Source organism: Phreatobacter sp., from assembly GCF_027532945.1.
Classification (GTDB): domain Bacteria; phylum Pseudomonadota; class Alphaproteobacteria; order Rhizobiales; family Phreatobacteraceae; genus Phreatobacter.
Window position 1 is genome coordinate 163,563 of record NZ_JAPZTZ010000005.1, and the last position, 46,691, is coordinate 210,253.

Genomic DNA, 46,691 nt, shown 5'->3' on the forward strand with positions numbered 1-46,691 from the left:
CGGCCCCCGCCGCAACGCCGTTGATGGCGGCGACCGTCGGCTTCGGGAACTCATCGATGGCGAGGATCAGCGGGTTGAACAGGTCGCGCATCGAGGCGTTGACGCCCTCGCCGGTCGGGGCGAGCCCGCCGGCAAGGTCCGCGCCGGCACAGAAGCCACGGCCATTGCCGGTGATCACCAGCGCCTTCACGGCCGGGTCGACCCGCGCCGCCTCGATGAAGGCCAGAGCCCCGCGCACCAGCGCATCGTTGAAGGCGTTGAGCCGCTCCGGCCGGTTCAGCGTGAGGGTGGCGATGCCCTCGGAGACCTCGGTGGTGACGGCCGAACTCTCGACGGTCATGGGTCAGGTCCTTTCTGCCACCAGCCCGGAGGCGAGGGCGGCGTCGATCTCGGATGCGGCAAGGCCGGCCGCGGCGAGGATGGCGCGGGTGTCGGCGCCCGGCCCGCGGGCGTCGGGTGCGGCCTCGGTCGCGGTGACGGAAAAGCGCGGCGCCGGCTTCGGCACCGGCCCGGTCGGTGTCGCGACGAAGGTGCCGCGGGCGACATTGTGCGGATGGGTGGCCGCCTCGCGCGGATCGAGCACCGGCGCGTAGCAGATCTCCCGGCCGTCGAGCAGCGCCGACCAGTCGTCGCGGCTCTTCGAGCGGAACGTCTCGGCGATCGCCTGTCGCAGGTCCGGCCACATGGCCTTGTCCCACTGCTTCAGGAAGCGCGGATCGGTGAGGCCGAGGCCCTTCAGGAGCTCGGCATAGAATTGCGGCTCCAGCGAGCCGATGGAGACATATTTGCCGTCGGCCGTCTCATAGACGCCGTAGAAGGGCGCGCCGCCGTCGAGCATGTTGGCCTCGCGCGCGACCTTCCAGGTGCCGGCATTGATCATGCCGAAGATCATCGTGCCCAGCACTGCCGCGCCGTCCACCATGGCGGCATCGACCACCTGCCCCTTGCCGTTGGCCTTGGCGCTGTAGAGTGCCGCGACGATGCCGAGCGCCAGCATCATGCCGCCGCCGCCGAAATCGGCGGCAAGATTCAGCGGCGGAACAGGCGGCCGGTCGGCCGGCCCCAGCGGCCAGAGCATGCCGGAGAGGGCGAGATAGTTGATGTCGTGGCCGGGGGCGGGGCCATAGGGCCCGTCCTGGCCCCAGCCGGTCATGCGGCCATAGACGAGGCGTGGATTGGCTGTGAGGCAGACCTCGGGCCCGAGGCCAAGGCGCTCCATGACGCCCGGCCGGAAGCCCTCGACGATGGCATCGGCCCCCTGGAGGATCTTCAGCACGAGATCGGCGGCGCCGGGCGCCTTCAGGTCGACGGCGATGGAGCGGCGGCCACGGCCGAGCGCGTCGCCGGCATTCCAGGCGGTCTTGCCGGCGCGGTCGATGCGGATGATGTCGGCGCCGAGATCGGCCAGCATCATGGCGCAGAAGGGTCCGGGCCCCAGGCCCTGGAACTCCACGATGGTCACGCCGGCAAGCGGCCCCGTCCTCGTCACGTCAGTCCTCCCGACCGGTCTGTCGCGGCCCTGTGCTGTCGGGAACGCTAAAGGTGGCCTCCCCGCAGTCAAGGCGAGGCCGACCGGCCGTCCGGCCGATGCCGAAGGGCGGAGAGCCTTTGCGCCGCGCCGCACTTCGACGTTGCATTTTGCGGCCGAGCGGCCATCTATGCGGCGACGAATGATCAAGACCGTGCGCAGCCGGTGATGGCCGCGCCAGGGAGACCCACATGAGCGGCAATGGCGGCGCCCGGTTCGGCGCATCTTTCGGCGGATCCTTCGGCGGCGGCTATGGCGCCGCGCCCCAGCCGGCGGCGGCTGCGGCTCCCGTTGCCGCCCCGGCCGCGGCCGGCGACCTCATCAAGGACACCACGACCCGCGATTTCGTGAAGGACGTGCTGGAGGAATCCAAGAAGCAGCCCGTCCTCGTCGATTTCTGGGCCACCTGGTGCGGGCCCTGCAAGCAGCTCACCCCCGTGCTCGAGAAGGTCGTCCAGTCCTTCAAGGGCAAGGTGAAGCTGGTGAAGATGGACATCGACAAGCACCCGGAGATCGCCGGCCAGCTCGGCATCCAGTCGATTCCCGCGGTCATCGCCTTCGACAAGGGCCAGGGCATCGACGGCTTCATGGGCGCCCTGCCCGAGGGCCAGGTGAAGGCCTTCATCGACAAGCTGGTCGGTGGCAAGGTCAGCCCTGACCTCGCCGGGGCTCTCGCCGCCGCCGATGCGGCGCTGGTGGAGGGCGATACCGCCGGCGCGGCGCAGGTCTATGCGCAGGTCCTCGGCGTCGAGCCGGACAATCTCCATGCGCTGGCGGGCCTTGCCCGCTGCGCCATCGAGACCGGCGACCTTGAGCAGGCCAAGGCCATCCTCGCCGAGGTGCCGGCCGACAAGGCGAACGACAAGGCGGTGGCCGCCGCCCGCGCCGCGCTGGAACTGGCCGAGCAGGCCGCCGACCTCGGTCCCATCCACGAGTTCGAGCATCGCCTCGCCCAGGACCCGGCCGACCACCAGGCCCGCTTCGACCTTGCCGTGGCGCTCAACGCCAAGGGCCAGCGCGAGGAGGCGACCGACCACCTGCTGGAGATCTTCCGCCGCGACCGCACCTGGAACGAGGACGGCGCCCGCAAGCAGCTGGTTCAGTTCTTCGAGGCCTGGGGCCCGATGGATGAGGCGACCATTGCCGGCCGCCGCAAGCTGTCCTCGCTGCTCTTCCGCTGACGATCTCTCACCGAAACGACGAAGGGCCGGCTTGGAGCCGGCCTTTTTTGTTGTGCTGATCGGTGGGTCCGCGCCTCAGGCGTTCGCCGCCCGCAGCGCCCGGTCGATATCGGCATAGAGGTCGTCGACGGCCTCCAGGCCGACCGACAGGCGCAGGAGGTCGGTCGGGCAGGGGGAGCCCGCGCCCTCGATCGAGGCGCGATGCTCGATGAGGCTCTCGACACCGCCGAGCGAGGTGGCGCGCTTCCACAGTTCGACGCGCGCTGCAGCCGAGATCGCCGCCTGCTCGCCTGCCTTGACCCGGATCGACAGCATGCCGCCGAAACCGCCGGTCATCTGCCGCGCCGCGAGGGCGTGCTGGGGATGGGTGGAGAGGCCCGGATAGAGCACCTCGCCGACCATCGGATGGGCCGCGAGCTTCTCGGCCAGCGCCAGCGCGGCTTTCGCCTGCGCCTCGACACGCACATGCAGCGTGCGCATGCCGCGCATCAGGAGGAAGGCCTCGAAGGGACCGAGGATCTGGCCGTGCATGGAGCGCACGCGGCGCACCTTGGCCCAGAACTCGTTGGCCTCGCGGGTGACGAGCGCGCCTGCCACCACATCCGAGTGGCCGTTGAGATATTTCGTCGCCGCATGCATGACGATGTCGGCGCCGAGCGTCAGCGGCCGCGTCAGCACCGGCGTCGCGACGGTCGAATCCACCGCGCAGATGGCCCCCGCCGCATGGGCGATCTCGGAGATCGCGGCGATGTCGGAGACGGTCCAGAGCGGGTTCGACGGCGTCTCCAGCCAGACCAGCTTCGTCTTGCCCGGCACCACCGCCGCCTTGACCGCGGCGAGGTCCGCCGTGTCGACGAAGGTCGTCGTGTAGCCGTAGGTGGTGGCGTCATTCATCAGCCAGTTGCGCAGCGCCCAGTACATGACCGTCGGCGCGACGATGTGGGCACCCGCCGGCAGGGCCATGACGAGGGCCGTCGCCGCCGACATGCCGGAGCCGAGCAGCATGGTCTCGGCACCCTCCTCGAGGGCTGTCAGCACCGCCTCGCACTGGCGCACCGTCTGGTTGTCGGGGCGGCCATAGATGAAGCCGTTGCGGTACTGGTTGTCGGGATCGCGGATGAAGGTCGTCGCCACATGGATCGGCGTCACCACCGCATGGGTCTCGGCCTCCTCCCAGCCGAGGGCCTGGGCGGCGAGCGTGCGCGGCGCGAGGCCGTTGGTCGGGGGCTTGGCGGACATGCGGGATCCTCTGAAGGGCGGAAGGCAGGGCGCGGCAAGCCCGCGCTTCCATCATCCGCAACTACAACTCTCATATGATGGAATCAAGGGCGCCGTGCCGCGCCGGCCATGGCGGGGCGGGGTTCGGCACGCTACCTTCCCACCATGTTCCTCCCCCTCGCCGACAACAACCCCTATCGACGCATCGTCCAGCCCTACGTCACCTTCGCGCTGATCGCGCTGAACGTGGCGATCTTCCTGCTGACGACGGGCCTCGTGCCGGCGCAGAGCGCCCAGGCCAATGCGCTGGGCCTCGGCCTCATCCCGGCGATATTCACCGACGGGGCCATGCTGGCGCCGGACCTCCAGGTGGTGCCGTCCTGGGCGACATGGCTCACCTACATGTTCATGCATGGCGGCTGGATGCACCTCATCGGCAACATGCTGTTCCTCTGGGTCTTCGCCGACAATGTCGAGGACGCCATGGGCCATACGCGCTTTCTCGTCTTCTATCTGGTCTGCGGCCTGTTCGGCGCGGCGGTCCACCTGTTCTTCAATACGGGGTCGCAGGCGCCGCTGGTCGGTGCGTCCGGAGCCATTTCCGGCGTGCTCGCCGCCTATCTGCTGCTCTATCCGCGCGTCCGCGTCTTCGGCCTCGTCTTCAACATCATCCCGATCTCCATTCCGGTCTGGCTGGCGCTCGGCACCTGGGTGGTGCTGCAGGTCGTCCATCTCGTCACCGCCCATGGCGGCGCCACCGCCTGGTGGGCCCATGTCGGCGGCCTCGTCGCCGGCGCGGCGCTAGTCGCCGTGATGAAGCAGCCCGACGCCCAGCTCTTCAGCCACGAGCGCGTTCTGGCCGTCACTGTGCCGCGCATGCCGCTGCGTCGGCCGTGAGGCGGCTTTTGCCTCGCCGGGGCCTTTGGCCTACAGAGCGTGGAACAGAAGGCCATCCAGCGCGTTCGCGATTCGCGGGGGGACCATCATGACGAGTGTTAGGGACGTGGCGCGGCCGGCTCTATCGGACGCGCGGCGACTTTTCGCCACGCTTCGGCCCGAAGGCCGCCCTCACCGCTTCGCACAGATCGTCACGACCGGCGTCGCGACGACGGCCTGAACCGGGATCGCATCGCCTTGGACGTCGCTCCGCTCGTCTCCGCCTACCGCTACCGCTTCCATGTGCTCGACGCCTATGGCGCGCGCACCGGCGGTCTGGCGCGTCCGGCGGTGACCATCGAGGAGGCGCTGCGCCAGGCCGCCGCCGAGCTGAAGCTCGTCGCCGATCCGCCCGGCCAGCTGAAGCGTCTCGCACACCGCATCAATGCCGAGACCCGTGCCGCCCTGCGCGATGTCATCGCCCGGGCCGAGAACGACCTCGCCATCGCCATCACCCGCTTCGGCACCGATATTGGCGCGCCGCCGACCGGCCCGCATATCGACCTGCGCGCGACGCTCGACGGTCTCGATCGTGCCTATCGCGCCTTCGATCCGTCGCCGCACGATTTCGACGGCTGGTATGACCAGCTCGACGCACAGATCGCCCATCTTTCCGCCCTGCTGCAGCTGGAGAAGGATCTCGATGCGGCGCGCGGCGGCAGCTCGATCCGCGTCCCCAACCGTGGGCCGAACCGGCTGCGCTTGGTTCTCGTCGTCCTCGCGGTTGCGGCCATCGCCGCCCTTGGGGTTGCCGCGCTCACCATGGTCATGCGGCCGGGGGACAGCCCCTCGGCGCCCGACCAGCAGATCGCCGGTCCCGAGCAGCCGCGCCGGGTGCGCACCGTGCCCATCACCGTTGCCCCGACGCCCGCGGTCGATGCGCCGCCTGTTCCGACGCCGCAGGCCAGCGTCTGCCGCTCCTTCGAGCTGGAGGTCGGTTCCGACGGCGCCAACCTCGTCGACGCGCCGCTCGGCGGGCAGCCGGTGGCGCGCCTGCCGGCCGGCGAGAAGGTTCGCCTGCGCCAGGTGGTGGAACTCGGGCCCGCCCGCCTTGTCGAGGTGGAGGTGCCGGCGCGCAATGCCCGCGGCTTCATCGCCGAGCGGGAGCTGCGCCTGCCGGTGATGGCCTGGACCTGCGATCGCTGATCAGACCCCGGCGATGGAATCCATCGGGGGTTAGATGCCTGCGATGGAATCCATCGCTCGGGCCAGCGCCACGTCCTTCTCGGTGAGCCCGCCGGCATCGTGGGTGGAGAGCGTCACCTCGACGGTGCGATAGACGTTGAACCATTCGGGATGGTGGTCCATCGCCTCGGCGACGAGCGCGACGCGGCTCATGAACCCCCAGGCCTCCGAGAAGTCGCGAAAGGCGAAGCGCCGGGTGATGGCATCGCGGCCCTCGGCCTCGATCCAGCCGGGCAGGGCGGCGAGGGCGGCGCGCCGCTCGTCGTCGGTCAGTCTCTTCACGGTCTGCGCCATGCGGCCCTCTTGCGTCCTGTCCTGTCCAGCCCGGATCTAGGTCGCCCCGCGCCGCCGGCAAGCGGCGGGGCGGAAACGAAAACGGGCCGGCGCCTGAAGCGCCGACCCGCACGTTCGCGTCGGAGGGGATGACCGAACGTTCTGCCATCGGTGGGAACCGATGGGCTCGTCCCGTTCGTGCACCCCGGGGGGCTGGGGGGCTGAAGAGTCCGGGGCGGCGCGAGCCGGGGAACGAGGCAACGGTTGGAAGGTCGCCCCCGCTCTTGGCCCCACGGGGGCCGAATTGGGGCGGTAGCATGGCATGTCTCACCGCCGCGTGATCGGATGATCCGCGACGGGTAAGGGGCTACAGTCCGAGAGCCGCAGGCCTCAGGCAGCGTCCTGGCTGCAGGGCAGGATCAGTGGCGCGTGGCCGGTGGCGGTGAGGAACGTCACCAGGTCCTCGCGGCGTATCGAGGTCGTCGCCGTGTTCTCGAGCGGGTGATAGTTCAGGATCTCGTGTCGCATCATCGCCGCATCCAGCACCACGGTGACACGGCCGTCGGTGTCCGCAATGGCCCCGAAAGGCGTCACCGAGCCCGGCTTGACCCCCCAGACCTCCTCCAGGAGCTCGCCAGAGCCGAAGGACAGCCGCCCCGAGGCGCCGATCACCTCATGCAGGCGCTTCAGGTCGATCACCGCGTCCCCCAGCGCCACCACCAGGAACAGCCGGCCCTTCTTGTCCTTGAGGAACAGGTTCTTGGTGTGGCCGCCTGGGATGCTCTCCTTCACGTGCCGGCTCTCGGCGACGGTGAACACCGCCTCGTGCTCATGGGTCGTGGTGGCGATGCCAAGGCGCTCGAACAGGGCGAAGAGGGCGGCGCGCCGCGCGGCGATATCGGTCATGCCAGAGAATCCGTGTGTCAGCCGCCGAGCGCCGTGCGGATGAGCCTGAGCGCATCCTCGCTCGCCCATTCGGCAGGACCGGCGATGAAGCCCAATTCGCAGCCATTGCCGTCGATCAGCAGCGTGGTGGGCATGCCGAAGGCGCGACCGGCAGTCTTCAAGTCCTGAAAGATGCGGGCGCTGTGGTCGTTGTAATTGGCGAGCTTGGTGATGCCGGTCTCGGTCAGCCAGGTCGCCGCCCGGTCGGGATTGCGGGTGTCGATATTCACCGCCACCACCTCGAAGCGCTCGCTGCCCAGCGTCTCCTGCAGGCGGTCGAGCGCCGGCATCTCGTGGCGGCAGGGGGCGCACCACGTGGCCCAGAGGTTGAGCAGCACCATGCGGCCGCGGAAGTCGGCCATGGTGAGCTGCCGCCCATCGGGCGCCTTGAAGGAAAGGTTCGGCGCCACCATCGGCGCCTCGGTGACCTTGAAGGCCGCGACTTCGCCGCGGGCGAGGGGCTGGAGCTTCGCGGCGGTGGCGCGCGCTGCGGTGCAGGCGGCGCTCGACGCATTGCGCGCCGGGCCACCGGTCCAGTAGAAGGCGATTGCACCGGCGCCCAGACCGATCAGTCCTGCCACGAGGATGGTCATGCGGGCGCGGGACAACAGCTCTTCTCCTTCGCAGGGACGTGACGATGACCAAAGCCGACACTGCCGGCAATACCATGTGGGGCGGCCGCTACGCTTCCGGCCCGGCCGCCGTGATGGAGGACATCAACGTCTCGATCGATTTCGACAAGCGTCTCTATAGGCAGGACATCGCCGGCTCGAAAGCCCATGTGGCGATGCTGGCCGAACAAGGCATCGTGAGCCGCGATGACGAAGCCGCGATCACCAAGGGCCTCGACAAGGTTCTTGCGGAGATCGAGGGCGGCACCTTCGTCTTCAAGCGCGCGCTCGAGGACATCCACATGAACGTGGAGGCGCGCCTCGCCGAGATCATCGGCGCGCCCGCCGGCCGGCTGCACACCGCCCGTTCGCGCAACGACCAGGTCGCCACCGACTTCAAGCTCTGGGTGCGCGATGCCGTCGACGGCCTCGACGCCCAGCTGAAGGACCTGCAGAAGGCCCTCGCGGAGAAGGCCCTTGCCGAGGCCGCCACCGTCATGCCCGGCTTCACCCACCTGCAGGTGGCCCAGCCGACCACCTTCGGCCACCACCTCCTCGCCTATGTCGAGATGGTCGGGCGCGACCGCGGCCGCTTTTCCGATGCGCGCAAGCGCCTCAACGAGAGCCCGCTCGGCGCCGCCGCCCTCTGCGGCACCTCCTTCCCCATCGACCGGCACATGACCGCGAAGGCCCTCGGCTTCGACCGTCCGACGGCGAACTCGCTCGACAGCGTCGCCGACCGCGATTTCGTCATGGAGAGCCTTGCCGCCGCCACCATCACCGCCGTGCACCTCTCCCGCCTCGCGGAAGAAATCGTCATCTGGTGCTCCTCGCCCTTCTCCTTCGTGACCCTGTCGGACGCCTTCTCCACCGGCTCCTCGATCATGCCGCAGAAGCGCAACCCGGACGCCGCCGAGCTGGTGCGCGCCAAGGTCGGCCGCGTCCTCGGCGCCTTCAACGCCATCGTCGTGGTGCTCAAGGGCCTGCCGCTGACCTACCAGAAGGACATGCAGGAGGATAAGGAGCCGACCATGGACGCGCTCGCCTCCTTGTCCCTCGCCATCGCCGCCACGGCCGGCATGGTCCGCGACCTGAAGGCCAATGCGCCGGTGATGAAGAAGGCCGCGGGCCAGGGCTATTCCACCGCGACCGACCTTGCCGACTGGTGCGTGCGCTCCCTCGGCATCCCCTTCCGCGAGAGCCACCACATCGCCGCCAAGGCGGTGGGTGTCGCCTCGGCCAAGGGCCTGCCGCTGCACAAGCTCAGCCTGGCCGACATGCAGGGCGTCGACAAACGCATCACCGCGGATGTCTTTTCGGTGCTGTCGGTGTCGAAGTCGGTGGCGAGCCGCACCAGCTATGGCGGCACCGCGCCGAAGAACGTGCGGGCGCAGGCGAAGCGCTGGCTGAAGAAGCTCGGCTGAGCCGGCTGATCACGAAGGCGTGACGCAGGGGAAGGGTTCCGGTTGTAACGGCCGGGGCCCTCTCGGACGTACCCTCCTCAAGCCGACCGCTATCGAAGGCGGCGGCATGACGGAGGGTCCCCGATGCACCGCAAGCCCGCAGTTCTGAGCCTCATCCTGTCCGCCGCCATGGTCGCGCCCTTCGGCGCCGCCTCCGCCCAGGACTTCGACCCCGCGCCCATCGTCGAGATCATGCGGGCCAATGCGGGGCCCGGCACCCATCGGCCGAGCGGCGCCAAGGGCCGCTGCTATGCCGCCGAATTCGTCCCCGCCGCCGCGGCGCGCGACCTCTCCAAGGCGGTGATCTTCACGCGCACCACGCCGGCTCTCGTCCGCTTCTCGGTCGGTGGCGGCAATCCGAATGTCGCCGATGGCTCGCGCGGCGGCAATCGTGGCCTTTCCATCCGCATCGACGGCGACGGGCCGGGCCAGACCGAATTCGTTATGGTCAATGCGCCGATCAACTTCGCCAAGAGCCCGGCGCAGATGCTGGCCTTCCTCGAATCGCGCCGCCCCGGCGCCAACGGCCAGCCCGACCAGGACAAGATCCGCGCCTTCAACGAGGCGAACCCCGAGACGCTGGGGCAGGGTCGCTATCTCGCCAGCCAGCCGATCCCCGGCTCCTGGGTCGGCGTCAATTACTGGGCGCTGCACGCCTATACGCTGACCAATGCCGCCGGTGCCCGCCAGATCGTCCGCTTCCGCTGGGAGCCGCTCGACGGTCGCGTCGACCTCACCGATGACGAGGCCCGCGCCAGGCCCCGTGACTTCCTCGCCGACGAGATCGCCGGACGCCTCGCGGCGAACCGGCCCACGGGCCTGCGCATGATGGCAATCATCGGCCGTCCCGGCGATCCGACCAACGACGTGACCCGCCGCTGGGATGACGAGGATACCCGCCGCGCCGTCGAACTCGGCGTGCTGCATGTGCGCGCCGCCACCGACGCCGCCCGCTGCGACAGCCAGATCTTCGCGCCGACCATCCTCGCCGATGGCATCGACGGCCCGGCGGAGGACCCGATGTTCGCGGTCCGCACGCCGGCCTACGCCATCTCCATCACCAAGCGGCAGAACTGAAGCCGGCAAAAGTCATCGCGCGAATAGTGCGGCGGGTCAGCTCACGCTGATCCGCTGCGTCGCGCGATACTCGCGGCCGTCCTCTTCGCGCCAGACGAAGGTGAGGGCCGTGGTCTTCTCGAAGCGGGCGATGAAGGCGAGATAGGGGTTGGCCGAGGTGCCGTTCCTGAAATCCGCGGCGAAGAGCAACTCGCCGTCGGCAAGAGCCTCGAAGCGGACGATCATCTTGCGCGGAACGGTCTGGCCGCCCTGCTGGCGCAGGCCCGTCTCCATCGGATGGTCGATCAGCGTGCGGATCTCGATGGGCTCGCCGGCCTTGGCGCTCGCCGGCATTCTGATGCGGGGGGTGCTCATCGTCCGGTCCTCACGTCAGGCAGCCGCCGGTGCTCACCGCCACGCGCGCGGCGGCGCGGCGCACCGAGCCATCGGCCATGCGCGCATAGGCGAGCAGCACCTGGCCCTCGGCAAGGCGGATGCGGGCGCTGACCTCGGCGCGGGCAAGGCCCGCCCCGAGCTGGTAGCTGGCGACGCCCGGCGTCGGGTTGCGGGTGGCGAAGAGGTGGATCGCCGTGCAGCGATCCTCGCTCCGCATGGCCGAATGCACCGTGACGGTCACCGGCACGAAGGCGCCGTTCTCGGCCGTCTCAGGCACTTTCAGCGTGATGCCGCCCTCGGAAGCCTCGGCGGCGCCGACCTTCTCACGGATCGCTGCCGCAACCTCGGCCGGGATGGCCTCGCTCGCCGCCGCGCCCGAGAGCGCCACGAAGCCGAGGAGGCCGCCGATGGCGAGCCGCCGGTCGATCAGGATCGCGCTCACGAGAAGGCGTCCTTGGTGATGGACGCATACCAGGCGTCGGCATGGAGCGCCTCGAGGCGGCGCTGCTCCCGCTGCTGGGCAAGCGGCCCGCGCGGCGACACGCCGCCCGAGTTCGGCGTCTCGGCGAAGCCGGTATCGGTCGGGCGGAACACGCCGACGACGGAGATGCCGTATTCGTCGCCGACATGGCTGTAGCAGGTGTTGAAATACACGGTCGGACCGGGCGCCGGGCGGCCTTCCAGCGCCGCCGCTGCCGCCGCCACCGCGACCTTCGAGGTCGAATTGGCGATGTAGCCCGACTTCGGCATGACCTGGCCGATATTGGCGTCGCCGATGACATGGATGTCGCGCGCCCGCACCGCTTCAAAGGTCAGCGGGTTCACCGGCACCCAGCCGGTCTCGTTGGTGAGGCCGGCATCGATGGCGATCTTCGCCGCCGACTGGGGCGGGATGACATTGCCGACATCGACCTTGTGGCGCGTGCCGAGCTCGGTCTCGAAGATCTTCTCCCGCACGTCGACCTTGGTCACGCGACCGTCCTTGTTCAGCGGCACCCACTCGATCATGCCGGGATAGAGCTCGTTCCAGGCATCCTGGAACAGGCCCTGCTTGGAGAAGGCGTCCTTGGCGTCGAGCGCGATGATCTTGGCGCGCGGCTTGTGCTTCTTCAGGTAGCTCGCGACCATGCTGATGCGCTCGTAGGGGCCGGGCGGGCAGCGGAAAGGGTTCGGAGGGATGGCGAAGCCCACCACGCCGCCATCGGGCAGCGCTTCGAGCTGGCGGCGCAGCAGCGTCGTCTGCTCGCCCGCGCCGGGGACCCAGGCATGGGGCAGCGTCTCGGCGGCGGCCTCATTGTAGCCCTCGATGGCGTTCCATCGGATGGCGATGCCCGGCGACAGGATCAGCTTGTCGTAAGGCACGGTCTGGCCGCCGCGCAGCCGAACGGTCTTGGCCGTCGCGTCGATGCCGTCCGCCCAGTCCTGCACGACGCGGACGCCGCGGGCCTTGAGGCCGTCATAGGAATGGGTGATCTGCGGCAGCGTCCGCTCGCCGGCGAGCAGCAGGTTGCCATAGGGGCAGGTGACGAAGGTCGCCTTGGGCTCGATCAGCGTCACCTCGAGGCGCGGGAAGGCGATGCGGGCATAGCGGGCGGCCGAGGCGCCGCCGAAGCCGCCGCCGATGACGACGAGGCGGCCGGTGGTCTGGGCGCGAACGATGCCGGGGGCGGAGAGGGTGAGGCCGGCGGAGGCGGCGGCGAGCGAGAAGGCGCGGCGGGTGAGGCGGGTCATGTCGGGTCTCCTCAACGCAGGCCGGCGAAATAGGCGGCGAGTTCGGCGACTTCCGCGTCGTTAAAGCCGCGGGCGATGCGGTTCATGATCGAGGCCGGCCGCTCATTGGCGCGGAAGGCCGCCCAGCTCTGCACGAAGGCCTCGCGGTCATAGCCGGCGATGCGCGGCACCGAGCCTTCGCCGGCCCCTGCCGGGCCGTGGCAGCCGGCGCAGGACAGGGCGATCAGCGGCGCGGGCGCCGATTGTGCGAGGGCGGCAGCCGGGGCCAGCGCCAGGGCAAGCCCGAACAGGGCGGGACGAAGTCGGGTCATCGGGACGGGGCTCCATCAAGTCCGAAGAGCGGCCTCAGTTTCAGGCCGAGCCAGTTGCCAGGAAGGGCGGCGGCGACCCAGAGCCAGCCATGCAGGCTGCCCGAGGCGACGCCGGAGAAGAAGGCGGAGATGTTGCAGCCCGTGGCGACGATGGCGCCGACGCCGATCATCAGCCCGCCGATGAGGCTGCCGAGCGCCGCGCCAACCGGGATCCGCAGGGAGGGGGCGAAGCGGCCGGCGGCGAGCGCGGCGGCCAGCGCGCCGGCCATCACCGCGACGTTCATGATGCTGGTGGCATCGGCGAGAAGCGGCCGCATCATCGCCTCGACCCGGGTCGGCTCCTCCCAGAAGGGCCAGAAGACCGGATCGGCGAGGCCGGTCGCTTCCGCCGCCTTCGAGCCCCACAGGGCGAAGGCCTGCGTCACGCCCCAGGGGCGGCCGGCGGCAAGGAGCGTCGCGGTATTGAGCACGGCGAGGGCCAGCGCGCCCCAGGCATAGGGCCAGGGCCCGGTGAGGAGGTTGCCGCCGCCGGTGATCGGCGCGAGGCCGTCGGTGCGCCGGCGCTCCCACGCGACAAGGCCGGCATAGGCGGCGGCGAAGAGGAGGGCGTGGAGGGCGAGCGCCGGCCAGAGCCCGAGCAGCGCGGGCAGCGACACCGCCGGTGCCGCCGGCAGGCCCTCCCAGAGCGGATAGGCGAGCGCCGCCAGCGTCGCGCCGGTGATGGCGGCAAGAAGCGTGATCACCATCCGCACCGAGCCGCCGCCGACCGTGTAGAGCGTCCCTGAGACGCAGCCGCCGGCGATCTGCATGCCGATGCCGAAGACGAAGGCGCCGAGCGCCACACCAAGGCCCAGCGGGAAGGTGAAGCCGCGCACCGGCTGGCCGAAGACCTCGCCCTGAGCGATCAGCGGCAGGAACAGCGCCACGGCCACGGCGAGCATGAGCACCTGCGCCCGCACATGGGCGGTGCGCCCCTCCGCCATCAGCACGCGCCAGCCATGGCTGAAGCCGAAGGCGGAATGGTAGAGGGCAAGCCCAAGCAGCAGGCCGATCACGCCGAGGGCGACAAGCCGGCCGGAGCCGAGCGCCACGAGGACGCCGAGCGCTGCGGCGACCGCGAGCGCGGCCCCGGCGAGGCGTCCTGCCAGCGGGGGCGGCGCGGCGAGGGTGAGGCTGGTGTGATCCGACGGCATGGACGGGGCGGCGAAGGGCATCCGGGGCGAACCCGCCGTGACCTTTGCCGTCAGGCGAGAATTATTTATTATCGCATCCCCAATTATACGGATGCAAACAGAAAATTATTCCTTTCTGTCGCCTCATATGGAAGAAGGGCATCGCATCTCCGCGAAACGGGAGAAACGGCTGCGATGACGGCCGGTGAGCCGCGCGATCGGCCCTGAGGGGCAACGTCACCGGACTCTGACGCCGCGTGGAGGAAAAAGCGCAGTGGCAGGTCAGTCGCCAGGCAGGTCGGGCGCCATGCATGTCGGGCGCCTTGTCGGCGCAGGGCGTGTCAGCCTTTCCAGGCTTCCATTGTGGCGCGGGCACATTCGTGCATGACGGTGAGGGCCCGCTGTGTCGCAGCCGTGCCGATCACGAAGGGGTTGGGGCGGCCCTCTCCCATGCGCGCCAGCTTGTCGACCGCCTCGTCGTAGATCGGATGGTTCGAGATGAAGACGTCCATCCCCTCCCGCCCGGCACGGTCGCGCACGCGCGCGGTGCCGTCGATATAGGCCTGGAGCCTGACGAGGCGATCGGGACGGCGGCCGAAATTGAACGCCGTGCCGCCCCAGAGCAGAGCGCGATGGGTGCGGGCGCCGTCGCGCACGTCGAAGGCCAGCGAGATCGTGCCCATCGTGTGGCCGGGCGTGAGGATCACCGCGACGCTGGTGTCGCCGAGGCGCAGGACGCTGCCATCCTCGACGGCCATGTCGCGCTGCGGCGGCCTGCCCCAGTCCGGCCGGTCGAACTCGAGCTGCGTCTCCATCATGGTCCAGTCGAGGGATGATGCGACGATCCGCGGCGCGTATCGGCGCTTGAGATAACCGACGCCGCCATAATGGTCGCCATGGCCATGGGTGACGATCACCATCTTGATCGCTGCGGGGTCGAGCCCCAGGCGCCGCATCCCGGCATCGACGATGTGTTCGGCCTCGTCGTCATTGTCCATGGCGTCGATGAGGATGATGCCCTCGGAGGTGACGAGCGCCCAGGCGCTCACCCAGCGGCTGCCGACGAAGAACAGGTTGTCGAAGGCCTTGCCGGGGGGCGGTGCCGGCAGGCGCATCAGCTCGTCCGGCGACATGGGCCGGGCTCCGGGCGTCGGGGCGACGATCTCGGAGAGGCGCAGATTGGCGAGAAGATCGTCGCCGGCGGCTGCCCGCGCTGCCGCAAGATGCCGCTGCACGGCGGCCGACTGGGCCCGGACCGGATCGGCGGGCAGGGCCGCCATGGCGCAGCAGGCGAAAGCCATGGCCAGAAGATCACGCCGGGACGGATCGACCGCTTCAGCGCGAAGCGGCGGGGTCGGCGACTTGCGGAAGAACATGGCGGTCTCCTCGTGATCGATCGGCGGAAGGGGTTGCGATGCGCCGGCGGAATCCCGGGCGGGCAGGGTGATCCTCTGCGCGCCCGGTCGCAACCGGTGCGCTGGGCCATCAGACCTCGACGATGTAGACGCCCCGGGTGCCCGTGGGATTCGGGCCCTCGGCTGGTCCGATAATGTGTTCGAACTGGGTCTTGAGACGCTCGACCCGGGTCCGGTCCTTCATGAACACGCGGAAGCGCAACGGATCGGTGTTGAAATTGCCGATCGGCCCGACATTGCCGGCGGCCGGCACGTCGCGCCGCACCGACCATTGCGTCGTGCGGGCGATGGTCGCGTCACGCGAGGCCATCCAGCTGACATAGAGCCGGGCGGCCTCCTTGTGGCGGGCTTCCCTGAAGATCGCCCCGGTCTGCGGCCAGGACAGGAACACATCCTTGCGCGGCAGGATGAACCGCGACGTGGCGTTGGCCGGCGGCGCGAAGGTCCCCGAGGCGGTGAAGGTGACGGCGCGCTTGCCCTCGCCAACCGCGAGCCGGGCCGGCACCGTGCCGCGGATCCACAGCACGTCCTGGCGAATCAGCCGCTCCATGTAGTCCCAGCCATGGGACTGCACGATCCGGTCGAACTGGTGGAGCACGGCGTCGTCGTCGTGGGGATAGGTCAGCACGATGCGGCCCTTGAGCCTGGGGTCGAGATAGTCCACCGCGTCTCGCGGCGCCTCGCCCTCCGCGATCATCGCGGGATTGTAGCTGTTGCTGAAGGCGATCACGCCGATCCCGGCAAAGGCGCCGTCGGGATCCTTGTAGCCGGGTGCGATCGCATCCCAGTCGAGTGGCTTGTAGGCCAGAAGCTGGCCCTCGTCCTTCCACCGGTCGAAATCCTGCAGCGTCTGCAGGACGGCCACGTCGGCCTCCAGCCTGCCGCGGGCCAGCTGCAGGTCGATCCGGGCGTCGTGATACTTGCTCAGATCGGTGACGATCTTGATCGACATGCCGGGGAAGCGGGCCATGAAGGCGCGCTCGACGCCGGCATAGGCGTTGGGAATATCGCCACCAGCATAGACGACGAGCTTGCCGCCCTCGGCGAGGGCCGCGCGATGGATATCATCGAGGCTGCGCGTCTCGACATCGGGAGCGGGTCGCAGCGGCACGGGATCCGCCTTCAGCCGCGCTGCCGCGAGGAGGACGGGGGCACTGAGGGCATAGCCGAGCAGGCGGCGGCGGTCGGGGGCAGGGGGCGTTTGGCGGGTCACGAGGCTTTTCCCAAAGACGGTTCGAGCGATATCCCGCGAAACGTTAGACGACACAAACCACAGCCGATTGATAAATTATATCAACTAGAGATATAAAACCGCATGGATCGTCTCGCCGAGATCGAAGCCTTTGTCTGCACCGCCGATCTCGGCAGCCAGGCCGCCGCCGCCGATGCCCTCGGTTTGTCGCGCATGGCCGTCAGCCGTCTTCTCCGACAGCTGGAGACACGAATGGGCGTGCCATTGCTCTACCGCACCACACGGCGGCAGACGCTGACCGAAGCCGGCGCCCGGTTCCTGGCCGAGGCGCGCACGCTGGTCGAGCGCTACGGCGACCTGACGAGCGCGACGAAGACGCCCGAGGGTGGCATCAGCGGCACCTTGCGGATCAGCGCGCCGGTGTCCTTCGGCTCGCGGCATGTCATGCCACTGCTGCCGGCCTTCGCCGCGCTCTATCCCCGCGTGCTGTTCGACGTCGTGCTGAGCGACCGGCAGGTTCACCTCACCGACGAGGGGTTCGATCTCGCCCTCCGGATCACGGCGGACGGCGGCTCTGCCGTTCGTGGCACCCGCCTGGCGACCGCTCGAACCATCATCTGCGCCGCGCCCGCCTATGTCGCGGCCCGCGGCATGCCGCTCGCCCCGGCCGATCTCAGCCAGCATAACTGCCTGCGCTACGCCTATAGCGCCGAGACCAACACCTGGCCGCTTGTCGATGCGTCCGGCGCGGTGACCAGGGTCGAGCCTCAGGGCAACCTCGTCTGCAACAATGGCGACGCGCTGCTCGCGGCGGCCATCGCCGGCCAGGGCATCATCCAGCAACCCGCCTTCATCGTCGCCCCGGAGATCCGGGCCGGCCGCCTGATGCGGCTTCTCGGCCAGTACCGGACCCGCGAACTGACCATCTCCGCGGTCTATGCCCCCGCGGCTCGGCCCCAAGCGAAGATCCTGACCTTCATCGATTTCCTAGTCGATCGATATGCCGGCGAGAGCTTCTGAGGCGAGGCGCGTTGAGCCGCCACGGCTTGGCCGGGGCGGTTCAAGTTCGGCTATGCGGTGCTGGTGTCGGAGCAGCGCGCGGATCGCCCAAATGTCTTGCGGCTTGAGCGGCGGTTTGGGGCCGACCAAGAGTCCCGGGCTCCATGCGCGCGGAACATTTTCGGATGATGTCTCTCTGCCCAAGACGCATCCTCCAAAGGAGGCCGCATTCGGAACAGAGCGACCATGCTGCAGCCGTTTCGCGCCTCTGAAGCGGGGTTCATCGACCGACCGGAACGCGGATGTTTGCGATGCGGCCCCAACAATCCGGGCGCTGGGTGGTGCCGCGCTCAAGCCCTGATGGGACGTGATCCCACTCTGGCGTCAGGTGGATCCCATGCCTTGCAGCCGCCGTGGCCACATCGTGGCAATCCATCGGCGAACGGTCGGCTCGCCTTCGCGCGACAGAATGTGCCTCGCGCGTGGATCCCGGTGCGCAGCTGCTGGTCCAGCCCTTTCGGTGTCATTCCGGCGCGTGGCGGACCTCGAAGTCTGGCAACCCCCAGCATTGAAGGCCCATGTCGCGGGCCATGAGGCCGAAACCCTCGGTCTCGATCTCGCCGCCGTCCCATAGCGGGTGAGGCTGGCGCGCCGCCGGGCTGGCGAGACCATAGCGGTAGGGAGGGAAGATCAGGCCATCACGGTGCAGGTCGGCCCGCACGAACAGCACCGTCCCGCCAACCGCATCAAGCCTCACGGGTGCGCCTGTCCCCCTGAGGTCGTGCATGGTCTTCTGCCCATTGTCCGTCCAGGCATTGAGGTCGAAGGTCCGCCCGCCCGGTTCGATGACGCAGTGGGGGTGGACGATGTCGAGGCGGAGGGCGAGCAGTCTTTCGACGAGATCGGCGGGATAGTCCACCACGTCCACGTCGATCCACAGGACCCAGTGCTCGTCCCGCAGCGCCCGGAACAGGAGCTGGTTGCGGGCTCGCGCGAGATTGGCACGCCGGAGCAGCTGATAGGCCGGCGCCCAGCGTGGCACGTCGGGAGGCATCCGGAACCCGTAGTCCCGCTTGACCAGCGTCACCGAGCGGCAGCGCGCCTCGAGCGCCGGCCGAGAGGCCTCAAGGGCCTCGAACGTGCCGTCGCTACTGTCGCTTTCGAGCAATCCGATCGACAGGCGCTCGCGCGGTACGGTGAGCCGTTCGACGAGCTCGCGGTGGCGCGGCAGATGCTTCGCGGCATTCTTCACCGGCGTGAGAATGAGGATCGTCGGCAGGGCGTCGGTCATCAGGGGCTCGCGGGAGAATGGGTCGGGGTGGCGCCTGGTGGCAGCGGAAAGGTCGAGAACACGTGGTCAACGCCTTTGCTCCAGCGATGCGTGAGCCGCGCCGGCACGCGCTGCCACACGGCTTCCCGGTGGTCGGGGAAAGCTTCGACCTGCAGATAGATCTCGTTGGTCGCCAGCAGGCGCTGCATGCCGTCCAGCGCTTCGGCCTCGTGTCCCTCGACGTCGAGCTTGATGAAGATGATGGCGCCGGTGGCATCGATGATATCGTCGAGGCGAACGCATTCGACGGTCACGGACCGATCATGCGGTTCGCCAAGGCGCGCGGCACCGTGATTGCCGGCTGACTGGTTCTCGGAGGGATCGAGGCTCGCCGATCCGTTGCGGTCGGACACCGCCCTGCGATCGATCTCGATGGCGCCTGTCGCCTGATTGAGGAAGAGCTGGGCCGAAAGCTGCGCCGCATTGGCCGGATCCGGCTCGAAACACACGATCCTGTCGAAAAGACCGGAGCGGCGGGCATGGAGGGCATAGAGGCCCCAGAGGGCGCCGATGTCGAGGAACAGCTTGCGACGAGGATCGCCGGCGAAGATCGCGGCCGCCTTCATCATCGCCGCGATACGGTCGCCTTCCCAGTCATCATTCGAGTGGACATGGAAGTCGACGATGCAACGCACGTCGAGCAGGAGCGTTCCGGCCGACCGCACAGCGAGCACCAGGTTGCGCTGCTGGGCCATGTGCGCGAGGCGGGCCGCCAACTGGTCGCGCTGGGCGGCGAGGCGATCGCGGTCGGCAAGGACCTTGCCGAGCCATGGTGTGCGGCGGGCAAGGCGACGCAACCAGTTCGGGATGGCCAAGCGCCTGCTCCTGCGTCAAGACTGTTCAGCGAACTATTCCATCGGCGGTTGGCGATGCAAGGTCCGCCGGGCACGAGGACCGGGCCAGTCGCCGGCCGATGTCGGGACTGGGGGAGGGGCATCAGGATGGGGGCGGGCCCGGATAACGAAGCGGCAGACGGGCAGGGGAGCAGGGGCATCGTCATCTGCGCTGGCGGAACGACGATGTTCGTCAACGCCTATGTCCTGGTGCGCGTGCTGCGCGACACACTCCATTGCCGGCTGCCCATCGAGATCTGGCACATGGGGCCGGGCGAAATGTCGCCGGCTATGCGCGCCCTTCTCGAAGCCCATGGTGTGACCGTGATCGATGCCGCCGTGCCCATCGCCGAAGCGGGCGGCCTCATCCGGGACGGCTGGCAGCTCAAGGCCTTCGCGCTGGCGCATAGCGGTCTGGACGAGGTTCTCCTGCTCGATGCCGACCAGGTGCCTGTCGAGGATCCAACGCCCCTGTTCGCTTGGCAGGCCTATCGGCAAGCCGGCGCTATCTTCTGGCCCGACATTGTCGACCTCACGGCCGACAATCCGGTATGGGCGCTTCTCGGCCTGCAAGGGCGCCGCACGCCGTCGATCGAAAGCGGCCAGGTCCTCGTCGATCGTCGCCGCCACCGCGCCGCGATTGCCTCGGTGCTGAATCTCAATGAGCGCGCCGATGAGCTCTATGAGCTTGTCTATGGCGACAAGGACACCTTCCTGCTCGGCTGGCTGATCGCTGGCGCAGACCATGAGATCGTGCCCCATCGCCCCTTCGTACATCCGCGCGCCTGCGTGCAATGCGACTTTGACGGGCGGCCGCTGTTCCAGCACCGCACCAACGCCAAATGGTCGCTCGGCGCCAAGCAGGTGCCCGTGGACAATTTCGTCCACGAGGCCGATTGTCTCGGCTACATCGCCGATCTGCGCCGGCGCTGGAGCGGCAGAATCCATCACGGCCCTGGCCGAAGCCTGGCGGCACGATACGTGGAAGCGGCGCTTGCCAGCCGCCGGGGCACGCTCTCGTTTCTTGGGGGGCCAAGCCTGGAGTTGGAACTTCTGCCCCACGGTGAGATCGGCGCCGGACGGGATTTCGAGCGCGCGAACTGGGCGGTGATCGATCGACCTGATGCTCCCGAGGGATCCGACCCCTTCACACTCATTCTCGAGGGGGGCCTTGGGCGCTGTTTCGAACTTCATCCGGCGGCGGGGGAGCACTGGGTCGGTACAAAGCTCACCGCGCCCGGTGCAAGTGCGGCCCTGCATCTGGCCGAAAGCCCCGTGCAGGCCTCTCCCGGACTGTTGCCGGTCTTCCTCGCCGCCGCCGGTTATCCGGCCTGTTCCGATACCGTGCTGGAAAACGTCCTCAGGGTGCTTGACGGGGTCGAGCCGGGGGTTGCCGGCCGCTTGCGGCATCATGCGGCCTCCCTCGCAGATCCCGAGCGCCTTGTTGGCCTCGCGGCGCGGCTCGAAGACCATGCGGCACGCCGGACTGACGTCGTTCGGCCCGCCGGCATGTTGGCGACCACCTATGCCGACTACCGGCGACCGTCCTAGCATCGCTTGCACCCGCCGATGCAGTTCCGCTAAGCGTGACCCGATCTTCGATAAGCCAACCGACGGGAAACCGCGACAGCATGGCGCCGCTTGACGACGACCAGATTTTCACCGCCGACGAAGGCCTGGAGCTCACCCAGGTTCCCGATGGCTATGTGATCTACCAGGTGCGCCGGGATCGCGTGCATTTCCTCAATCCGTCGGCGGTGGCCGTCTTCGAACTCTGCTCGGAGGGTGTGGCCGCTCCGGAGATCATCCGGTACCTGCAGGATGCCTATCAGCTCCCGGCGCCGCCGACTGAGATGGTCCGCGAATGCATCGCCATGCTGGTGACCGAAGAGCTGATACGGCCTTGCAGCCCCTCGTTGTCCGCAGCCTGACCCGCGACTATCGCCTCGTGGCGGAGGGTGAGGCCAGCCTCGGCCCTCTCGCCGCGCTGGAATGCAGGCCGCATCTGCCGGACAGGGACCTGCCGCTCGTCAACGTTCCCGTTGCCTGCGAGAGCGGCTTCCTCGCCATGACGCTCCCCGACGGCCAGCGTGTGAAGGGAGATGCGCACCACATCATCGAATCCTGGAACCAGTTCCTCAATCGCGACACGGGGCGAAGCCATCCGGGCACCGCCTTTGTTCCAGCCGGCTCCGTCATCGGTGACGGTGGCCGAATCCTTCTGGTCACCGGTTCGCCCGGTGACCGCAGCACTCTCATGCTCGACCTGCTGGCGCGGGGGCATCGGGTGGAGGGTGATGACCACGCTCTGGTCGACTGGAGCAGCGTCACCATGCGACCCCGCCGTTTGCACGCTCCTGCCGATCTGGCGAGCCGTATGTCCCACGGCGCATATCTTCTTGAAGGCGCCCCGCGGTTCAGCGGCTGGCATAGGCAGGTCTCCTTCGCGGTGGATCCGTCCCTTCCGGGCCAGCCCTGGACCATCACAACGGGGCCTGTCGCGCGCCTCGTCTTTGTCGAGCCGAATTTCGGTGGTCGCTCGGTCATGGGGCGGATGTCGCCCGATGCCGCACTCGCGCGCCTTCTGGCGCTTGCGCTGATGCCGGAGTCGCAGGTGCCCATCGCCCTCGCCAAGCTGAGGGGCCTCGCCGTCTCCACACCGGCCCATGCCCTTTCGCTGGGCGATCTCGACGGGGCCTACCGTCACCTGTCCCGCCTGCTGTCGGGCGACGGCAATGGGCGAAGAGGACCGGTTCAATGACCGGGAAGGACAGCCCTCAGCCCGCCGACGCCGGCCGCGGCATCGTCATCTGCGCCGGTGGCAAGCGCTACTTCACCTGCGCGTGGATGCTGGTGTCGCTGCTGCGCCATCACGGCTGTCGCCTGCCGATCGAACTCTGGCATCGGGGACCGGGCGAGATCGACCGCGGCATGGCTGATCTCATCGCCACGCGGGGCGTGGACGTCCGCGATCTCGGCGAGCTCGCGGGTACCGCCTTGGCCGCTACCCCCGAGGCGTTGCGGGTCGCCGCCATCCGCGCCAGCGGCTTCTCGCAGGTCATGTGGATGGATGCCGATTGTGCACCGCTCGCTGATCCCGAGCGCCTGTTCGACTGGCCAAGCTATCGTGACACCGGCCTCCTGCTGTTCGGCGACGGCACCGATCTCACGGCCGATCACCCCGCCTGGGCAACGCTCGGTCTCGATCCCCGGTCTGTCGCAGGCGTCGATGCGGGGCTTTTGCTCGTCGACAAGACGCGACGGCAAGACGTGCTCGAAGCCGCGCCGCAGGTGGCGACAGCTTTGGCAGCGATCACGCGTCCGGGCCGCCGCAGCCCCGCCGCCCTGCTGCTCGCGGCCATTCTCGCCGATGCACCCTTCGGCATGGCGGATCGCCCACCATTCGAGGTCGAGTACGACCTCGTCCACCGCGACCGCGACGGCGAGGCGCTGGTGCAGCATCGACTGACCGCCAAGTGGAACTTCAGCGGGCAGGACCGCGAAACGCCCTCACCGGAGACCACGGCTGCGGCCCGGGCCGCGATGGCTGAGCTCGTGGACCGTTGGAGCGGCGCCATTTTCGTGCCGCCCGGGAGGGGCGCTGCGGCCTTGGCCTGCGAGGCCGCGCTGGCCGCCAAGCGCCGCTTCCTCTACCAGTCCGCCGATGGCACCTGGCGGCGGCTCGATCTCCACCCCGGCGGACGCATCGGCGAGGGACGCGGCGATTTCGAACAGCACTGGGCTGTCGTTGACCAGGATGGTCGGCTGATCCTCCAGTTCTATTCTGACATCCGTCTCACCATTGCCTTTACCGATCTTGGCGATGGCACATGGCGGGGCGCGAGTTGCGGGCCGCCGGGCTTTGCAGCAAGGCTGGCGCCCGAGAATTGTCCCGGCCTAACCGTGACCGTTCCATGAGCGGCAAGAGCCTTCTCTTCATAGCGCCGGCGTCGCCCGCGCCGGACGGGAACGGCCTGGCCATGCGGGCCCATATGTTCCTCACCGCCTATGCCGCTGCCGCGGATGTCGACCTCGCGGTGGTGCCGGTTGCAGGCGCCGCCGCGATTGACCCGCGCGCGGGTCGGCTCTGCCGTCGCGCCGCCATCATCGGCCTCGACGGCGTGGATTCGCATTTCGCGCTGGTCCGCGCTGTCGCGGATGACGACGCGCGGCTCGCCGCCTTTGCCCGTTACGGCGCACCCTCCATCACCGCGCCTCTGACGGCAGGACTTCGGGCACGGCTCGCCGCATTTGCCGGCGGGCAGGCCTACGACCTCGTCCATGTGTCGCGCACCTATCTCGGCGGCCTTGCCGATCCCTGGGTCAAAGCAGGAGCGCGACTGATCCTCGATTGCGACGAGGCTGACGGCGACGTGCTCCGGGCTATCGCCCGTCTGGAGCGCCGTGGAGGTTCTGGCGCCGCCGCGGCCTGGACGATGCTCGATGCCGGCCACCATGACGGGCTTGCCCTGCGGGTCCTGCCGCGCTTCGGCCGGCGCTTCGCGTCATCGCACGGCGAGGCGCGCAGACTGACGGAGCTCACCGGTGCCGAGGTAACGACCGTGTCCAACCCGGCGCCGCGGCTCGCGCCGCTGCCGGCTGCTCCGCCGCGGCCCGATCCCCTCATCCTGCTGGTCGGAACGATGAATTACGCGCCCAATGTCGACGGCGCCATCTGGTTCGCCCGCACTGTGCTGCCGCGCATTCGGCGCGGCGGCGCATCAAAGGCAAAGCTTCTGATCGTCGGACGGCGGCCAGCGGACCCGGTCCTGCGTCTTCGCCACCAGTGCGGCGTGGAGGTCGTCGGTTCCGCGCCTGACCTCCGGCGATACTATCGACGCGCTGCCCTCGTCGTGGCACCGCTGCGGGCAGGGGGAGGCACCCGCATCAAGCTGCTGGAAGCTGCTGTCCTGCGCCGACCGGTCGTTGCGACGGCGATCGGCGCAGAGGGGCTCGGCCTGCGCCACGGGCGGGACCTCATGCTGGCCAATGATGCGGATGGCTTTGCCCGGGCCTGCCTGGTCCTGCTGCGCCAACCGCAACTCGCCCAGCGGCTGACACGCAATGCGGCTGCCTTTCTCCAGTCCCGGCACGATTCCCGGATCATCGGCGGGATCATCCGGTCCTCGGTCGGGCTTGGCGGTGGTCAATGACAGCGCCCTCCGAGCCTTCGGCGGTCATCGCGCGGACATGGGCCCACAGGGTCCGCATCGTGTCGCCCGATCCGGCCATGCAGGCGTGCCTCGGCTATCTCGCCTGCGACCCCGACGTCGAGGGTCCCGAGCCCAGCGAGACCCAGGTCGAGGTGGTCCGGGCCGGACGTCACTGGCGGATTGTCGAGCCCGGCCAGCCCGAGAAGCACACCCTTGGCCCCGAGGACACGCTGGCCCACCTTCACGGCCGGCTGTTCGAGCTGTCGTTGACGGACCGGCCAGGCGCGCCGATCCTCCATGCGGCAAGCCTCGTCAAACGAGGCCGCCGCATCCTGCTGGTGGGGCAGAAGGGCACGGGGAAGACGACGCTGACGCTGTTGCTCGCGTCCCGCGGCTTCACCCTCGAGAGCGACGAGAACCTGTTCATCACCGCCTCGGGGATCGCGGCCCGGCCGCGCGGCTGCCGTATCAAGGAAGCCTCGCTGTCGCTGCTCGGTGACCTCGCACCAACGATCGAGCGCGCGCCCTTCATCGTTGATTGGCGGGGTGCGCGCATCTTCAACGTTGATCCTCGGTCCCTCGGCATTCGCTGGGCGGTGGCGGAAGGCCCCGCTGATGCCGTCATCCTGCTGCGGGCGAACCACGGTGGGGTGTCGAGCCTGCGCACCATCCCGGCCATGGCCATGGTGCGTGGGCTGATGGGCGAGATCGCCTTGCAGGCCGGCGACCGGATCTCCGGGCCCGCGCGTCTGGCGCGCCTTGCCGCCACCACCAGTCGGTTCGACCTGTCGCTGGGGGACCTTGGAGGCGCGATCCATTTGCTCGACGATGTGGTGGCAAGCCTGTCGTGAGCCGCTGTGTCCCGGCGAGCGCAGCGCGTGACAAACTGCGGGTGCGGCCTGGTTACGCCTTGCACCAGGCTCGGCTGCGTGCTTAGGACTCACGCTACGTCACAGGAACTCTTGGCATGAAACCGGAATCGCCGAAGTCTGCCGACACGATCGATCCGTCCAAGCGCGAGCTGCTCGATCGCATCGCCCGTGGGGCTGCTTTCGCGGTGCCCGTGGTGGCATCCTTCGCGATGGACGGTCTCACGGTTTCGAAAGCCCAGGCGCAGGTTGCCAACGGCTCCGGGGTCGTGCCGACACCGACCTAACCTTCCTATTGTTCGTCCCGACCGACAGGCAAGGCCAGATGACCGACGACACCCGCAAGACTGCCGACATGATCGACGCCGAGAAGCGCCGGACCCTCGACACCCTCGTCAAGGGTGCCGCCTTTGCCGGCCCAATCGTCGCCTCTTTCACGATGGACGGACTGGCGATCTCGAAGGCCCAGGCCCAGGTCGCCAATGGCTCCGGGGTCACCCCGGCCTGACCTTTCGGTTGCTTCGTTTCCATATCCCGACCGACCGACAGGCAAGGCCCCATGACCGACGACACCCGCAAGGCCGCAGACGCCATCGACCCGGCCAAGCGCGACACGCTTGACCGCCTGGTGAAGGGCGCTGCCTTCGTCGTCCCGGTGGTGGCCTCGTTCGCCATGGACGGCCTGAAGATATCTCGCGCTCAGGCTCAGGTCGCGAACGGCTCAGGACTTGCGGGCTGACGTTTGCCGCTGGGAATCGTGAGCAGGCGCAGCCCGGCGACATGCGCATCTCGGCCTGCCTGATTGTCCGCAACGAGTCCCGCTTCATCGACGCCTGCATGATCTCCCTCGTCGGAGAGGTCGATGAGATCGTTGTCGTCGATACCGGCTCGACCGACGACACGCTGTCGAAGCTGTCAGCCTACCCGGTCCGCCTTGGCCATTTCGCCTGGTGCGATGACTTCTCGGCTGCGCGCAATGCCGCTCTCGATCTCGCGACAGGCGACTGGATCCTCTACATCGACGCCGACGAACGCTTTCGCCCCCTGGCTGCGGACTGGCGCTCGACGCTGGCACAAACGGGTCTCGCCGCGGCTCGTCTGCATCTTCATCCGCGGGTGGGCTGGACGGCCTATTCCGAGCTGCGTCTCTTTCGTAACGACCCGCGCATCCGCTTTGAGGGCGTCATCCACGAGCGGGTGCATGGCCGCGTCAATGCGGTCTGCCGGTCGGACGGCCTGACGATCGGCGATGCACCGGTTGCGCTCGACCATGTCGGTTACGAGGGCGACCCTGTCGCCAAGGTCCCGCGCAACCTGCCGCTCCTCAGGCGCTACCTCGCCGACGACCCCAATCGCGTCTTCTGCTGGTGGCACCTCGGCGACAGCCTGCTGGCCGCCGGCGACAGGGCGGGAGCCGCCGAGGCCTGGCGAAACGGCATCGCTGCAATCGAGCGGCTGCCTGCCGCAGCCATCGAGGCCGGCGAGAGCTCCCCCTATGTCTCCCTCATCCAGCTCCTGCACGAGCAGGGCGAACCCGTCGACGCGCTTCTCGCTGCCGCAAGCGCAAGGTTCCCTCAGCATCTCGCGCTGCAATGGATGGCGGCGAAGACCGCGCTGGAGCGGGGCGAGGTCGATATGGCCCTGCCGGTGTTCGAGCGTCTGACGGCCATCGATGCCGAGACGTTTCACGATCCCCATATCGCCTACGACAAGGCGATCTTCACCCATCTGTCGGAGGAGGCGCTGGCACTCGGCCTTTTCCGGTGCGGCCGCTTCGCGGAGGCGGCGGAGCACTACCGCCGGGCGGCGCGGAGCGCTCCGCAGCCACGGGAGCTGATGGTCAAGGCCATGCTCGCTGAGGCGCGCCAGACCGCGGGCAGGCCCGATCAGGACGCCTGATCGCGGCGGCCGGCGAGGCGGGTGGCGATGCCGAGCCCATAACGGCCGATCAGTGTCACCGATTGCCGGATCGCCGTCCCGATGCCGACATCCCCCTCGGCGAGGCCGTAGCGGTGCGCGAGGGTCTCGCGGGAGAAGGCGTAGCGCATCTGGTCGAGGATGAATTCCCGGCGGCGGCGGCCATAGGGCGCGGAGGCGAAGGCGAGGGTGTCCTCGGCATGGGCCCGGGCCGTCGCATCGACGGGGACGCTTGTGGGCAGCGGCAGCGCGAACAGGATCTCCGCTTGCCGCAGCCAGCTTCCGAGCACGACCTCCTGGCCCTTGTCCGCCATATGGCTGGCGATCTCCTCCCATTGAGCCGCCGAGAGGGATGACGCGAGGCTCGCGAACTCGAACAGACCCTTCAAGGCGAGAATGCGCCGCCGATGCCCCCGCTCCGCCACCTGATGATGCAGCAGGCCGTGCAGCATGTGCCAGTGCGGCGGCAGGACATGGATATCGGTCCCGGCGAAGGGCACCGTTTCGCTGAGGTCCCAGACTGTTGCGGTCGGGAGGACCTTGCGGCCTCCGAGCGCCAGCGCGTCACGGTGGACCTCCACGGTCCCGTGCCGGCCGGGCAGCGCCATGGCCGGAGCATGGTGGTCGAAGGCCGTGCCTTCCTCGATGGGCCGATAGCCGAGGCCGAGGAGCACCTTGACCGCCTCCGCGAGATGGTCGGCAGGTACGCAGAGGTCGAGATCGCGCATGACGCGGGCTTCGCACCATGCCGTGATGGGGGCGGCGAGATGGCGTGCGCCTTTCAGCGGCATGGTGGGGATGCCTGCATCGGCCAGCGCGCGGACCATACCGGCGAGCTGATCGGTCAGGTCGACCCCGCGGGCGAGGTGGTCACGCCAGGCAGCCTCCAGACGCGACGTCACATGAGCTTCGCGGTCGGCCGCCGACACCGATCTGGGGACCGGAAGCAGCAGGCCGTCACGCCTGAGTGCATGGACGAGTGGGATCAGCACGCCCTGTTGTTGTGCCATGGCAACCAGGCGCGCCCAGGACGAGGTGGGCGACATCAGGCGCAGCCGCACCGCCATGCGCGATGGCCCGGACGGCGCGACCGCCAGGATGTCGCCGATCAGTGCCAACAGGTCGGTGTCGTCGATGGAAGGGGGCAGGAGCTCCATGGTCGCAACCTAACCAGCAGGGGCCGGGACGCAATCGGACCTCCCTCCTGATCTTGCCCTTGCCCTCTGCGAGCGCTTTGATCCGGTCCGGCAAAGCGGGCGGGGACCGGCAGGCATGGCGCGACGGCGAGCACTGGTTCTCGGGGCAGGGGGCTTCATCGGCAGCCATCTCGTCCGTCGTCTCAAGGCCGAGGGCGCATTCGTGCGCGGCGTCGATCTCCGGCTCCCCGCCTTTTCGCCCTCGGTTGCCGACGACTTTCATGTCGCCGACCTGCGCCATCGCGAGACGGTGGAGGCGGCGCTCGCCGATGACATCGACGAGGTGTACCAGCTTGCCGCCGACATGGGCGGGGCGGGCTATGTCTTCACCGGGCTCAACGACGCGGAAATCATGGCCAATTCCGCGGCCATCAACCTCAACATCCTGCACGTCCTTCGCGCGCGGCCGGTGGAGCGCGTCTTCTTCGCGTCCAGCGCCTGCGTCTATCCGGCCCGCAATCAGACCGATCCCCGGGACCCCCGGACTGCCGAATCCTCCGCCTATCCGGCCGAACCCGATTCGGAATATGGCTGGGAGAAGCTCTTCGCCGAGCGGCTCTACGCAGCCCATGCCCGCAATTGCGGCACGGCCGTTCGCATGGCGCGGTACCACAACATCTACGGTCCTGAAGGCGCCTGGACCGGGGGTCGCGAGAAGGCGCCCGCTGCCCTCTGCCGCAAGGTCGCAGAGGCCGCCGATGGTGGCACCGTGGCCATCTGGGGCGATGGGGACCAGACGCGGTCCTTCCTCTATATCGACGACTGCATCGACGCGACGCTGGCGCTGATGCGCTCCGACCATGCGGGGCCCCTCAATGTGGGATCGGAGGAGATGATCTCCATCAGCGCACTCGCCCTGACCATCGCCGACATCGCGGGCAAGCGCATCAGCCTCGTCCATGAGGACGGGCCCGTGGGTGTCCGCGGGCGCACGTCCGACAACCGGCTCGTGCATCAAGTGCTGCATTGGGAGCCGGTCTGGACGCTGCAAGCCGGGCTTGAGGTGACCTACCGCTGGGTGGCGGGTCAGGTTGCAGCCCGCGCCTCCTAGCCGCGCCTCCTCGCCGCAAGGCGGGCGCGCCGCAGGCGACGCAGCTTGGTGCGCAGATAGGCCAGCGGGCCGAACGGCAGACGCGGCCGGTCGTCAGGCCCCCCCGTGGGAAAGCGGGCGCTCGCGACTTCCAGAACACGTGCCAGAACCGGGCGGTCGAGGTCCCGCATCCACGTCACCATCGCCTCTGGCAAAGGCTGGTCGCGCCACGCGAAGTAGCGGGCATAGGCGGCTGCGTCAGCCCGCAGCGTCCGGAGATGGTCGGCGAGCGCGCCGGCAGACGGGAAGTCCGCCGCGTCGATATAGGACCCGGGCGGAACGAAAGCGGCGACGTCCCGTGTTCCCCGGTAGATGGGCACGGTCCCGGCGAGCAGCGCGTCGAAGATCTTCTCGGTGACGTAATCGGGGGTCGTGGCGTTCTCGAAGGCGCAACAGAAATGGTATCGCCCGATCGTGTCCAGCTTGGTGCGACGGCCGAGATCTGGTCCGCCGAGGTCGCGGTTATGAAACAGCTTGCCGTAGGAATCGACCCGGATCGCTTTCATCAGGTCGAATGCAAAGTCATTGCGACCGTTCCGGTCGACATTGGCGGACTGGAACAAGACGGCCGGGGCGAGTTCGGTTTTGGCCGGCACAGGCTGCGCCAGTGCCAGGCGCCAGTCCTCGGCGGAGGGCAGATAGGGGGTCCATATGTCGGCGATGCGTTCATGGCTCATCACCAGGTCGAACCGGGCCATGAAGGCATCGTCTCGCCAGAGGGGATAGTGGGCCGGACTTTCCATCGTATAGGCGACCCAGATCTGGCCCGGGCGTCGCGTCGCGTCGCCGATCTCCCAGGCATCCGGGATGTGGAACAGGACGATGTCGGCCTCTCGAAGGCGTCCGCGATCGCATGTCACGGTGCAGAAGGGTGGAGATGGAGCGGTAGCGAGCGGATGCTGCCGCCCGAAAAAGGACGTGTAGATGATGACCAGCGGGCGTGGTTCAGAAGGCGAGACATCGTCCATCGGTCACCGTCGTAGCCGCAGCCTTTCCGATCGTGGTTGGGGAAATGACCGTCGCGCAAATCCATTTGCAGGGTCTCGCGCGCATGGTCCAGTCCTGTCTCTGCGCCGGGCTGGAACGACAACGCGCCTATGGGAATGCTCTCGAGCCCCTTGGCGCCTTCCAAGCGGACGGGAACGTAGATTGGCCGCGACCGCCCGTGGGCAGCAATCAGGCCACCCCCGGCGCCGGACGGTTCGGGAGGCAGCCTCGCTTGGCGTCAGGGCGAGAACGCTCAGCGGTGGTCTCGAACCACGGGCCGGTGGGTTGGCCTGACTGAGACCCAGCCACCAAGGCTGCTGCCGCCTCGATGGTCGCGGCCAATCACAGAATAGGAAACGTCAGCCGTCTTGAGGGCGCCGAGAAGACGCTACTCCGCAATCTCAATGGCCGTGAGAGCCATTCTGGTCCGGTTGGCAGGCCATCAGCAGCTGTTGGTATCGCGGCCATTGAGCCCCAACCGATGCTCCGCCTGCGGGCGCATGAGTACGGACAGACAGTCTGCCTGACATCGTGTTGAACCAGTCGAAGCGATGTAAGCCCGCACAGCCTCGCACGCCCGCGGACGCGAGAATGGTGCCCCTAGCCATTTTCACGTTGTAGGTTACAATATATTGATATTGTTGATGTAATTTTAGCAGAATTCTTGCTGATGCCAACATACATACCAACACTCACTTTTGGCTTGCATCCAGCTAGGGGGATGGCGGTCCAGAACGTGACGCGCCGGCTTGTCGGTTCGGCTGTTACGCACCCAGGCCACTGGGAAACAGACGTTCCAAAGTCTGGCGGGGGCCCGAGAGCGATCGGAGCCTGCGTCAGCTTCGCGCCTCTAAAGCTGACGCGCGCCCCTTTTCGGACAGCGGACATTCGTCGGTCAGTTCCTCGAGGCGCTCTGTGCACGCCCCTCGCCGGCACCGGCTGAGCTCATGCGATCTTGGTGAGCGACTTCGCTGCGTGAACCCAGAGCCCGCTCATGGTGAGGGCGAGGACGGCCGACGCGACCTGGAGAGGCGCAGCCGCCGAGCCCGTGACGTCGCGGGCGAGCCCCGCCAAGGGCGGCAAGGCGGCGAGGCCAAGGTAGAACAGCGAATAAAGCACCCCCATGCCGAAGGCGCGGGTCTCCGGCGAGAGAACCTTGCCTGCAAAAACGATGATCAGACTTGAGGGCGCTGCGGCGAGCACCCCGAACAGCGGCAGAAGCAGCCAGGGCGGTGCACCGAGCGATGCGCCAGCGAGGCACATGACCATGCCCGAGACACAGAGAACTGTCACCAGCATCGGCCGGCCAGAGCGCTCCGCCAGCGCGCCGCCGAACGTCTGCAGCGGCAGGATCGAGAAGCCGATGACGGAGGCGAGCAGGCCTGCCTCGCCCGGCGTCATGCCACGGGCCGTGAGGAAGGCCGGCGCAAAGCCGACCGCCACCGCGAAGGTCGCATTGTAGCCGGCCCAGACGAGGCCGATGCCGAGCAGCGGCGCCCATTCATGGCGGTAGAGGCCGAAGCGAGCAACGGCGGCGGATTCCCGCGGCGAGGGACGGACTGTCAGCAGCACGAGGAAGAAGGCGAGGCAGCAGAACAGGGCGGAGGCCCAGAGCCCGGCCCGCCAGTCCAGGCCGAACATCGGAGCGACCAGCAGGGCTAGGCCGATGCCGAATGGCCAGGCCATCAGCATCAGTCCCATTGCGAGGGCGACGGTCGCACCGCTGAATCGGTCCAGCACCATCTTGGCGCCGGTGATCGTGAGCAGCGTCCCGCCGATGCCTGACACGATCCGGCCCACGAGCGCCATGGCGAAATCCGGCGCCATGGCCAGCAGGGTGCCGCCGAGGCCCATCAACCCGACGCCTGTGAGCAGGACCGCCCGGACCGAAAACCGCGCGAGCATGATCCCGGCGGGCAGCGCGACGACGATCCCTGCCAGCGAATAGGCGCCCATGAGCGTGCCGAGCGACGCCCAGTCCGCCACCAGGGTTCCCACAAGGAGCGGCCCGAGCGCGCCGATCACCTGCAGCTGCGCGCCCATGGACATGCGGGCCATAGCCAGCACACCGACTTCGCCCCAATTTCTCGCTGACATGATGCCCCTCGGTCAGATGGGAGCCGTGGGCTCCCGCTAAGCCTTGGGAACAACATCGAAACGTGTGCAGCTAGCTCGTTTCAGGATGGCCGCCTAGCGTCCACGACCTTGCACACCATACAAAGAGTAGACCAGCATCTCGACTATGGAATTGACTTGCTGGTTAATCCCTGTTCCTGCATTAGGTGTACAAGAGCACGGATCTGAGGAACCAGTTCCGCGGCCAGATCGCCTCGATGCTCTAATTTGGTCATCTCGGCTGCTGTATCGGCCACCAACCCTTTAATCATTTCCAGCAGGTTTAACTTTTCCTCATTCACAAGATCGGCGACTACAACTTGGCGTGCGAGCGCGTCGAGTGCGCGGATGTTGTGCGCCAGAAGCCGGATGACATCGTGGCGAGTCCGGGGCACGGGGATGCGGCCACCAGTGCCAGGAAAGTCGACGAGTTGAGATTGTGCTGGCATCAGACTGCGTTCCCAAGGGAAGCAGGACGGAGCTGGATCGATGCTCCAGCTCCGTCCGATTGTGGCTAGGCGGCCCTGACAGTTGCGAGGAAAGCGTCCACCTGAGCCTTCAGGCGGTCCCCCTGCTGCGACAGCTCCTGCGAGGCGGCGAGCACCTGGGCTGACGCCGAGCCGGTTTCAACTGCCCCCTGATTGACCTCGACGATGGATGAGGCGACCTCCACCGTGCCTTTGGCGGCCTCCTGGACGTTGCGCGAAATCTCCTGGGTAGCGACGCCCTGCTCCTCCACGGCTGCCGCGATTGCGGTTGCGATGTCGGAGACCTCGACAATGGTCGAGCCGATCTCCTGGATTGATGTTGCCGCCTCACGAGTCGCTTGCTGCATGGCGGCAATCTGCGCACCAATCGCGTCTGTGGCTTTCGCCGTCTGACCTGCAAGAGCCTTCACCTCAGACGCCACCACTGCAAAGCCCTTGCCGGCCTCGCCGGCCCTGGCTGCCTCGATCGTGGCATTTAGCGCCAGGAGGTTCGTCTGCTCGGCAACTGCGGTGATCAGCTTCACGACGTCACCGATGCGACCAGCAGCTTCAAGTAGCTCCGTAACCTTCGCGTCGGTCGCTTTCACATCCGCGACGGCCAGACGGGCCTTCTCAGTAGAGTGCTGCACCTGGCGCGCAATTTCGTGGATCGAAGAGGTCATCTCGTCGGTAGCCGCAGCAACTGCCTGGACGTTACCAGACGCCTGCTCTGATGCAGCTGCCACCATTCCCGACTTCTGCTGTGTTGCCTCAGCGGTGCTGGTGAGGGTTCCGGCCGCTGCCTCAAGCTCTGTCGACGCCGATGTTACGGTCGTTACGACTTCGCTCACCGACTTCTCAAACTCGGAGACGGCGGCAGCTACGACGTTTGCGCGACGTTCCTTCGCAGCTCGCTCGGCTTCCTGTTCCGCTGCCAGGCGGCGGCTCTCGATGAGGTTGGCCTTGAAAGTTTCCAAGGCCCCAGCCAGCTTCCCGATTTCATCCTTTTGCCCAAGGGCCGGGACCACAACCGTTGTGTCACCGTCTGCTACCCGAAGCATGGCCCCGGTCATGGCAGAAAGCGGACGCGTGATGAAGCCGATGACAATAAACGCGGTGAGGGAAAGACCGAGAATACTGCCGCCTACGAGAGCTGCGGTCATGACCCACGTCGCGCGCGAGTAAGCGGCGTTGGCCTCGCTCACTGCATCGCGCTGGCGTGCCTGGGCTCGCTGTTCAAGTCCGCGCATCACGTCTCGAATTTGCCCAATCACAGCAGCAGCGGTGAAAGCGACCTTTCCGGCATCGTCATATGCGCCGTCCCGCGAGAGCTGCCGGATCTTTGTCGCCTGCTCCTGATACTGAGCGAGCAGGGTTCGCATCTGCTGCACATCGGACCGTCCTGCGGCTGCGCGTGAGGTTTGTTCAAGCTGATTGAGCCGGTTCTGCAAGCGGCGCAGCTCATCATCGGCTGCGCTTTCGAAGCCTGAGCGCTGGGCCACGGGCATCTCGATTGGCAGGAACTCGATGGCGCGCGCATATGACAGCAAATTCGCCGTCGCCCGCCCGCTCGCTTCAACGCGGTCGCCAGATGCCTCCACTTCTTTGGTCGCCGCGTTCATCGCTGCAAAATTCCAGAACGCGAGAACGGCGAGAACGATTGCTGTGGTCAGAATAACTGCCACAGCGCCAAAAATCTTGGGAGCGATGGGTACATTGCGCAGAGCACGTTGCATGACTGATGCTTTCAGCAGGACTGGATCCAGCCGCGAGGCCTTGAAACAAGGGGCGGTGAGTGTCGCGTCTTTACGACGAAGCTGCGCCGTTGCAGCTGATTGCACAGAAAGACGGCAATTGATTAAAAAATCACCTTACGTCATGTCGGAAAAGTGCGTCTATCTGGGCTTCGCGGAGTGATATCCCGTCACAAAAGTGCGGAGCTGATATGCGGCGTCCCGCATTCTGGGCAGTTCTGGTGATCGCATTGGCAGTTTGTTGAGTTCTCGGCCTCAAACCTGAGCGTGCCTCACCGGATAAAGGCCAATGGAAATCCGCATTTTGACTGCCGCAAGTTTGATTCTGGCCGGCACCGCAGTGGGGATGCTGCTGGATGTCGGCTTGCATCCTCCGGGGGAACTGTCGCTCGAGGAACTGGACGAGCACATGATACGTGGCGTCCTAATGGGGGCTCTCGGAGGGGCGCTTGTGGCCATCGGTGCAGTCCGCTGGGGGCCGCGGTGACGTCGCCACTTCGTCTCTTGTAGCGCCTAAACCGAGATTCCAGCGATCACCAGCGGGCCACGAAACGCTGGCAATATTCCTCCAGTTCAGCCCAAGAACGATAAGTTTCTGGAGTGGTCAGTGAGGCATTGGCCCGCATTGGCATCGTACCTCGGCGAAGTGGTGCCGAGAGATTACACGGCAAACTCAGTTCCGGGTCCGTCAGGCGAACACTCGGCAGAGTCAGCTTCGCGCCTCTTAAGCGGACGTTGGATGGTTGGCACTAAGCGGACCTTTAGAAACGCACCCACAAAGGCGGCGCGCCCGCAATCCACATGCTATTGTCGGACAAAATCGGCGAGGCTCATATTCGCTCTAAAATGCTTCCTGGTAGAGACGCAGCGCATCAGCTTCTGTGACCTCGACGGGATTGTTGGTCAGGAGCCGAGTCTGCTTCATCGCGTCTGCGGCCAGCACGGGCAGGCTCTCCTCGGGGACGCCCACATCCCGCAGCCGGCGAGGCGCTCCCGAGCGGTTCATCAGATCCTGAACGTGGTCCACGAAGGCTGCGGCTCGCGCCGTCGTCTCAGCGCTCGACGCCCCGACGACGACATCGGCGAGTTCGGCGTAGAGCGGCGCGGCGGCGCGCATGTTGAAACGCAGCACGGGCCCGAGCATGAGAGCGTTCGTCAGACCGTGGGGCAGATGGTAGTGGCCGCCCAACGGGTAGGCGAGAGCGTGGACGGCGGCGACCGGGCTGTTGGAAAACGCTTGCCCAGCATAGCATGCGCCGAGAAGCATCGCCTCACGCGCGGTGCGGTCGGCTCCATCCTCGCAGGCCGCGACCAGATGGGCTGACAGGAGCCTGAGCGCTTCGCGGGCGAACAGATCCGACAGCGGGTTCTTGCGGGAACGGCTGGTATACGCCTCGATCGCATGAACCATCGCATCGATGCCGGTCGCCGCCGTATGAATGCGCGGCAGCCCCACGGTCAATTCGGCGTCCAGAAGAACGAGATCGGCATAGAGCTGGCGAGACACGACACCCATCTTGGTGGTGCCGCCCGTTGTCAGGATGGTGATGTTGGTCACCTCCGATCCGGTGCCCGCGGTCGTCGGGACCTGCACAAGAGGCAGCCGGTCGCCCTTCGCCTTGTCGATCCCGTAGAGACCGTCCAGCGGCTGGTCTGTACAGAGGAGCAAGGCCGCCAGCTTGGCCACGTCCATCGACGAGCCGCCGCCGAAGCCGATGACACCCTGTGCGCCGAAGCCCCTGCCGAGCTCGACGCAAGCGCGCAACACCGCCTCGGGCGGGTCGGCGACGACCGCATCGAAGACCAGGACCTCGAACCCGGCCGCGGAGAGCGAGGCAAGCGCTGGATCAGCGATGCAAGCGTCCCGCAACGCCTTGTCCGTCACCATGAGGAGCCGGCGCAGGTCGCCGAAGGGATAGGCGACGCGCTCGCCCAGGCGTGCGGCACCGCCCCATTCCACAATCAGTTTGCCGGGGGTCTGGAATATGAAGGTCATCGGTTGTTGCTGGGTCATGATCATCGATCGGGTCTGGGCGAGCAGCTTGTCAGTCCTAATCGCACTTGAAAACAGTGTCGATCGGGCTCTCAACGCTCCATGCTGAGATCGACGGCGCGTTCCGCCAGATGAAGGTTTGGGAATGCTGAGTCAGAGACGGCGGGGCCTCAGCACCTGCTTGGCGCCCGTGGCCTCGTAGGCCAGATCGTTTACCGGCCGGCCCGCCAGCAGATGTTCGGCAATGACGCGGTCGAGGTCGTGCTCGTCCAGGCCGGCATAGTAGGTCCCCTCGGGCCAGACCTGGATCACCGGCGCGAGATTGCAGGGGCCGAGGCAGCTGGTCTTGGCGCTCATCGTGCCGTCGCCCCGGGCGCGCAGCTTCAGCCGATCCTGTTCGTTGCGCAGATGGCCCCAAAGCGTCTCGGCGCCCGCCGCGACGCAAGGCCCACCCATGCAGACAAGCACCCGCCGTTTCTGGGCCGGGACGAGGGAACCCTCGGCAGGCTTGATCCCGTCGGGGTCGAGTTGGACAGGCGCATGGTCGAGCGCGGCGCAAAGCGCGGCAAGGGCTGCATCATCCCGCTGGAGCAAGGGCACGAGGCGGACGGTTGGCAAGGGGGAGCCTGCCGCAGACCACCGTTTCAACGACCGCGTCAGGGATGGAACCATGCTCGGTTCGAAAGGAAGGGCCATGGCGATCACGACCGCCGTCGCTATTCCCCGGCGGTGAAGGCCGACCAGAGCGTCGCGCAGTGAAGGTCGTCCCTGTTCAGTGAAGGCGACGACCACGTCGCGCCCCTGGCTCTCGGCCAGAAGTTTCCGGAAACGCTCCATTTCCTGCAGGGGCGCGGCGGCGATCGCCGACCTCGCCAACAGGACAATGGCTTCCTGGGCGTGACGTGTCGGCAAATTCCCTCGGCTCATTACGTGTCAACGGGCAGAGTTGCCGGCGAGCGGCGTAGCGGACGAAGCCTCTCGAAGCCCATGGGGTACTCTGTCAAAGCTGGGTGGGATTGGGCGCATCGCCATAGACGCGTTGGGGATCAAACACCTTCTGCGTTTCTGTGAAGGCCAGTGCGACCGGACGGCTCGACGGAGGCGTCACGACAGCGCGATAGAAGCACGACCGATAGCCGACATGGCAGCTCGCGCCGCCGGCAACCTCGACCCGCAGCCAGACCGCGTCCTGATCATCGTCGATCCTGATCTCGACGACCTTCTGGACAAGACCGCTCGTGGCTCCCTTGTGCCACAGGGTCTGGCGACTGCGACTCCAGTAGTGCGCTTCGCCTGTTTCGATGGTGCGAAGCAAGGCAGTCTCGTTCATGACGCTCATCATCAGCACCTCGCCACTGACGACATCCGTGGTCACGACCGGCAACAGGCCGTCCGGCCCGAACTTCGGAGCGAGAAGCGTGCCTTCCTCGACCTGTTCGATGGACTGGCGGGCGACGAAAGCGGTCTCGGTAGACATGAGAACCGCGCTCATCCGAAGGTCTCGCTGGGCGCGGCCACCGCCGACAGGAACTCCCGGCGCAGATCGGGGTCGCTCTGGAAATCGCCGAGAAGGCGCCGCGTCGTCATGGTAATGCCGGGCTTTCTGACGCCGCGAGTGGTCATGCACATATGCGCCGCCTCGATGAGAACGGCCACGCCGCGAGGCCGGAGCACGTCCTGGATGGTCTCGGCGATCTGTGAGGTGAGGCTCTCCTGAATCTGGAGACGCTTGGCGAACACCTCGACGACCCGCGCGAGTTTGCTGATGCCGACGACACGGCCGGCCGGCAAATAGGCGACATGAATCTTGCCAATGATCGGCACGATATGATGCTCGCAATGGGATTCCAGCCGCATGTTTCGCAACAGGATCATGTCGTCGTAGTCGTTGGTCTCCTCGAAGGTCCGGCCGAGAATCTCCGCGGGATCGCTGTTGTAGCCTTCGAAAAAGTCCTCGTAGGCCCGCACCACGCGGGCGGGCGTATCGACGAGCCCCTCCCGATCCGGATCGTCGCCCGTCCATTCGATCAACAGGCGGACAGCCGCTTCGACGTCGGCGCGCGCGGGACGCCGCCGTTGCCGGGCCTGCTCTTGCGGGCGGGTCGGGGGATTTGCAGCCAATGACATGGACGCTCACTCCATCGCGCTTCGTCTTGCGTCCGATATTGCAATGTTATAACATTTCATTCAATAGGCGCTTCTATCTCTCTTGAGGTGAGCCCCTTTGGGGTGATTTCGATGTTGGCCCATTCCCTCGCCCATCGCAGTTCGGAAACCGTCGCGGCCGCCTTGCGTGCGGCGGAGGACCTATGTCGCCACAGAAGCGTCCGGTTTACTCCCATGCGCCGAATGGTGCTGGAATGTCTGTGGCAGTCCCACCGGGCGATTGGCGCCTACGATCTCATCCGCATCATGGAAGCGCGCCTTGGGCGGCAGCTCTCTCCTCCCTCGGTCTATCGCGCCCTGGATTTTCTCTTGGAGCAGGGATTGGTGTCGCGACTCGAGACGATGAACGCCTTCGTCCCCTCGGCGCACCCGGACCATCATCACGCCTGCGTCTTCTTCATCTGCGAACATTGCGGATCGTCCGCAGAGGTCGAAAACGCCAAGCTTGAGTCTCTGCTGTCGCGTGATGCGGCCGCCCTCGGCTTCCGCGTCGACAGGCGCGTCGTCGAACTCCAAGGTCTGTGCGCCCACTGTGTCTCGGCCGAACTGGGTGCCAATTGAGCGCGAATGCTTGCGCCGGACCCTCACGACCAATCTCGTGCAAGGCCCGTCGAGATAATGCGCGCGACTGTCATCCGGCCTGGTTGTCGACTGGGCTCCCTTTGGAAGCTCCTCGCGCCAACACGATGGATCCCAACGATTCGGGGTTTCGCGACGTCGCAACATGCCGTTGCTGACTCTTGCCCAGATTCACACAAACGATCGATGATTTGATGTCTTTAACGCTTACCAACAGTTTCGGAGGCCGCAAGGAGCCCTTTGCTCCTTGGTCCCCGGATGAGGTTCGCATGTATGTGTGCGGGCCGACCGTTTACAGTTTCGCACATATCGGCAATGCACGACCGGCCGTCGTGTTCGATGTCCTTGCGCGCGTGTTGCGGTCGCGTTTCTCGAACGTGATCTATGCGCGCAATCTCACCGACATTGACGACAAGATCAACGCGGCTGCCCTTGCGCAGGGCGTGCCGATCGGCGTCATCACCGAACGGTACACAGCAGCTTACCACGAGGACATGGCGGCCCTCGGCGTCCTGCCACCGACGATCGAACCCAAGGTCACCGAGCATGTTCCTGACATCATCGGCCTGATCGGGCGCCTGATCGGCGAGGGCCATGCCTATGAGGCGCAAGCGCATATCCTGTTTCATGTTCCCTCGTTCAAGGACTATGGCGCGCTGTCGCGACGCAGCCCGGAGGACATGATTGCCGGCGCTCGGGTCGAGGTTGCACCTTTCAAGAGGCATCCGGCCGATTTCGTGCTGTGGAAGCCGTCAGCGCCCGACCAGCCTGGATGGAACAGCCCGTGGGGCCGCGGTCGTCCCGGCTGGCATATTGAATGCTCCGCGATGATCGAACGTCACCTCGGAACGGCGATCGATATCCATGGCGGCGGCCAGGACCTCATCTTTCCACACCATGAGAACGAGATCGCGCAGGGGACGCGGGCGCGCTACTGGATTCACAATGGCTTCGTCACCGTCGAGGGGCGGAAGATGTCGAAGTCGCTCGGCAACGTCCTGCTCGTCCGCGATTTGTTGAGGCAGGCGCCAGGCGAAGCGATCCGCTATGCCCTTCTGTCTGCCCACTATCGCCAGCCGCTCGATTGGACCGCTCAGCGCCTGCAGCATGCAAAGCGCAGCTTGGACCGCCTGTATGGCCTTGTGAGCGACCCTCACGCCGTGCGGTTGGTTGCCTGGGATCCAACAATCCTTGCTCCGTTCCGAGCGGCGCTTGATGACGATCTCAACACACCGTCCGCCTTGGCCGAGCTATTCCGGTTCGGCCATCTCCTCCAGCAGGCGCAAACGCCAGAGACGCGTGGCGCCTGGCGCGCAGCCCTGATCGAGGCGGGTGGCATGCTCGGTCTTCTGCAACAGACGCCCGAAGACTGGTTTCAACAGTCGAGCCCGATCACCGACGAGTTCGACGTCGTCCGGATCGAGAAACTGGCTGCCGAACGAAGCAGGGCGCGCGCCGCGCGCGCCTTCGATCAGGCCGATCGGATCCGCAAGCAGCTGGACGAACTGGGCGTCACCGTCGAGGACAAGGGTGAGCAGACGCAGTGGCGGAGGGCTCTGTCGTGACAGGCCCGCAGCCCACACGCACCGCGACCGATCGGCAACAGATGGTGATCGGGGCATGCCTTCTCGTCCACGCGTGGCCGGAGCGCGCACCCGCCCGGATGGATAGCCCACGGCAGTCGCGGCGGGTGTCGGCTGATCGGATCAGGCTTGCGCGAGTGCCTTCGCCTCGTCGGCGGACGGCGCTCTCCCGGACCGACCATCGGCTACTCGATGTGACCTGGAACCTCTTGCCCGAACGGAACCTCGCATCATGATCGAGATCGATAAGCACGATATCGGCCGGTCGTTGCTGCAGGCCGCACGCAGGTTCGCGGACCGCCCGTCGCTGTCGGCTGTCGATGGACGGCTGACCTATCGCGAGCTCTTCGCGACCGCAGCCTCCGTGTCATCACAACTGATCGCGTCTGGCCTTCAGCCGGGCGATTGTGTTGCGGTCCTCGGTGAACGCACCAGCAGGCCCTATATCGGCCTTCTCGGCGCGATGCTCGCCGGGTGCTGCTATGTTCCCCTCAATCCGCAATTTCCAGCCGAGCGCAATCGTCTGATCCTGGAACTGTCCGGGGCGCGCGCCTTGATCATCGACGATGCCTGCGCGGAGAGGTTTCACGGCGCGCTCGGTTCGCTCGATGGCGTGCGGGTGATCCGTGCACGCCCTGGCGGTGTCGAGTATGCCGGGGGCGGCATGGAAGCGATGGATCCGGACGCCCTTCTGCCGCGCCCGGCCCCGGGCGCCGATGCGCCGCTCTATCTCTTGTTCACCTCCGGCACGACCGGCAAGCCGAAGGGTGTGCCGATCAGTCACGCCAATCTCGCAAGCTACATGGTCGCCATTCATCCTCACGTGCCGATTGGGCCGGAGGATCGGGTCTTGCAGGCGGTCGATCTGACCTTCGACCTCTCCGTGCACGACATGATGCTGGCTTGGCTCAACGGCGCCGAACTGTGTGTCGGCCCTGAGAACGCCACGCTGCTGTCGCCCCGCCTGATCGCGGCGAACGCCATCACCGCTTGCCTGATCGTCCCCTCCGCGGGCGCCCGCGCTCTCGATTATGGCCTCGCCCCGCCGGGGAAGATGCCGTCCCTGCGCTACAGTCTCTTCGCTGGCGAGGCCCTGCCCGTGTCGGTTGCCCTCCAGTGGCAGCAGGCGGCCCCCAACGCCCGGATCTTCAATCTCTACGGGCCGACCGAGGGCACGATCCATACGAGCTATTATGTGTTCGACGGCAATCACTTGCCGCCATCGAAAACCGTCCCCATCGGCTATCCGCTCGGCGAGCAGCGGATCCTTCTGGCCCACGCCGATGGCACGCCCGCCAGCGATGGGGACACCGCCGAGATATTCCTCGCCGGCCCGCAGATGACACGGGGCTACTGGCGCGCCCCCGACCTCGACAGGGATCGGTTCGTGGAGTTCGGGGACTGCCGCTGGTATCGCACGGGCGACCTTGGCCGGCTTGATCCCCACCACGGCATTCTCTTCGCCGGACGTGCGGACAGGCAGTTGAAGATCCGCGGCTACAGGGTCGAGCTGCAGGAGGTGGAAGGAACGCTCCGCGATGTCAGCGGCAGCAACCAGGTCGCGGTGATCGGCTGGCCGGTGGTGGCAGATGGGGCGGCCGATGGCATTGCCGCCTTCATTGCCGGCGCGCCCGCCGATGCTGACGCCATCACGGCCGCCATGCGTGTCCTTCTGCCTGTCTACATGGTCCCGGACACCGTTCTGTTCGTCGATACCCTGCCGCTCAACGTCAACGGCAAGACCGACCATCGCGCCCTTGCCGAGCGTCTCTCCGCAACAGCTGCCACGCCATCCATCGCGCCTGCCAGCGCCTGACACCTTCATCATCCCGTCGCGGTCGGGTGCTGCACACTGGCGCGCGTCTCTTGGCGGGATCCGAACGATTGACCAGCCAGAGGTTCCGATGATCCGCATCACCCTTCCCGACGGTTCTGCCCGAGACTTCGAGGGTTCGATCTCCGGTGCCCATCTCGCATCGACGCTGGCGCCGTCCCTGCGCAAGAAGTCGGTCGCCATGGTGGTTGACGGCAAGCTGCGTGACCTTGGCGATCAGATTGACCGGGATGCCCGGGTGGAATTGCTCACCCGCGACGATCCGCGCGCGCTGGAGTTGATCCGCCACGATGCCGCGCATGTCCTCGCCGAGGCGGTGCAGGACCTGTTTCCGGGCAGTCAGGTGACGATCGGCCCGGTGATCGAGAACGGCTTCTTCTACGATTTCGCGCGCGACACGCCCTTCACGCCAGACGACCTGCCGGCGATCGAGGCGCGCATGCGCGAGATCATCGCCCGTGATCAGCCGTTCACCAAGGAGGTCTGGTCCCGGGACGAGGCAAAGGCTTGCTTCCGGGCAAGAGGTGAGGACTTCAAGGTCGAACTGATCGATTCCATCCCCGGGCATGAGGAACTGACGATCTATCGTCAAGGCGCGTGGCTCGATCTCTGCCGCGGTCCGCACATGACCTCGACGGGCAAGATCGGTCAGGCCTTCAAGCTGACCAAGGTCGCCGGCGCCTATTGGCGCGGAGACGCCAGCAAGCCGATGCTGACCCGCATCTACGGCGTCGCTTTCGCGACCCAGGCCGAACTCGATGCCTATCTGAAGATGCTGGAGGAGGCCGAGAAGCGCGACCATCGCCGCCTCGGTCGCGAGATGGACCTGTTCCACTTTCAGGAGGAGGCACCGGGCTCGGTCTTCTGGCATCCGAAGGGCTGGACGCTGTTCCAGACCCTCATCGGCTACATGCGCGGGCGGCAGGCCGCCACCGGCTATGTCGAGGTGAACACGCCCGACATCATGGACCGGCACCTTTGGGAGACGTCCGGCCATTGGCAAAACTATCGCGAGCACATGTTCACGACCCGCACCGAGGATGATCGCGATTTCGCCCTCAAGCCGATGAACTGCCCCGGCCATATGCTGATCTACAAGCAAGGCCTGAAGAGCTATCGGGACATGCCGCTGAAGATTGCCGAATTCGGCAAAGTTCACCGCTATGAGCCGTCCGGCGCGCTACACGGGCTCTTGCGGGTGCGCTCCTTCACACAGGATGACGCCCATATCTTCTGCACCGAAGATCAGCTGACGGCCGAGTGCATCAAGGTCAACGATCTGATCCTGTCGATTTACCGGGACTTCGGTTTCACCGACATCCGAATAAAGCTGTCGACCCGACCGCAGCACCGCATCGGCTCGGACGCCTCCTGGGACCGTGCGGAGAGTTCGCTCCAGCAGGCGCTCACTACCCTCGGCCGCGCCTATACGATCAACGAAGGGGAGGGGGCCTTCTATGGTCCCAAGCTTGAATATGTGCTGCGCGATGCCATCGGCCGCGACTGGCAATGCGGTACGCTTCAGGTCGATTTCAACCTGCCGGAGCGCTTCGGCGCCTTCTACATCAACGAGAAGGGCGAGAAGGTCGCGCCCGTCATGTTGCATCGGGCGATGTTCGGTTCGCTCGAGCGCTTCACCGGCATCTTGACCGAGCACTATGCGGGGCATTTCCCGCTTTGGCTTGCGCCGACCCAGGTCGTGATCGCCACGATCACCTCCGACGCGGATCCCTATGCGCGCGCCCTCGCCGCCGATTGTCGAGGGCTGGGCCTTCGTGTCGACCTCGATCTGCGCAACGAAAAAATCCCCTACAAAGTTCGCGAGCACAGCCACGCCAAGGTGCCCGTACTCCTCGCGGTCGGAAAGCAGGAGGTCGAGGCTGGTAGTGTGTCGCTGCGACGTCTGGGGTCGTCCGCGACGACATCCATGCCGCGCCTGGAGGTTCTGCGGCTTCTCGCCGAAGAGGCCGAGCCACCGCAGCCGGTGGGCACCAGGGGTGAGCCATGGGCCGGTCAGGCGACGACAGGTGAGGGTCCTCTGTCGTCGCGTGGCGCCCTGCTGGCGGCGAACGCCGAAGGCTGATCCAAGGCCTCACGCGCGCGGTTTGTTGGGCGCGGGTCGGCGGGACGGAGCGCTCCTGCCGGCTTTGCAAGCCCTATTGGCCCGCGTCGCCGAAGCGGAGATCGGGTTCACCTCGCGGATGTCGTGAGACGGGCCGAGTCTGCTGTTCCGACCGTCGTCTTCGTTGACAAAGGAACGGACTGACGAACTCGTCTGTTGCTGTCTCGATCAAGCAGCTCGCTGCGGGTGGGGCCGCGGCACGGGCCTCCGTCCGGCCGCAGCGACGGCGATGCGAAAAGGCTGGGATGCGAGATGGCTGGGATTAGTCCTCAGCTATGACAGCGCACAAGGAGCGCCCTATGACCAAGGTGACCTACACGATCGTCGAGCACGATGGGGGCTGGGCTTACAAGCAGGGCGACGTATTCTCCGAAACCTTTCAGAGCCACGACGCGGCACTTGATGCGGCAAAGCGTGCGGCCGATGCTCAGAGCGTTCCCGGTACGACGGAGCCGACGCTGTATCAGGACCGGCGCGGCCGGTGGCATGAAGAGATCGTGTCTGGCGACGACCGCCCAGAGACCAACGTCGTGGACTAGCGGCAAAGCACAGACAGGGGATGTTCTTTAAAGCCGAAAAGCTAGGCGTTAGTGCGCATGTGAAGAGGTGTCATTTGAATCACAGGCCAACCAGCGGTGTGCGCATGCGCATGGTCTAATCACGGCCCACCTAGCGAGCTGAACGCGGACGCTCAAAACTGCCGGGTTAAGGCTTGATCTGGAACACTCAGCGTCCGCTTCGCGCCGCGAAACCGGACGCTGACTTCGTCGGTAGAAGCCAACATCAGGGGTGGTACCCGACGCTGTCCGCGCCAAGCGACATTTTGGTATCCCGCCCAGGGATTACCCACCGGACATCTGCACCAGAAAAACCCAGACAGACCAATGGGCGGTCAAGTGGTGCAGAGATGTTGAGATGTGCAAAGCACACTACAGTGCGATTGGGAATCTCTGACGTTGCCCCTCTGGGATAATCCAGTTTGAAGTTCGTTCTGGCCCATCGAGAGGACCAGAACATGAGGCGCAGCCGCTTCACGGAAGAGCAGATCATCGGGATCCTGAAGGAGCACGAGGCCGGGATCCCGGTCTCGG

46 protein-coding genes (1 of these 46 only partly in view) are annotated in these 46,691 nt (G+C 66.9%); 22 read left to right on the forward strand and 24 right to left on the reverse strand.

Annotated elements, in window-relative coordinates:
* Nucleotides 1–340: the 5' portion of an enoyl-CoA hydratase-related protein gene (locus O9344_RS05275; RefSeq protein ID WP_298473754.1), read on the reverse strand. The gene continues 437 nt to the left of window position 1, outside the view; the window shows 340 of its 777 coding nt (coding positions 1–340); its start codon is at nt 338–340; its stop codon lies beyond the left edge, outside the window.
* Nucleotides 341–343: 3 nt separating this feature from the next.
* Complete coding sequence (locus tag O9344_RS05280; RefSeq protein ID WP_298473757.1) at nt 344–1,489, reverse strand: CaiB/BaiF CoA-transferase family protein; 1,146 nt, start codon at nt 1,487–1,489, stop codon at nt 344–346.
* Between the two features lie 230 nt (nt 1,490–1,719).
* Between O9344_RS05280 and trxA the strand changes: the two genes are divergently transcribed.
* A complete protein-coding gene (trxA, locus tag O9344_RS05285; RefSeq protein WP_298473759.1) occupies nt 1,720–2,709 on the forward strand; it encodes a thioredoxin in 990 nt (329 codons plus the stop codon).
* Between the two features lie 75 nt (nt 2,710–2,784).
* Here trxA and O9344_RS05290 read toward each other — a convergent pair whose 3' ends face one another.
* The gene (locus tag O9344_RS05290) at nt 2,785–3,948 is read right to left on the reverse strand and encodes an aminotransferase class I/II-fold pyridoxal phosphate-dependent enzyme (protein WP_298473762.1); all 1,164 of its coding nucleotides are present in this window, start codon (nt 3,946–3,948) and stop codon (nt 2,785–2,787) included.
* 144 nt (nt 3,949–4,092) lie between these two features.
* Between O9344_RS05290 and O9344_RS05295 the strand changes: the two genes are divergently transcribed.
* Complete coding sequence (locus tag O9344_RS05295) at nt 4,093–4,824, forward strand: rhomboid family intramembrane serine protease (protein ID WP_298473764.1); 732 nt, start codon at nt 4,093–4,095, stop codon at nt 4,822–4,824.
* Between the two features lie 237 nt (nt 4,825–5,061).
* Nucleotides 5,062–6,009 carry a hypothetical protein gene (locus O9344_RS05300; protein WP_298473767.1) on the forward strand — a complete coding sequence of 316 codons (948 nt, stop codon included), beginning with the start codon at nt 5,062–5,064 and terminating at the stop codon, nt 6,007–6,009.
* 30 nt (nt 6,010–6,039) lie between these two features.
* On the opposite strand, the gene O9344_RS05305 is transcribed toward O9344_RS05300, so the two are convergent.
* From O9344_RS05305 to O9344_RS05315, 3 genes are all read right to left on the reverse strand, one after another.
* Nucleotides 6,040–6,342 carry a 4a-hydroxytetrahydrobiopterin dehydratase gene (locus O9344_RS05305; RefSeq protein WP_298473770.1) on the reverse strand — a complete coding sequence of 101 codons (303 nt, stop codon included), beginning with the start codon at nt 6,340–6,342 and terminating at the stop codon, nt 6,040–6,042.
* A 369-nt stretch (nt 6,343–6,711) separates the two neighbouring features.
* Nucleotides 6,712–7,227: a prolyl-tRNA synthetase associated domain-containing protein gene (locus O9344_RS05310; protein ID WP_298473773.1), complete on the reverse strand. Its 516-nt coding sequence runs from the start codon at nt 7,225–7,227 to the stop codon at nt 6,712–6,714.
* 17 nt (nt 7,228–7,244) lie between these two features.
* Nucleotides 7,245–7,874, reverse strand: a complete 630-nt coding sequence (locus O9344_RS05315; RefSeq protein WP_298473776.1) for a TlpA disulfide reductase family protein — start codon at nt 7,872–7,874, stop codon at nt 7,245–7,247.
* Nucleotides 7,875–7,903: 29 nt separating this feature from the next.
* Between O9344_RS05315 and argH the strand changes: the two genes are divergently transcribed.
* Both argH and O9344_RS05325 read left to right on the forward strand, forming a co-directional pair.
* Nucleotides 7,904–9,301 carry an argininosuccinate lyase gene (gene argH / locus O9344_RS05320; RefSeq protein WP_298473778.1) on the forward strand — a complete coding sequence of 466 codons (1,398 nt, stop codon included), beginning with the start codon at nt 7,904–7,906 and terminating at the stop codon, nt 9,299–9,301.
* A 123-nt stretch (nt 9,302–9,424) separates the two neighbouring features.
* Nucleotides 9,425–10,417 (forward strand): catalase, encoded by a 993-nt coding sequence (locus tag O9344_RS05325; RefSeq protein ID WP_298473783.1) that lies wholly within the window; start codon nt 9,425–9,427, stop codon nt 10,415–10,417.
* Nucleotides 10,418–10,453: 36 nt separating this feature from the next.
* On the opposite strand, the gene O9344_RS05330 is transcribed toward O9344_RS05325, so the two are convergent.
* The 7 genes from O9344_RS05330 to O9344_RS05360 form a co-directional block, all read right to left on the reverse strand.
* Nucleotides 10,454–10,771 (reverse strand): thiosulfate oxidation carrier complex protein SoxZ, encoded by a 318-nt coding sequence (locus tag O9344_RS05330; RefSeq protein WP_298473785.1) that lies wholly within the window; start codon nt 10,769–10,771, stop codon nt 10,454–10,456.
* 10 nt (nt 10,772–10,781) lie between these two features.
* Complete coding sequence (locus tag O9344_RS05335) at nt 10,782–11,234, reverse strand: thiosulfate oxidation carrier protein SoxY (protein ID WP_298473788.1); 453 nt, start codon at nt 11,232–11,234, stop codon at nt 10,782–10,784.
* Nucleotides 11,231–12,523, reverse strand: a complete 1,293-nt coding sequence (locus O9344_RS05340; RefSeq protein WP_298473791.1) for an NAD(P)/FAD-dependent oxidoreductase — start codon at nt 12,521–12,523, stop codon at nt 11,231–11,233. Before O9344_RS05340 ends, O9344_RS05335 begins: the two co-directional genes overlap by 4 nt.
* An 11-nt stretch (nt 12,524–12,534) precedes the next feature.
* Nucleotides 12,535–12,834 carry a c-type cytochrome gene (locus O9344_RS05345; RefSeq protein ID WP_298473793.1) on the reverse strand — a complete coding sequence of 100 codons (300 nt, stop codon included), beginning with the start codon at nt 12,832–12,834 and terminating at the stop codon, nt 12,535–12,537.
* Nucleotides 12,831–14,048, reverse strand: a complete 1,218-nt coding sequence (locus O9344_RS05350; protein WP_298473796.1) for a YeeE/YedE family protein — start codon at nt 14,046–14,048, stop codon at nt 12,831–12,833. Before O9344_RS05350 ends, O9344_RS05345 begins: the two co-directional genes overlap by 4 nt.
* 299 nt (nt 14,049–14,347) lie before the next feature.
* Complete coding sequence (locus tag O9344_RS05355; protein ID WP_298473799.1) at nt 14,348–15,382, reverse strand: MBL fold metallo-hydrolase; 1,035 nt, start codon at nt 15,380–15,382, stop codon at nt 14,348–14,350.
* Nucleotides 15,383–15,491: 109 nt separating this feature from the next.
* Entirely contained in the window at nt 15,492–16,634 is a 1,143-nt protein-coding gene (locus tag O9344_RS05360) for an ABC transporter substrate-binding protein (RefSeq protein ID WP_298473802.1), read from the reverse strand.
* A gap of 102 nt (nt 16,635–16,736) precedes the next feature.
* Between O9344_RS05360 and O9344_RS05365 the strand changes: the two genes are divergently transcribed.
* Nucleotides 16,737–17,633, forward strand: coding sequence for a LysR family transcriptional regulator (locus O9344_RS05365; protein ID WP_298473805.1), 897 nt, complete (start codon nt 16,737–16,739; stop codon nt 17,631–17,633).
* A 502-nt stretch (nt 17,634–18,135) separates the two neighbouring features.
* On the opposite strand, the gene O9344_RS05370 is transcribed toward O9344_RS05365, so the two are convergent.
* Nucleotides 18,136–18,903, reverse strand: a complete 768-nt coding sequence (locus O9344_RS05370; RefSeq protein WP_298473807.1) for a hypothetical protein — start codon at nt 18,901–18,903, stop codon at nt 18,136–18,138.
* Entirely contained in the window at nt 18,903–19,757 is an 855-nt protein-coding gene (locus tag O9344_RS05375) for an FkbM family methyltransferase (protein ID WP_298473810.1), read from the reverse strand. The genes O9344_RS05370 and O9344_RS05375 overlap by 1 nt, the downstream gene beginning before the upstream one ends.
* Before the next feature lie 126 nt (nt 19,758–19,883).
* On the opposite strand from O9344_RS05375, the gene O9344_RS05380 reads away from it, so the two are divergent.
* The 10 genes from O9344_RS05380 to O9344_RS05425 all read left to right on the forward strand — a co-directional run bounded on the left by O9344_RS05380 (nt 19,884) and on the right by O9344_RS05425 (nt 27,696).
* A complete protein-coding gene (locus O9344_RS05380) occupies nt 19,884–21,326 on the forward strand; it encodes a hypothetical protein (protein ID WP_298473813.1) in 1,443 nt (480 codons plus the stop codon).
* Nucleotides 21,327–21,406: 80 nt separating this feature from the next.
* A complete protein-coding gene (locus tag O9344_RS05385; protein WP_298473816.1) occupies nt 21,407–21,706 on the forward strand; it encodes a PqqD family protein in 300 nt (99 codons plus the stop codon).
* Nucleotides 21,679–22,536 (forward strand): hypothetical protein, encoded by an 858-nt coding sequence (locus O9344_RS05390; RefSeq protein ID WP_298473818.1) that lies wholly within the window; start codon nt 21,679–21,681, stop codon nt 22,534–22,536. The genes O9344_RS05385 and O9344_RS05390 overlap by 28 nt, the downstream gene beginning before the upstream one ends.
* Nucleotides 22,533–23,693, forward strand: coding sequence for a hypothetical protein (locus tag O9344_RS05395; protein ID WP_298473821.1), 1,161 nt, complete (start codon nt 22,533–22,535; stop codon nt 23,691–23,693). Before O9344_RS05390 ends, O9344_RS05395 begins: the two co-directional genes overlap by 4 nt.
* The gene (locus tag O9344_RS05400) at nt 23,690–24,928 is read left to right on the forward strand and encodes a glycosyltransferase (RefSeq protein ID WP_298473823.1); all 1,239 of its coding nucleotides are present in this window, start codon (nt 23,690–23,692) and stop codon (nt 24,926–24,928) included. Before O9344_RS05395 ends, O9344_RS05400 begins: the two co-directional genes overlap by 4 nt.
* Before the next feature lie 59 nt (nt 24,929–24,987).
* Entirely contained in the window at nt 24,988–25,779 is a 792-nt protein-coding gene (locus tag O9344_RS05405; RefSeq protein WP_298473825.1) for a hypothetical protein, read from the forward strand.
* A gap of 116 nt (nt 25,780–25,895) precedes the next feature.
* A complete protein-coding gene (locus O9344_RS05410; protein ID WP_298473827.1) occupies nt 25,896–26,084 on the forward strand; it encodes a hypothetical protein in 189 nt (62 codons plus the stop codon).
* A 38-nt stretch (nt 26,085–26,122) separates the two neighbouring features.
* Nucleotides 26,123–26,305, forward strand: a complete 183-nt coding sequence (locus tag O9344_RS05415) for a hypothetical protein (protein ID WP_298473829.1) — start codon at nt 26,123–26,125, stop codon at nt 26,303–26,305.
* Between the two features lie 51 nt (nt 26,306–26,356).
* A complete protein-coding gene (locus tag O9344_RS05420) occupies nt 26,357–26,536 on the forward strand; it encodes a hypothetical protein (RefSeq protein ID WP_298473831.1) in 180 nt (59 codons plus the stop codon).
* Nucleotides 26,537–26,577: 41 nt separating this feature from the next.
* Complete coding sequence (locus O9344_RS05425; RefSeq protein ID WP_298473833.1) at nt 26,578–27,696, forward strand: glycosyltransferase; 1,119 nt, start codon at nt 26,578–26,580, stop codon at nt 27,694–27,696.
* Here O9344_RS05425 and O9344_RS05430 read toward each other — a convergent pair.
* Nucleotides 27,684–28,871, reverse strand: coding sequence for a nucleotidyltransferase family protein (locus O9344_RS05430; protein ID WP_298473835.1), 1,188 nt, complete (start codon nt 28,869–28,871; stop codon nt 27,684–27,686). The two genes, O9344_RS05425 and O9344_RS05430, sit on opposite strands and share 13 nt — an antisense overlap.
* A 115-nt stretch (nt 28,872–28,986) precedes the next feature.
* Between O9344_RS05430 and O9344_RS05435 the strand changes: the two genes are divergently transcribed.
* Nucleotides 28,987–29,961, forward strand: a complete 975-nt coding sequence (locus O9344_RS05435; protein WP_298473837.1) for an NAD-dependent epimerase/dehydratase family protein — start codon at nt 28,987–28,989, stop codon at nt 29,959–29,961.
* On the opposite strand, the gene O9344_RS05440 is transcribed toward O9344_RS05435, so the two are convergent.
* From O9344_RS05440 to folE, 8 genes are all read right to left on the reverse strand, one after another.
* Entirely contained in the window at nt 29,958–30,968 is a 1,011-nt protein-coding gene (locus tag O9344_RS05440) for a glycosyltransferase family 10 fucosyltransferase (protein WP_298473840.1), read from the reverse strand. The genes O9344_RS05435 and O9344_RS05440 overlap by 4 nt on opposite strands.
* A gap of 964 nt (nt 30,969–31,932) precedes the next feature.
* Complete coding sequence (locus tag O9344_RS05445) at nt 31,933–33,084, reverse strand: MFS transporter (RefSeq protein ID WP_298473843.1); 1,152 nt, start codon at nt 33,082–33,084, stop codon at nt 31,933–31,935.
* 143 nt (nt 33,085–33,227) lie between these two features.
* Entirely contained in the window at nt 33,228–33,551 is a 324-nt protein-coding gene (locus O9344_RS05450; protein ID WP_298473845.1) for a hypothetical protein, read from the reverse strand.
* A 65-nt stretch (nt 33,552–33,616) separates the two neighbouring features.
* The gene (locus tag O9344_RS05455; protein ID WP_298473848.1) at nt 33,617–35,305 is read right to left on the reverse strand and encodes a methyl-accepting chemotaxis protein; all 1,689 of its coding nucleotides are present in this window, start codon (nt 35,303–35,305) and stop codon (nt 33,617–33,619) included.
* A gap of 859 nt (nt 35,306–36,164) precedes the next feature.
* Nucleotides 36,165–37,319 (reverse strand): iron-containing alcohol dehydrogenase, encoded by a 1,155-nt coding sequence (locus O9344_RS05460; protein WP_298473897.1) that lies wholly within the window; start codon nt 37,317–37,319, stop codon nt 36,165–36,167.
* A 150-nt stretch (nt 37,320–37,469) separates the two neighbouring features.
* Nucleotides 37,470–38,228, reverse strand: coding sequence for a (2Fe-2S) ferredoxin domain-containing protein (locus O9344_RS05465; protein WP_298473851.1), 759 nt, complete (start codon nt 38,226–38,228; stop codon nt 37,470–37,472).
* Between the two features lie 88 nt (nt 38,229–38,316).
* Nucleotides 38,317–38,808 carry a phosphoribosyl-AMP cyclohydrolase gene (gene hisI / locus O9344_RS05470; protein WP_298473854.1) on the reverse strand — a complete coding sequence of 164 codons (492 nt, stop codon included), beginning with the start codon at nt 38,806–38,808 and terminating at the stop codon, nt 38,317–38,319.
* Entirely contained in the window at nt 38,805–39,443 is a 639-nt protein-coding gene (gene folE, locus O9344_RS05475; RefSeq protein ID WP_298473857.1) for a GTP cyclohydrolase I FolE, read from the reverse strand. Before folE ends, hisI begins: the two co-directional genes overlap by 4 nt.
* Nucleotides 39,444–39,554: 111 nt before the next feature.
* On the opposite strand from folE, the gene O9344_RS05480 reads away from it, so the two are divergent.
* The 5 genes from O9344_RS05480 to O9344_RS05500 all read left to right on the forward strand — a co-directional run bounded on the left by O9344_RS05480 (nt 39,555) and on the right by O9344_RS05500 (nt 46,139).
* Nucleotides 39,555–40,043: a transcriptional repressor gene (locus O9344_RS05480; protein WP_298473859.1), complete on the forward strand. Its 489-nt coding sequence runs from the start codon at nt 39,555–39,557 to the stop codon at nt 40,041–40,043.
* Nucleotides 40,044–40,255: 212 nt separating this feature from the next.
* Complete coding sequence (gene cysS, locus O9344_RS05485; protein WP_298473861.1) at nt 40,256–41,626, forward strand: cysteine--tRNA ligase; 1,371 nt, start codon at nt 40,256–40,258, stop codon at nt 41,624–41,626.
* 250 nt (nt 41,627–41,876) lie between these two features.
* Nucleotides 41,877–43,460, forward strand: a complete 1,584-nt coding sequence (locus tag O9344_RS05490; RefSeq protein WP_298473864.1) for an amino acid adenylation domain-containing protein — start codon at nt 41,877–41,879, stop codon at nt 43,458–43,460.
* Nucleotides 43,461–43,548: 88 nt separating this feature from the next.
* Nucleotides 43,549–45,561 (forward strand): threonine--tRNA ligase, encoded by a 2,013-nt coding sequence (thrS, locus tag O9344_RS05495; RefSeq protein ID WP_298473868.1) that lies wholly within the window; start codon nt 43,549–43,551, stop codon nt 45,559–45,561.
* A gap of 338 nt (nt 45,562–45,899) precedes the next feature.
* Entirely contained in the window at nt 45,900–46,139 is a 240-nt protein-coding gene (locus tag O9344_RS05500) for a DUF2188 domain-containing protein (protein ID WP_298473871.1), read from the forward strand.
* Nucleotides 46,140–46,691: the final 552 nt, after the last annotated feature.

What these genes read in the sequence shown, in the direction of transcription:
- trxA (WP_298473759.1), top strand. Translation starts at nt 1,720, where the DNA reads ATGAGCGGCAATGGCGGCGCCCGGTTCGGCGCATCTTTCGGCGGATCC.
- O9344_RS05290 (WP_298473762.1), bottom strand. Translation starts at nt 3,948, where the DNA reads ATGTCCGCCAAGCCCCCGACCAACGGCCTCGCGCCGCGCACGCTCGCC.
- O9344_RS05295 (WP_298473764.1), top strand. Translation starts at nt 4,093, where the DNA reads ATGTTCCTCCCCCTCGCCGACAACAACCCCTATCGACGCATCGTCCAG.
- O9344_RS05305 (WP_298473770.1), bottom strand. Translation starts at nt 6,342, where the DNA reads ATGGCGCAGACCGTGAAGAGACTGACCGACGACGAGCGGCGCGCCGCC.
- O9344_RS05310 (WP_298473773.1), bottom strand. Translation starts at nt 7,227, where the DNA reads ATGACCGATATCGCCGCGCGGCGCGCCGCCCTCTTCGCCCTGTTCGAG.
- argH (WP_298473778.1), top strand. Translation starts at nt 7,904, where the DNA reads ATGACCAAAGCCGACACTGCCGGCAATACCATGTGGGGCGGCCGCTAC.
- O9344_RS05325 (WP_298473783.1), top strand. Translation starts at nt 9,425, where the DNA reads ATGCACCGCAAGCCCGCAGTTCTGAGCCTCATCCTGTCCGCCGCCATG.
- O9344_RS05330 (WP_298473785.1), bottom strand. Translation starts at nt 10,771, where the DNA reads ATGAGCACCCCCCGCATCAGAATGCCGGCGAGCGCCAAGGCCGGCGAG.
- O9344_RS05340 (WP_298473791.1), bottom strand. Translation starts at nt 12,523, where the DNA reads ATGACCCGCCTCACCCGCCGCGCCTTCTCGCTCGCCGCCGCCTCCGCC.
- O9344_RS05345 (WP_298473793.1), bottom strand. Translation starts at nt 12,834, where the DNA reads ATGACCCGACTTCGTCCCGCCCTGTTCGGGCTTGCCCTGGCGCTGGCC.
- O9344_RS05350 (WP_298473796.1), bottom strand. Translation starts at nt 14,048, where the DNA reads ATGCCCTTCGCCGCCCCGTCCATGCCGTCGGATCACACCAGCCTCACC.
- O9344_RS05355 (WP_298473799.1), bottom strand. Translation starts at nt 15,382, where the DNA reads ATGTTCTTCCGCAAGTCGCCGACCCCGCCGCTTCGCGCTGAAGCGGTC.
- O9344_RS05365 (WP_298473805.1), top strand. Translation starts at nt 16,737, where the DNA reads ATGGATCGTCTCGCCGAGATCGAAGCCTTTGTCTGCACCGCCGATCTC.
- O9344_RS05370 (WP_298473807.1), bottom strand. Translation starts at nt 18,903, where the DNA reads ATGACCGACGCCCTGCCGACGATCCTCATTCTCACGCCGGTGAAGAAT.
- O9344_RS05380 (WP_298473813.1), top strand. Translation starts at nt 19,884, where the DNA reads ATGGGGGCGGGCCCGGATAACGAAGCGGCAGACGGGCAGGGGAGCAGG.
- O9344_RS05385 (WP_298473816.1), top strand. Translation starts at nt 21,407, where the DNA reads ATGGCGCCGCTTGACGACGACCAGATTTTCACCGCCGACGAAGGCCTG.
- O9344_RS05395 (WP_298473821.1), top strand. Translation starts at nt 22,533, where the DNA reads ATGACCGGGAAGGACAGCCCTCAGCCCGCCGACGCCGGCCGCGGCATC.
- O9344_RS05400 (WP_298473823.1), top strand. Translation starts at nt 23,690, where the DNA reads ATGAGCGGCAAGAGCCTTCTCTTCATAGCGCCGGCGTCGCCCGCGCCG.
- O9344_RS05410 (WP_298473827.1), top strand. Translation starts at nt 25,896, where the DNA reads ATGAAACCGGAATCGCCGAAGTCTGCCGACACGATCGATCCGTCCAAG.
- O9344_RS05415 (WP_298473829.1), top strand. Translation starts at nt 26,123, where the DNA reads ATGACCGACGACACCCGCAAGACTGCCGACATGATCGACGCCGAGAAG.
- O9344_RS05420 (WP_298473831.1), top strand. Translation starts at nt 26,357, where the DNA reads ATGACCGACGACACCCGCAAGGCCGCAGACGCCATCGACCCGGCCAAG.
- O9344_RS05425 (WP_298473833.1), top strand. Translation starts at nt 26,578, where the DNA reads ATGCGCATCTCGGCCTGCCTGATTGTCCGCAACGAGTCCCGCTTCATC.
- O9344_RS05430 (WP_298473835.1), bottom strand. Translation starts at nt 28,871, where the DNA reads ATGGAGCTCCTGCCCCCTTCCATCGACGACACCGACCTGTTGGCACTG.
- O9344_RS05435 (WP_298473837.1), top strand. Translation starts at nt 28,987, where the DNA reads ATGGCGCGACGGCGAGCACTGGTTCTCGGGGCAGGGGGCTTCATCGGC.
- O9344_RS05440 (WP_298473840.1), bottom strand. Translation starts at nt 30,968, where the DNA reads ATGGACGATGTCTCGCCTTCTGAACCACGCCCGCTGGTCATCATCTAC.
- O9344_RS05445 (WP_298473843.1), bottom strand. Translation starts at nt 33,084, where the DNA reads ATGTCAGCGAGAAATTGGGGCGAAGTCGGTGTGCTGGCTATGGCCCGC.
- O9344_RS05450 (WP_298473845.1), bottom strand. Translation starts at nt 33,551, where the DNA reads ATGCCAGCACAATCTCAACTCGTCGACTTTCCTGGCACTGGTGGCCGC.
- O9344_RS05455 (WP_298473848.1), bottom strand. Translation starts at nt 35,305, where the DNA reads ATGCAACGTGCTCTGCGCAATGTACCCATCGCTCCCAAGATTTTTGGC.
- O9344_RS05460 (WP_298473897.1), bottom strand. Translation starts at nt 37,319, where the DNA reads ATGACCTTCATATTCCAGACCCCCGGCAAACTGATTGTGGAATGGGGC.
- hisI (WP_298473854.1), bottom strand. Translation starts at nt 38,808, where the DNA reads ATGAGCGCGGTTCTCATGTCTACCGAGACCGCTTTCGTCGCCCGCCAG.
- folE (WP_298473857.1), bottom strand. Translation starts at nt 39,443, where the DNA reads ATGTCATTGGCTGCAAATCCCCCGACCCGCCCGCAAGAGCAGGCCCGG.
- O9344_RS05480 (WP_298473859.1), top strand. Translation starts at nt 39,555, where the DNA reads ATGTTGGCCCATTCCCTCGCCCATCGCAGTTCGGAAACCGTCGCGGCC.
- cysS (WP_298473861.1), top strand. Translation starts at nt 40,256, where the DNA reads ATGTCTTTAACGCTTACCAACAGTTTCGGAGGCCGCAAGGAGCCCTTT.
- O9344_RS05490 (WP_298473864.1), top strand. Translation starts at nt 41,877, where the DNA reads ATGATCGAGATCGATAAGCACGATATCGGCCGGTCGTTGCTGCAGGCC.
- thrS (WP_298473868.1), top strand. Translation starts at nt 43,549, where the DNA reads ATGATCCGCATCACCCTTCCCGACGGTTCTGCCCGAGACTTCGAGGGT.
- O9344_RS05500 (WP_298473871.1), top strand. Translation starts at nt 45,900, where the DNA reads ATGACCAAGGTGACCTACACGATCGTCGAGCACGATGGGGGCTGGGCT.